This is a genomic window from Saccharopolyspora erythraea (assembly GCF_018141105.1).
Classification (GTDB): Bacteria; Actinomycetota; Actinomycetes; order Mycobacteriales; family Pseudonocardiaceae; genus Saccharopolyspora_D; species Saccharopolyspora_D erythraea_A.
Genome location: NZ_CP054839.1, coordinates 4,340,432 through 4,398,102, shown reverse-complemented (window position 1 = coordinate 4,398,102; position 57,671 = coordinate 4,340,432). Strand labels below are relative to the sequence as shown.

General features: G+C 72.0%; 49 protein-coding genes (2 of these 49 running past the window's edge). 27 read left to right on the top strand and 22 right to left on the bottom strand.

What is annotated here, in order from left to right; genetic code table 11:
- Positions 1-540, bottom strand: the 5' portion of a protein-coding gene (locus HUO13_RS19695) for a LysR family transcriptional regulator (protein ID WP_211896600.1). 366 nt of this gene lie to the left of the window's left edge; the window shows 540 of its 906 coding nt (coding positions 1-540); it begins with the start codon at positions 538-540; its stop codon lies off the left edge, out of view.
- A 74-nt stretch (positions 541-614) separates the two neighbouring features.
- Here HUO13_RS19695 and HUO13_RS19690 point away from each other — a divergent pair, with 74 nt between their 5' ends.
- Both HUO13_RS19690 and HUO13_RS19685 read left to right on the top strand, forming a co-directional pair.
- Entirely contained in the window at positions 615-1,484 is an 870-nt protein-coding gene (locus tag HUO13_RS19690) for an EamA family transporter (protein WP_249123876.1), read from the top strand.
- A gap of 128 nt (positions 1,485-1,612) precedes the next feature.
- On the top strand, positions 1,613-3,211 hold the full coding sequence (locus HUO13_RS19685; protein ID WP_211896599.1) for a beta-N-acetylhexosaminidase: 1,599 nt from the start codon (positions 1,613-1,615) through the stop codon (positions 3,209-3,211).
- 61 nt (positions 3,212-3,272) lie between these two features.
- Here the strand turns inward: HUO13_RS19685 and HUO13_RS19680 are convergent, their stop codons facing one another.
- The 8 genes from HUO13_RS19680 to HUO13_RS19645 all read right to left on the bottom strand — a co-directional run bounded on the left by HUO13_RS19680 (position 3,273) and on the right by HUO13_RS19645 (position 12,277).
- Complete coding sequence (locus HUO13_RS19680) at positions 3,273-3,521, bottom strand: phosphopantetheine-binding protein (protein ID WP_211896598.1); 249 nt, start codon at positions 3,519-3,521, stop codon at positions 3,273-3,275.
- A 23-nt stretch (positions 3,522-3,544) separates the two neighbouring features.
- Positions 3,545-4,213 (bottom strand): isochorismatase family protein, encoded by a 669-nt coding sequence (locus tag HUO13_RS19675; protein ID WP_211896597.1) that lies wholly within the window; start codon positions 4,211-4,213, stop codon positions 3,545-3,547.
- Positions 4,210-5,862, bottom strand: coding sequence for a (2,3-dihydroxybenzoyl)adenylate synthase (locus HUO13_RS19670; protein WP_211896596.1), 1,653 nt, complete (start codon positions 5,860-5,862; stop codon positions 4,210-4,212). The genes HUO13_RS19675 and HUO13_RS19670 overlap by 4 nt, the downstream gene beginning before the upstream one ends.
- 12 nt (positions 5,863-5,874) lie before the next feature.
- Entirely contained in the window at positions 5,875-7,140 is a 1,266-nt protein-coding gene (gene dhbC, locus HUO13_RS19665; protein WP_211896595.1) for an isochorismate synthase DhbC, read from the bottom strand.
- A gap of 42 nt (positions 7,141-7,182) precedes the next feature.
- A complete protein-coding gene (locus HUO13_RS19660; protein WP_211896594.1) occupies positions 7,183-7,968 on the bottom strand; it encodes a 2,3-dihydro-2,3-dihydroxybenzoate dehydrogenase in 786 nt (261 codons plus the stop codon).
- Between the two features lie 166 nt (positions 7,969-8,134).
- Complete coding sequence (locus tag HUO13_RS19655) at positions 8,135-9,472, bottom strand: carboxyl transferase domain-containing protein (protein WP_211896593.1); 1,338 nt, start codon at positions 9,470-9,472, stop codon at positions 8,135-8,137.
- A 9-nt stretch (positions 9,473-9,481) separates the two neighbouring features.
- Complete coding sequence (locus tag HUO13_RS19650; RefSeq protein ID WP_211896592.1) at positions 9,482-10,921, bottom strand: acyl-CoA synthetase; 1,440 nt, start codon at positions 10,919-10,921, stop codon at positions 9,482-9,484.
- Positions 10,922-10,978: 57 nt separating this feature from the next.
- Positions 10,979-12,277 (bottom strand): SLC13 family permease, encoded by a 1,299-nt coding sequence (locus tag HUO13_RS19645; RefSeq protein WP_211896591.1) that lies wholly within the window; start codon positions 12,275-12,277, stop codon positions 10,979-10,981.
- A gap of 198 nt (positions 12,278-12,475) precedes the next feature.
- Here HUO13_RS19645 and HUO13_RS19640 point away from each other — a divergent pair, with 198 nt between their 5' ends.
- From HUO13_RS19640 to HUO13_RS19625, 4 genes are all read left to right on the top strand, one after another.
- Complete coding sequence (locus tag HUO13_RS19640; RefSeq protein ID WP_211896590.1) at positions 12,476-13,183, top strand: FadR/GntR family transcriptional regulator; 708 nt, start codon at positions 12,476-12,478, stop codon at positions 13,181-13,183.
- Positions 13,184-13,295: 112 nt separating this feature from the next.
- The gene (locus tag HUO13_RS19635; RefSeq protein WP_211896589.1) at positions 13,296-13,784 is read left to right on the top strand and encodes a VTT domain-containing protein; all 489 of its coding nucleotides are present in this window, start codon (positions 13,296-13,298) and stop codon (positions 13,782-13,784) included.
- Between the two features lie 69 nt (positions 13,785-13,853).
- Complete coding sequence (locus HUO13_RS19630; protein WP_211896588.1) at positions 13,854-15,959, top strand: catalase; 2,106 nt, start codon at positions 13,854-13,856, stop codon at positions 15,957-15,959.
- 150 nt (positions 15,960-16,109) lie between these two features.
- A complete protein-coding gene (locus HUO13_RS19625) occupies positions 16,110-17,537 on the top strand; it encodes an amino acid permease (protein ID WP_249123875.1) in 1,428 nt (475 codons plus the stop codon).
- A gap of 3 nt (positions 17,538-17,540) precedes the next feature.
- Here the strand turns inward: HUO13_RS19625 and HUO13_RS19620 are convergent, their stop codons facing one another.
- The gene (locus HUO13_RS19620; protein ID WP_211896586.1) at positions 17,541-18,962 is read right to left on the bottom strand and encodes an MFS transporter; all 1,422 of its coding nucleotides are present in this window, start codon (positions 18,960-18,962) and stop codon (positions 17,541-17,543) included.
- A gap of 274 nt (positions 18,963-19,236) precedes the next feature.
- Here HUO13_RS19620 and HUO13_RS19615 point away from each other — a divergent pair, with 274 nt between their 5' ends.
- The 4 genes from HUO13_RS19615 (at position 19,237) to HUO13_RS19600 (ending at position 22,520) form a co-directional block, all read left to right on the top strand.
- Positions 19,237-20,097, top strand: coding sequence for a TetR/AcrR family transcriptional regulator (locus HUO13_RS19615; protein WP_211896585.1), 861 nt, complete (start codon positions 19,237-19,239; stop codon positions 20,095-20,097).
- A gap of 74 nt (positions 20,098-20,171) precedes the next feature.
- The gene (locus HUO13_RS19610) at positions 20,172-21,056 is read left to right on the top strand and encodes a 3-keto-5-aminohexanoate cleavage protein (protein ID WP_211896584.1); all 885 of its coding nucleotides are present in this window, start codon (positions 20,172-20,174) and stop codon (positions 21,054-21,056) included.
- A 64-nt stretch (positions 21,057-21,120) separates the two neighbouring features.
- The gene (locus HUO13_RS19605) at positions 21,121-22,083 is read left to right on the top strand and encodes a 3-hydroxyacyl-CoA dehydrogenase NAD-binding domain-containing protein (protein ID WP_211896583.1); all 963 of its coding nucleotides are present in this window, start codon (positions 21,121-21,123) and stop codon (positions 22,081-22,083) included.
- On the top strand, positions 22,080-22,520 hold the full coding sequence (locus tag HUO13_RS19600) for a thioesterase family protein (protein WP_211896582.1): 441 nt from the start codon (positions 22,080-22,082) through the stop codon (positions 22,518-22,520). The genes HUO13_RS19605 and HUO13_RS19600 overlap by 4 nt, the downstream gene beginning before the upstream one ends.
- 64 nt (positions 22,521-22,584) lie before the next feature.
- Here the strand turns inward: HUO13_RS19600 and HUO13_RS19595 are convergent, their stop codons facing one another.
- Complete coding sequence (locus HUO13_RS19595; protein ID WP_211896581.1) at positions 22,585-23,730, bottom strand: hypothetical protein; 1,146 nt, start codon at positions 23,728-23,730, stop codon at positions 22,585-22,587.
- 124 nt (positions 23,731-23,854) lie between these two features.
- Between HUO13_RS19595 and HUO13_RS19590 the strand changes: the two genes are divergently transcribed.
- Positions 23,855-24,661: an enoyl-CoA hydratase-related protein gene (locus HUO13_RS19590; protein WP_211896580.1), complete on the top strand. Its 807-nt coding sequence runs from the start codon at positions 23,855-23,857 to the stop codon at positions 24,659-24,661.
- A 58-nt stretch (positions 24,662-24,719) separates the two neighbouring features.
- Complete coding sequence (locus HUO13_RS19585; protein ID WP_211896579.1) at positions 24,720-24,896, top strand: hypothetical protein; 177 nt, start codon at positions 24,720-24,722, stop codon at positions 24,894-24,896.
- Here the strand turns inward: HUO13_RS19585 and HUO13_RS19580 are convergent, their stop codons facing one another.
- The 4 genes from HUO13_RS19580 to HUO13_RS19565 all read right to left on the bottom strand — a co-directional run bounded on the left by HUO13_RS19580 (position 24,897) and on the right by HUO13_RS19565 (position 29,673).
- Positions 24,897-26,279, bottom strand: coding sequence for an FAD-binding oxidoreductase (locus HUO13_RS19580; protein WP_211896578.1), 1,383 nt, complete (start codon positions 26,277-26,279; stop codon positions 24,897-24,899). It lies immediately after the preceding gene.
- A 480-nt stretch (positions 26,280-26,759) separates the two neighbouring features.
- On the bottom strand, positions 26,760-27,716 hold the full coding sequence (locus HUO13_RS19575; protein ID WP_249123874.1) for an NAD-dependent epimerase/dehydratase family protein: 957 nt from the start codon (positions 27,714-27,716) through the stop codon (positions 26,760-26,762).
- Between the two features lie 238 nt (positions 27,717-27,954).
- Complete coding sequence (locus HUO13_RS19570; RefSeq protein ID WP_211896577.1) at positions 27,955-28,158, bottom strand: cold-shock protein; 204 nt, start codon at positions 28,156-28,158, stop codon at positions 27,955-27,957.
- A 348-nt stretch (positions 28,159-28,506) separates the two neighbouring features.
- On the bottom strand, positions 28,507-29,673 hold the full coding sequence (locus HUO13_RS19565; protein ID WP_249125146.1) for a Glu/Leu/Phe/Val family dehydrogenase: 1,167 nt from the start codon (positions 29,671-29,673) through the stop codon (positions 28,507-28,509).
- Between the two features lie 630 nt (positions 29,674-30,303).
- On the opposite strand from HUO13_RS19565, the gene HUO13_RS19560 reads away from it, so the two are divergent.
- From HUO13_RS19560 to HUO13_RS19550, 3 genes are all read left to right on the top strand, one after another.
- The gene (locus tag HUO13_RS19560) at positions 30,304-31,134 is read left to right on the top strand and encodes a hypothetical protein (RefSeq protein ID WP_211896575.1); all 831 of its coding nucleotides are present in this window, start codon (positions 30,304-30,306) and stop codon (positions 31,132-31,134) included.
- Positions 31,135-31,191: 57 nt separating this feature from the next.
- Complete coding sequence (locus tag HUO13_RS19555) at positions 31,192-32,829, top strand: amidohydrolase (protein WP_211896574.1); 1,638 nt, start codon at positions 31,192-31,194, stop codon at positions 32,827-32,829.
- Positions 32,830-32,953: 124 nt separating this feature from the next.
- A complete protein-coding gene (locus HUO13_RS19550; RefSeq protein ID WP_249123873.1) occupies positions 32,954-33,958 on the top strand; it encodes an aldose 1-epimerase family protein in 1,005 nt (334 codons plus the stop codon).
- On the opposite strand, the gene HUO13_RS19545 is transcribed toward HUO13_RS19550, so the two are convergent.
- The 3 genes from HUO13_RS19545 to HUO13_RS19535 form a co-directional block, all read right to left on the bottom strand.
- Positions 33,959-34,735 (bottom strand): serine hydrolase, encoded by a 777-nt coding sequence (locus HUO13_RS19545; protein WP_249123872.1) that lies wholly within the window; start codon positions 34,733-34,735, stop codon positions 33,959-33,961.
- A gap of 55 nt (positions 34,736-34,790) precedes the next feature.
- The gene (locus HUO13_RS19540) at positions 34,791-36,245 is read right to left on the bottom strand and encodes an amino acid permease (protein ID WP_211903000.1); all 1,455 of its coding nucleotides are present in this window, start codon (positions 36,243-36,245) and stop codon (positions 34,791-34,793) included.
- 204 nt (positions 36,246-36,449) lie between these two features.
- Positions 36,450-37,436 carry an ornithine cyclodeaminase family protein gene (locus HUO13_RS19535; RefSeq protein WP_211896572.1) on the bottom strand — a complete coding sequence of 329 codons (987 nt, stop codon included), beginning with the start codon at positions 37,434-37,436 and terminating at the stop codon, positions 36,450-36,452.
- Between the two features lie 213 nt (positions 37,437-37,649).
- Here HUO13_RS19535 and HUO13_RS19530 point away from each other — a divergent pair, with 213 nt between their 5' ends.
- From HUO13_RS19530 to HUO13_RS19510, 5 genes are all read left to right on the top strand, one after another.
- Positions 37,650-39,206 carry an aldehyde dehydrogenase family protein gene (locus tag HUO13_RS19530; RefSeq protein WP_249125145.1) on the top strand — a complete coding sequence of 519 codons (1,557 nt, stop codon included), beginning with the start codon at positions 37,650-37,652 and terminating at the stop codon, positions 39,204-39,206.
- Positions 39,203-40,351, top strand: coding sequence for an NAD(P)/FAD-dependent oxidoreductase (locus HUO13_RS19525; RefSeq protein WP_211896570.1), 1,149 nt, complete (start codon positions 39,203-39,205; stop codon positions 40,349-40,351). Before HUO13_RS19530 ends, HUO13_RS19525 begins: the two co-directional genes overlap by 4 nt.
- 124 nt (positions 40,352-40,475) lie before the next feature.
- Positions 40,476-41,651 carry a Glu/Leu/Phe/Val family dehydrogenase gene (locus HUO13_RS19520; RefSeq protein ID WP_211896569.1) on the top strand — a complete coding sequence of 392 codons (1,176 nt, stop codon included), beginning with the start codon at positions 40,476-40,478 and terminating at the stop codon, positions 41,649-41,651.
- A gap of 8 nt (positions 41,652-41,659) precedes the next feature.
- Positions 41,660-42,607, top strand: coding sequence for a LysR family transcriptional regulator (locus HUO13_RS19515; RefSeq protein ID WP_211896568.1), 948 nt, complete (start codon positions 41,660-41,662; stop codon positions 42,605-42,607).
- Complete coding sequence (locus HUO13_RS19510) at positions 42,604-44,787, top strand: thiamine pyrophosphate-dependent enzyme (RefSeq protein WP_211896567.1); 2,184 nt, start codon at positions 42,604-42,606, stop codon at positions 44,785-44,787. Before HUO13_RS19515 ends, HUO13_RS19510 begins: the two co-directional genes overlap by 4 nt.
- On the opposite strand, the gene HUO13_RS19505 is transcribed toward HUO13_RS19510, so the two are convergent.
- Positions 44,777-45,226, bottom strand: a complete 450-nt coding sequence (locus HUO13_RS19505) for a MerR family transcriptional regulator (RefSeq protein ID WP_211896566.1) — start codon at positions 45,224-45,226, stop codon at positions 44,777-44,779. The genes HUO13_RS19510 and HUO13_RS19505 overlap by 11 nt on opposite strands.
- A gap of 56 nt (positions 45,227-45,282) precedes the next feature.
- Between HUO13_RS19505 and HUO13_RS19500 the strand changes: the two genes are divergently transcribed.
- Both HUO13_RS19500 and HUO13_RS19495 read left to right on the top strand, forming a co-directional pair.
- The gene (locus HUO13_RS19500; RefSeq protein WP_211896565.1) at positions 45,283-46,251 is read left to right on the top strand and encodes an SDR family NAD(P)-dependent oxidoreductase; all 969 of its coding nucleotides are present in this window, start codon (positions 45,283-45,285) and stop codon (positions 46,249-46,251) included.
- Positions 46,252-46,414: 163 nt separating this feature from the next.
- A complete protein-coding gene (locus HUO13_RS19495; protein ID WP_211896564.1) occupies positions 46,415-47,377 on the top strand; it encodes a chitinase in 963 nt (320 codons plus the stop codon).
- A 111-nt stretch (positions 47,378-47,488) separates the two neighbouring features.
- On the opposite strand, the gene HUO13_RS19490 is transcribed toward HUO13_RS19495, so the two are convergent.
- Positions 47,489-48,454: a magnesium transporter CorA family protein gene (locus HUO13_RS19490; RefSeq protein WP_249123871.1), complete on the bottom strand. Its 966-nt coding sequence runs from the start codon at positions 48,452-48,454 to the stop codon at positions 47,489-47,491.
- Between the two features lie 126 nt (positions 48,455-48,580).
- Positions 48,581-49,981 carry an FAD-binding oxidoreductase gene (locus HUO13_RS19485; RefSeq protein WP_211896563.1) on the bottom strand — a complete coding sequence of 467 codons (1,401 nt, stop codon included), beginning with the start codon at positions 49,979-49,981 and terminating at the stop codon, positions 48,581-48,583.
- 229 nt (positions 49,982-50,210) lie between these two features.
- Between HUO13_RS19485 and HUO13_RS19480 the strand changes: the two genes are divergently transcribed.
- Together HUO13_RS19480 and mmuM are read left to right on the top strand one after the other, a co-directional pair.
- Positions 50,211-53,441: a bifunctional cytochrome P450/NADPH--P450 reductase gene (locus HUO13_RS19480; RefSeq protein ID WP_211896562.1), complete on the top strand. Its 3,231-nt coding sequence runs from the start codon at positions 50,211-50,213 to the stop codon at positions 53,439-53,441.
- Positions 53,442-53,481: 40 nt separating this feature from the next.
- Positions 53,482-54,375, top strand: a complete 894-nt coding sequence (gene mmuM, locus HUO13_RS19475) for a homocysteine S-methyltransferase (RefSeq protein ID WP_211896561.1) — start codon at positions 53,482-53,484, stop codon at positions 54,373-54,375.
- A 38-nt stretch (positions 54,376-54,413) separates the two neighbouring features.
- Here the strand turns inward: mmuM and HUO13_RS19470 are convergent, their stop codons facing one another.
- Entirely contained in the window at positions 54,414-54,818 is a 405-nt protein-coding gene (locus HUO13_RS19470) for a DoxX family protein (RefSeq protein WP_249123870.1), read from the bottom strand.
- A 186-nt stretch (positions 54,819-55,004) separates the two neighbouring features.
- Here HUO13_RS19470 and HUO13_RS19465 point away from each other — a divergent pair, with 186 nt between their 5' ends.
- The 3 genes from HUO13_RS19465 to HUO13_RS19455 form a co-directional block, all read left to right on the top strand.
- Positions 55,005-55,757, top strand: a complete 753-nt coding sequence (locus HUO13_RS19465; protein ID WP_211896559.1) for a sugar isomerase domain-containing protein — start codon at positions 55,005-55,007, stop codon at positions 55,755-55,757.
- A 172-nt stretch (positions 55,758-55,929) separates the two neighbouring features.
- Positions 55,930-56,337, top strand: a complete 408-nt coding sequence (locus HUO13_RS19460) for a hypothetical protein (protein ID WP_211896558.1) — start codon at positions 55,930-55,932, stop codon at positions 56,335-56,337.
- Positions 56,338-56,568: 231 nt separating this feature from the next.
- Positions 56,569-57,671 carry the 5' portion of a PepSY-associated TM helix domain-containing protein gene (locus HUO13_RS19455; protein ID WP_211896557.1) on the top strand. 292 nt of this gene lie beyond the right edge of the window, so only the first 1,103 of its 1,395 coding nucleotides appear in the window; the start codon lies at positions 56,569-56,571; the stop codon falls past the right edge of the window.

Sequence of the window (57,671 nt, the reverse complement as noted above, 5' to 3'; positions counted from 1 at the left end):
CAGCCGGTGCCCGGTCCACACCACGAGGTCCTGCCGGTCGCGCAGGAGAACGCGCTGGTCGAAGCGCGGGTCGTCGAGGGGCGGCGTCCCGGGCACCGGCAGGACCGCGATGTCGGCCCGGTCGGCGAGCAACCGCCGCAGCCCCTCGTCGATGTCGGTCTCGGCCAGGCTGACCTCCAGCCGCGGGTTCGACTCGCGCACCCGCGCGGCCGCAGGCACGAGCAGGGATCCGAAGCTGCTGGCGAAACCGGCGATCCGCACCCGCCCCGCCGCTCCGCCGGAGTGCTCGGCCAGGTCCGCCCGAGTGCGCTCCCACTCGGCCGCGATCGTGTCGGCGTGGCCGAGCAGGACGTGCGCGGCGGGGGTGAGCGCCACCCGCCGTCCTTCGTGGTGCAGCAGCTCCGCGCCGACGTCGGCGGCGAGCTGGCGCAGTTGCTGGGACACCGCCGACGGGGTGAGGTGCAGCGCCCGCGCGGTGGCCGTGACGGTGCCTTCCTCGCGCAGGACCCTCAGCACGTGCAGGCGTCGCAGGTCGATCATGTAGTCGATTCTTCACGGTACTTCGCAGAAATGTGAAATAGACCTGCACAGCTTCGTGATCGCAGACTCGGGCAATGCAATCCCCGCCAGCCAGTACCGGCCAAGGCCGTGCGCACCGCGGATTACCGCCATCCCTGCTCGTGCTGGGTTCGGTGTGCAGCGTGCAGTTCGGCCAGGCATGGGGAAAGCACTTGTTCGGCGTGGTCGGGCCGGCCGGCGTGGTGGCGCTGCGACTCGGACTGGCCGCGGCGGTGCTGCTCGCCCTGTGGCGACCTCGGATTCCCGCGGGGTGGCGGACTCGGGCACTCATCGCCGGGTTCGGCACGGCGATCGCCGCGATGAACATCATCTACCCGGCACTGGGATACCTGCCGCTCGGCGTCGCGGTCAGCCTGCAACTGCTGGGCCCCTTCACGGTCGCGCTCGCGGGATCCCGGCGGCCCCGCGACGCGATCTGGGCGCTGCTCTCGGGCGCCGGAGTCCTGCTGCTCTGCGCGCCGTCCGGCCCGGCTCCACCGCTGGCCGGGGTCGGGCTCGCGCTGCTGTCGGCCGCGGGCATGGGCGGCTACCTGCTGCTGAGCAGACGGGCTGGGGAACTCGCCGCTGACGGCGCCCCGCTGGCGCTGGCGGTGACCTGGGCCGCCGTGCTCGCGCTGCCGTTCGGAATCGCCGAGTCCGGGACGGCGCTGCTCTCGACCGCCGCCCTGCTGCCGGGCCTCGGCGTCGCGCTGCTGTCGGCGGTCGTGCCCTACTCGCTGGAACTGGTGGCCCTGCGCCGGCTCACGCCGCGCGTCGTCGGCGTACTTCAGAGCCTCGAACCCGCCGTCGGCGCGGCGGCGGGCCTCCTGCTGCTGTCGGAGGTGCTCGCGGACCGGCAGATCGCCGGATTGTGCTGCGTGACGTTGGCTTCGGCGGGCGCGGTGCTCACCCGCGAGCGCGGCTGACGAGCGCGCGGCAGCAGGGCCGAGCCCGGGTGGGCGCGGTGTCCGGTACGTCCGTTCGGACGCTTCTATCGCTCCGATTTTGGTCTATACCTTTGTGGTCAGCTGTCCCCGACCCGAGCGGTGAGACCATGAAACGATCATCGCAGCACCTGCCGACGCGCCGTGCGACGTCGGTGGCGGCGCTGCTCACCGGCGCACTGCTGACCGGCGGTCTGCTGACCGCGCCGGTCGCGGGTGGCGTCCAGGCCCAGGACTCCCGGATGCACCAGGTGATCCCCGCCCCGGCACACGTCGGGGCCGATCCCGACGTCGAGTTCACGCTCGGCGAGAACGCCCGGATCAGCGCCGAAGGCGAGGCCAAGGCCGTCGGCGACCAACTCGGCGAGATCCTGCGCCCCTCGACCGGGTTCGAGCTTCCGGTCGACGGCGCAGACCCGCGCCCCGGCGACATCGCCCTCGAGATCGAGCGCTCGGACGACCTCGGACCCGAGGGCTACCGGTTGGCGGTGACCGGGGAGAACGTGCGGATCGAGGCAGGCACCCCCGCGGGCCTGTTCAACGGTGTGCAGACGCTGCGGCAGCTGCTGCCCGCCTCGGTCGAGAGCGATCAGGTGCAGCAGGGGCCGTGGACGGTGCCCGGCGGTGAGATCACCGACCAGCCGCGCTTCGGCCACCGCGCGGCGATGCTGGACGTCGCCCGGCACTTCTTCGACGTCGAGCAGGTCAAGCGCTACATCGACCAGATCTCGATGTACAAGGTCAACCGCCTGCACCTGCACCTGAGCGACGACCAGGGCTGGCGGATCCAGATCAAGAGCTGGCCGCGGCTGGCCACCTACGGCGGCAGCACCGAGGTCGGTGGCGGTCCGGGCGGCTACTACACGCAGCAGGACTACACCGACATCGTCGACTACGCCGCCGAGCGCCACATCACGGTGGTCCCCGAGATCGACCTGCCCGGCCACACCAACGCCGCGCTGGCCTCCTACGCCGAGCTGAACTGCGACGGGGTCGCTCCGCCGCTCTACACCGGCATCGAGGTCGGCTTCAGCTCGCTGTGCGTGCCGAAGGAGATCACCTACAAGTTCGTCGACGACGTGCTGCGTGAGCTGTCGGCCATCACCCCCGGCCCGTACCTGCACATCGGCGGCGACGAGGCGCACTCGACGTCCGAAGAGGACTACAAGACGTTCATGGGCCGGGTCCTGCCGATGGTCGAGAAGTACGGCAAGACCGCGGTCGGCTGGCACGAGTACGCCAAGGCCGAGCCGAAGGCGGGTTCGGTGCTGCAGTACTGGGGCACCACCGACTCCGACCCGCTGCTGGCTCCGGCCGTCGCCCGGGGCAACAAGGTCCTGCTCTCGCCGGCGAACAAGTCCTACCTGGACATGAAGTACGACGCCAACACCGAGCTGGGGCTGAGCTGGGCCGGCTACATCGAGGTGGGCACCGCCTACGGCTGGAACCCCGGCCAGTACCTGCAGGGCGTGCCGGAGGACGCCGTGCTCGGCGTGGAGGCTCCACTGTGGAGCGAGACGCTGGAGAACTCCGACCACATCGAGTTCATGGCGTTCCCGAGGCTGCCGGCGATCGCCGAGCTGGGCTGGTCGCCCGCGGCCGCCCACGACTGGGAGTCGTTCCGGCAGCGGCTGGCCGCGCACGGCCCCCGGCTGACCGCGCGCGGGATCGACTTCTACCGGTCCCCGCAGGTGCCCTGGTCGAAGTGACCTGACGGCGGCACGAGCGGTCCGGTGCGTGTTCCGCGCACCGGACCGCTCGCTGCCGCCACTACTGCCCGCCGGGCAGCTTCGGCTCCAGCACCGCCCACCACTCGGCCAGCGTCGGCCGTTCGGCGAGGTCGGCGAAGGTCACCTGCACGCCGAGCCTGCGCCAGCGCTCCACCAGGCTCATGATCCGCACCGAGTCCAGACCCCAGTCGAGGAGGCTCTCGTCGTCGGTCAGTTCGGCGGGGTCCTCGAACAGCAGCTCCGCGACCTCGGCGCGCACCGCGTCGAGGGTCAGCACCGCCTCTGACATCCCTCTCCCCTTCCCCTGCTCGCTCATGCCACGGCGCTCTCGCCCGCCGACAGCGCTTCGGCGACCTGCCTGCTCGACTGCACCACCGCGCACCGCTTCGCGGCGTAGGACAGCGCCATCCGGTGCTCCTCGGCGGAGAAGTCGGCGACCGCGTCGGCGACCAGGAACGCCTGCACCTCCTGCTGGAACGCCTCGGCGGCGGTCATCAGGCAGCCGATGTGGGCGTAGATGCCGGTGATCACCAGCTGGTCGCGACCCCAGCCGCGCAGCATCTCCCGCAGTTCGGTGCGCTGGAACGCGCTGTAGCGCCACTTCCTGATCATCACGTCGCCGGGCGCGGGCGCCAGCTCGTCGATGATCGCCTCCTGCGCCGCGTCGGCGACCCCGGGTCCCCACCATTCCAGTTGCAGGCCGCGCTGCTCGGGCGTCTGGCCGCTGGGCTGCGCGCAGTAGACCACCGGCACGCCCGCGGCGTGCGCGCTCGCCCGCAGGGCGCGGATGTTGGACACGGCCTCGGTCAGCGGTTCCCGGCCCGGGGTGAAGGCGTTGACGAAGTGCCGCTCCATGTCGTGCACCAGCAGCACCGCCCGGTCGGCGGCGGGCCGCCAGTCCACCCGGTTGGCCGGGAGCTCTTCCTGTCGTGGCACCGAATACGGTGCGATCGCCGGCAGCGCCACCGCTTCCCCGTTCATCGTCCTGCTTCCTCGCCCAGCTCCGGCACCAGCTCGCGGCTGATGACCTCCCGGAGGTCGCGCTTGCTGACCTTGCCCACCCCGGTCCGCGGGAACCGCTCGAGGAACTCCACCCGGTCCGGCACCTTGTACCCGGCGAGCCCGCGCTCCCGCACGAACCGGATGAGCTCGCGGGCCTTCGGCGGCGTGCCGCGCGGGACCACGAAGGCGCACGTGCGCTCGCCCAGGTAGTCGTCCGGCATCGACACCACCGCCGCGTCGTGCACCGCCGGGTGGGCGAGCAGGTGGTTCTCGACCTCCTCGGCGGCCACCTTCTCGCCACCGCGGTTGATCTGATCCTTGGCCCTGCCCTCGACCACGACGTTGCCCTCCGCAGTCACCCGGACGACGTCGCCGGTGCGGTAGAAGCCGTCCGGGGTGAACGCCTTGGCGTTGTGCTCGTCGGCCTTGTAGTAGCCGCGGATCGTGTAGGGGCCGCGCGTGAGCAGGTGACCGGTCTGCCCCGTGGCGACCGGCCGGTCGTCGTCGTCCACCACCAGCACCTCGTCGTCGGGGGAGATCGGCCTGCCCTGCGTGGTGAGCACGACCTCCTCCGGATCGTCGAGCCGGGTGTAGTTCACCAGCCCCTCGGCCATGCCGAACACCTGCTGGAGGGTGGCTCCCAGGACGGGCCTTACCCGGCGCGCGACCTCCTCGCTGCACTTGGCGCCGCCGACCTGGAGCACCCGCAGGCTCGACAGGTCGTGCTCGCTTCCGACCGCGGCGTCCAGCCAGACCAGCGCAAGCGGCGGGACCGCGGCGACCATGGTGACGCGTTCGCGCTCCACGAGCGGGAAGACCTCGTCCGGGCTCGGCCTGCGCGCCAGCACGACGCGGCCCCCGGCGTGCAGGACGCCGAACGTGCCGGGCGAGCTCATCGGGAAGTTGTGCGCGATCGGCAGCGCGCCGAGGTAGACGGTGTCCTCGGTGACCCCGCAGATGTCGTTGCTGGCGCGGAAGGAGTAGATGTAGTCGTCGTGCGTGCGCGGGATCAGCTTGGGCACGCCGGTGCTCCCGCCGGAGAGCTGGAGGAAGGCGATGTCGCCGGGGCGCGGGCCCGGGTCACCGGCCGGTTCGCCGTCGACCTGCGCCAGCGCGGTGAAACCGGAGTCGCCCGGATCCCCCGCGATGAGGACGTGGCGCAGTCCCGGCGTCCGCCGCGCGACCTCGGCGGCCAGCACCCGGTGGTCGAATCCCGCCTCGACGTCGGTCGTGATGTAGGCGACCGCCTCGCTGAACTCGCAGAAGTAGCCGATCTCGGTCAGCCGGTGCGAGGGCAGCGCGAAGACCGGGACGGCCCCGATGCGGAACAGCGCGAAGCAGACGTCGAAGAACTCGGCGATGTTGGGCAGCTGCACCACGACGCGGTCGCGGGCGGTGATGCCGAGCCGGCGCAGGCCGGCGGCCAGGCGGTCGGCGCGCTCGTCGAGCTCGCCGTAGGTGGTCCCGCGGTCGCCGTCGACGATCGCGACCCGGTCCGGATGGGCGTTCGCGCGGTCCCGCAGCATCCGGCCGAAGGTCTCACCGCGCCAGTGGCCCGCCGCCCGGTAGCGTTCGGCGAACTCGGCGGGCCAGGTCGGACACCCCGGCAGGATGTCGTTGTCAGTCAAGGTGATCCTTCCTCACAGGGCGTGGTCCAGGCCCATGGCGGTCAGCGCGGTACGGAACTTCGCCGAGGTCTCGGCCAACTCGTCGGCGGGTTCGGAACCTGCCACGACGCCCGCCCCGGCGTACAGGCGCAGCGAGTCGTCCTCGACCTCGGCGCAGCGGATCGCGACGACCCATTCGCCGTCGCCCGCCGCGTCGCACCAGCCCACCACGCCCGCGTAGTAGCCGCGGTCGAACGGCTCGTTCTCGGTGATGGCCCGGCCCGCCTGCGCCGTCGGGGTCCCGCACACCGCCGGAGTCGGGTGCAGCGCGACGGCCAGGTCCAGCGACGAGGTGTCCGGGTCGCGCAGCTCGCCGGTGATCTCGGTGGCCAGGTGCCACATCGCGGCGGTCGCGACCACCGAGGGCCTGCGGGGAACCCGCAGCGTGGTGCACAGCGGCCGCAGCGCGTCGGCGACGGCCTCGACGACCGCCGCGTGCTCGCGGAGGTCCTTCTCCGAGCCCTCCAGCTCCTCGGCGCGGCGCCGGTCCTCCAGCGGGTCCGCGCTGCGCGGTCTGGACCCGGCCATCGGGTTGGACCGGACGCTGACCCCGCGGCGCGAGACCAGCAGTTCCGGGCTCGCGCCCGCGAAGGTGCGGCGCAGCTCCGGATGCGGACCGAAGGAGTCGCGGGTGCCGTCCTCGCCCCTCGCGGGCAGGTCCACGGCGAAGGTGTAGCCGCCGGGATCCTTGAGCGCGAGGTTGCGCAGCAGCCTCCGCACGTCGATCGGCTCGTCTGCGGAGAGCTCCAGCGAGCGGGCCAGGACGACCTTGCTCAGCTCGCCTTCCCGCATCCGCCGCAGGACCCGCGCGACACCGCGCTCGTACTCCTCCGGCGCGGGCACCTGCCGCATCCGGCAGGACAGCGGCCTCGGCGCGCACGCGCCGGGCACCATCACGTTCAGCGGCGCGGCGCGGACCACCTCCCTGGGCAGCACCAGGTGCGCCGGGAGGTTCTCGCCGAACGGCACCGCGCCGACGACCAGCGGGTTGCGGCGTCCGAAGTCGCGCGCACCGGTCAGGAACTGCGCCACCCGGCCGGAGAGCCCGCTGCGCCCGCACTCGATCTTGGGCACGGTGGCGTCGACGCCGCGCGCCAGCATCGTCGCCCGCGCCGAGGAGAAGAAGAACGACGAGCCGGGCTCGTAGGCCTCCAGCAGCCGCGTGGCGTCGTCGGCGGCGAGCAGCTTTCCGATCTCGTCGAGATCCCCGGGAGTGTCGATATCACTGTCGATGGTCATGTGAACCTTTCCGTGCACCGGTCGCGGTGCTGGGCGAGCAGGTCAGGCGCGCAGCGTCGCGCCACCGTCCACGTACAGGTCGTGCATGGTGATGTGCCCGGCCCGGTCGGAGGCCAGGAAGACCACGGCGTCGGCGACGTCCTCGGGCGTGGCGATCTTGCGCAGCGGGATGCCGACCTTGAACGTCTCCGGCGACCCCTGGATCACCTGCCGTGCGTCGCCCTCGCCGGCCAGCAGCGCGCGCAGCATGTCGGTGTCGGTCGAGCCGGGGGACACCACGTTGCAGCGGATGCCGTGCTCTGCCAGCTCCAGGCCCAGGGACTTGGTGAACAGCGTCGCCGCCGCCTTGGAGGCCGCGTAGGCGGCCATGCCGTGGCGAGGTACGCCCGCGGCGTTGGATCCGACCGTCACGACGCAGCCGCGCTCGCGCGGGACCATCCGCCGGGTGACCTCGCGGCAGAGGTGGAAAACGCCGTCGGTGTTCACCGCGAAGGTGCGGTGCCAGTCCTCGTCGGCGAGCTCGTGGACCGTGCCCGGGTGCAGCACGCCCGCGACGTTGGCGAGGATGTCGATGGGCCCGAGGTCGCGCTCGACCCGGTCGACGACGCCGGCCACGGACGCGGCGTCGGCGACGTCGGCCACGTACGGCTCGGCCTTGCCGCCCTGCTCGGCCAGGCGCGCCGCGACCGCGGTCACCTCGCCGGCGTCGACGTCCACGGCGGCGATGACGGCCCCGAGGCCGGACAGGGCGGTGGCCACCGCGGCGCCGATCCCCCGCCCCGCGCCGCTCACCAACGCGACCTTGCCCGCGATCCCAGTCCGGTCCATCCCAGACCCCGCTCCTTTACTCAGGCTAGCCTTACCTTGGTCAGGCAAGCCTGAGTTTAGAACACGGGATCACCCGGTCCGCCACCACCGACAGGTGTCATTGATCACCGACCGCAGCCGCGACGGCAGAGAGTAGGCATTTCGCTCACGCGGTGGCGTGAGCGCGTCACCGTACGATGCCCCGGGCGAAACCAAGTGCCACCAGGTCCTCCGGACGCAGCCGCATCAGGCCGGCGACCTCGGGCGCCTCGGACGGGTCGCGCTTGAGGATCGCCGCCCCGGACTCGGGCGCGATCACCGCGAAGTAGGCGTCGGCGGTGATCCAGGTCCGGTCCGGCGAGGTCAGCGCCAGCGCCCCGCCGGAGCCGCCCTCGCCGATGACCAGCGTGGTGACCGGCACCCGGGCCGCGGCCACCGCCGTGAACAGCTCGGCGATGGCAGGCCCGGCCCCGTCGCGCTCGGCCTCGGCGCCGTTGGCCGCGCCCGGGGTGTCGACCAGGGTCAGCACCGGGATGCCCAGCTGGTCGGCTAGCCGCACCAGCCGCGCGGCGGTCCGGAAGCCGGCCGGGGTGTTGGCCGTGCCGGTCTGCGCCGCGAAGGCCACCGTCCGGCCCGCGTGCTCCCCGAGCCCGCAGAGCATCCCCGGGTCGGTCCCGCCCGCGCGGTCGCCGCTGATCTCGAACCGGGTGGAGAAGTAGTGGTCGAGGTACCAGCGGGCGCGCGGCCGCTCGGGGGCGCGGGCGCGACGGACCGCCTCCCACCCGGAGGCCGGCAGGTCCGCAACGGCCGGCGTCTCGGGCGGCGGCGCCGGCTCCGGCCGACCGGCGAGCCGCGCCGGGTGCAGCAGCCGGACCAGCTCTGCCAGCACCCCGGGCAGCTCGGCGTCGTCGACGATCCGGTCCACCTGCCCGTCGGCGAGCTTGCCCTCGGCGGTGAACGGCTCGCCCGTCGCACGCGGATCGCGCACCCGCGCACCGCCGAAGGCCACCGCCGCGCCCGGCTGGGTCAGCACGACGTCGGCGCCCGCCGCCAGCGACGCCCACATGCCGCCGGTCGTCGGGTCGCGCAGGACCGCGATGTGCGCGATCCCCTCCTGGCGGGCCCGTAGGCACGCCTCGGCGATGCGCTGGAGCTGGCTCAGCGCCAGGATGCCCTCCTGCATCCGGCTGCCGCCCGAGGCGACCAGCGAGATCACCGGCAGCCGGTGCTCCCTGGCGTGTTCGAAGGCCGCCACGATCCGGGCGCCCGCGTCCTGGCCGACCGAGCCGCCGAGGAAGCCGAAGTCGAACGCGACGAGGACGGCTTCGAACTCGCCGACCGCGCCCCGCCCGCACAGCACCGACTCGTCGGAGCCGGTCGCGCGGGCCGCGCGTTCGCGCTGGGCGCCGTAGCCGGGCCAGCCCAGCGGGCCGTCGGGCTCCCGGCTCGCCGCCGCGGGCGGCTCGAACCGCTCGAACCGCCGCGCGATGGCCTCCACCAGGACGCGGGCACCGGTCTCAGCCATGGCGGCACCTCACCCCGCCAGCGCCTTCTTCATGACCTTGCCCAGCTCGTTGCGCGGCAACGCCTCCACGAACCGCACCACGCGCGGGCGCTTGTGCGGGGTCAGCAGCTTGGCGACGTGGTCGGCGAGGTCCTGCTCGGCGACCTCGGCGGCGGGCACCACCCACGCCACGATCCGCTCCCCCAGGTCGGGGTCGGGCTCGCCGGTGACCGCGACCTCGGCGACCGCCGGATGCTCCAGCAACGCGTTCTCGATCTCGCCCGCACCGATCTTGTAGCCGCCGCTCTTGATGATGTCGGTGGCGCGGCGGCCGACGATGCGGATGTAGCCGTCCGCCGCCCGGGTCGCGACGTCGCCGGTGCGGAACCAGCCGTCGGTGAACGCGGCCTCGGTGGCGTCGGGGCGGTTGAGGTAGCCGGTGAACAGGTTCGGGCCGCGCACGAGGATCTCGCCGACGGTCTCGTCGTCGCTGTCGGTGATCTCGGCGCCCTGCTCGTCGACCAGCCGCAGCTCCACTCCGGCGAACGGCCTGCCGACGTATCCGGGCCTGCGGTCACCGTCGGCGCGGACCCCGCAGTTCATGATCGTCTCGCTCATCCCGTAACGCTCGACGACCCGCTGCCCGGTGAGCCGCTCGATGCGCTCGTGCTCGACGGCGGGCAGCGCCGCCGAACCCGACACCAGCAGCCGCGCCCCGCCGACCGCCTCGGCGATCCGCGGGTCCTCCTCCGCGTCGCCGGCCAGCCGGTGGTACATGGTCGGAACGCCGAACATCATCGTGGCCTGCCCGGAGAGCTCCTCGGCCACGGCCTGCGAGGAGAACCGGCCGAGGTGGTGCACGGTCCCGCCCAGCCGCAGCGGCCCGAGCGTGCCCAGGATCAGGCCGTGCACGTGGAACAGCGGCAGCGCGTGCACCAGCACGTCCCGCGCGGTCCACTCCCACGCCTCGGCCAGCGCGTCGAGGTTGGCCCGGATCGCCCGGCGCGGCAGGACCACGCCCTTGGGCGGCCCGGTCGTGCCGGAGGTGTAGACGATCAGCGCCGCCTCCTCCTCGTCCGGTTCCGGGGGCAGCTCCCCGCCGCGGACGTCGAGGTCGACCTCGTGGACCGGGATGTCCCCGAGCCCCTCCGGCGCCTCGAAGCCCGGCGCGGCCAGCAGCAGCTCCGGCCGGCTGTCGCCGAGGATGTGCGCCAGCTCGCGCTCGCCGACCTTGGGGTTGATCGGCACGACGGCCGCTCCTGCGGCCAGCCCGCCGACGACCGCCGCGCAGGTCTCCGGCTCCGAGGTCGCCCACACCGCGACCCGCCGGGCCTCACCGACGCGCGCGGCCAGCGCCGCGGCCACCCCGGCCAGTTCGCGGTAGTCCAGGGAGCGCTCGCCGAAGCGCAGCGCCTCCCGCTCGTCGGGCTCCCGCAGCTTCGGGAACAGCACCTGCTCTGCGGCACCCATGTGCACCTCCACCTCTTCGCTCCTCCAACCCACACCTGGTCTGAACCCGACCCTGGGCTAACCGAGCCCCGGAACGACGAAGACCAGCCACACCAGCGCGGGCGCCACCGCCGTGACGATCGCGCCGTAGACCAGCAGCCTGCGGAAGAACGCGTCGCGGTCCACGCCCTTGGCGTTGGCCAGCACGATCGCGCCGTTGGTCGAGAACGGGCTGACGTCCACCACTGTCGACGACACGGCCAGCGCGGTCACCATGCCGACCGCTCCGATGCTGCCGGTCGTGAGGAACGGCACCGCCAGCGGGATCAGCGCGCCCATCAGTCCGACCGACGAGGCGAACGCGGAGACCACCCCGCCGATGTAGCACAGCAGCAGCGCGGCGAGCAGAGGAATTCCGACCGCGGCCACCGCATTGCCGACGTAGTCGATGGTGCCCATCTCCTGCAGCACGCTGACGTAGGTCAGCACGCCGCAGATGAGCAGCACCGTGGGCCAGGTGACCTCGGCGGGCGCCCCTGCCGCGGCCTTCGGCGAGAGCAGGGTGAGCACCACGGCGACCGTCATGGCCACCAGCCCGACGTCGAGGCCGAAGCCGAGCGTGGTCACCACGAGCACCAGCAGCCCGAGCAGCGTGCACACCCGGTCGCGGTTCAGCCGCGGCTCCTCGGCGGGACTCTCGTCCTCGCCGGTTTCCACCTCGCCCGCGTCGCCGCTCGACGCGGGCGCGCCCGCCAGCGCCGGCGACGTGGCGCGGACCAACCGGAGACCGCCGAGCGCCACGAACACGATGCCGGCGATCAGCAGGTTCACCGCGAAGCTGCCCGCGAAGAGAACCAGCGGGCTTCCCGGCAGCCTGTTGCTCGCGACCACGCCGTTGACGATCACGCCGTACACGCTGATGGGCGAGAACCCGCCCGCCTGCGCGCCGTGCACGACGAGTGCGCCCATCAGCAGCGGGTTGATCCCGTGCCTGGCGGCGAGGTTCAGCGCGATCGGCGCCACGATGGCGACCGCGGCGGGGCTCACCGCGCCGATGGCGGTCAGCAGCGCGGCGATGCCGAACATCACCCACGGCAGCACCGCGAGCCGGCCGCCGACGAGCCGGACCGACCACCGGACCAGCCAGTCGGTCGTGCCGTTGGCCCTGGCGATGGCGAACAGGTAGGTGACCCCCACCAGCACGACGAAGATGTCGCCGGGGAACCCGGCGAAGATCTCGTCCTCGGACAGCCCTCCGGCCAGCGTTCCCACCAGGAACGCCGTGGCGAAGGCGAGCACGCCCATGTTCACCGACATCGTCGTGGCGACGACGAAGCAGGCGACGAGCGCCAGGATCGATACGACTTCGGGCGGCACTGCCCCTCCTCGCTCTCCTCGGCCGTGCCGGGCGCTCCGCCGAGCGGGGTGATCCCGGGCACAATGGCTCACTGGCTGAACCACTTTGCGCCTGCAAGATCGGCCCGTCAAGCCCCGAGTGGCTCAGCCACTGCGCCACTACTCGCGGTGCTAGCCTGGCTACCGGCCGATCTTCCCCGCTCCGACGGAGGCCCAGACTTGTCCGAGGCCCTGCGCCCGCTGGCCCGCCCGCGGCTGTACGAGCAGGTCGTGCAGCGGCTGCGGGAGCACGTGGCCGACTCCGGGCTCGGCGCGGGCGACCGGCTGCCTCCCGAGCGCCAGCTCGCCGAGCGGCTCGGCGTGAGCCGCGCCTCGGTCAAGCAGGCCATCGTGGTGCTCGAGGTGCAGGGCCTGGTCGAGGTGCGCCACGGCGGCGGCACCTACCTGCGCCGCGGTCGTCTCGACGCCGAGCCGGTCGAGGAGCTGGTGGCCCGCAAGCGGCGCCTGCCCGACGTCCTGGAGGCGCGCGAGGCGCTGGAGACCAAGCTGGCGGAGCTGGCCGCCGAGCGGCGCACCGAGGACGACCTCGCCGAGATCGACTCCGCGCTGGCCGACATGCGCGCCCAGATCGAGTCCGGCGAGCGGGGTGAGGCCGGTGACGAGCGCTTCCACGCCGCGGTGACCGCCGCCGCGCACAGCTCGATGCTGGCGGAGTTCATGCGGACCATCGCGGCCGAGATCGCCGAGAGCCGCGAGGAGTCGCTGCGCCAGCCGAACCGGCCTTCCAAGTCGCTGGCGCAGCACGAGCGGATCGCGGAGGCGATCCGGGACCAGCAGCCGCGCGCGGCGGTCACCGCGATGCGACGGCACCTGCGCACGGTGAGCCGGGTCCGGCTGCTGAGCTGGGACCCCGACGCCGAGGACTGACCCACGCCGGGGGCGAGCCGCCGGACACACCCGGTAGTCTCGAGCGGCCCCTACCGCTGTCTGGAGTACGACCGATGCCTGCCCGATCCCTCGCCGACCGCGGTGGGTGTCGATGATCGGATGGCTGCTGGCCACCGCGGGCACCGCCGCGCTGGGCAGCGTGTTGCCCGTGGTCAACATCGAGCTCTACCTGCTGGGCGTGCTCTCGACCGTCGAAGGACCGGTGTGGTGGGCTCTCGGACTCGCGGCCGCGGTCGGCCAGGTGGCGGGCAAGACGCTCTTCTACCTGGCGGGCAAGGGCAGCGTCACGCTCGGTGAACGGCTCGGCCGGATGACCCGGGCCAAGGCGGGCAGCCGGTGGGTCGGGTGGATGGAGCGCTTCCGGCAGAAGAACGAGCAACGCCCGTGGTGGGGCCGCGGCGTGCTGTTCCTCAGCGCGATCCCGGGAATCCCGCCGTTCACCCTGATGTGCTTCGCCTCCGGCGCGGCGGGCATCCGGTTCGGCTGGTTCCTGCTGGCCGGGTTGGCCGGACGGGCGGTGCACTTCCTGATCGTGGCCGGAGCGCCGGAGTTCATCGGGCGCCTGCCCGCATTCGGCTGAGCTTAAACCTCCGGTGAGGCGGGGAACCCTGCCTGCGAGAACCGCGACCTTCACACCGGGGGTTCCCCTATGGCTTCGCAGCACCACGACAAGAACGAACAGCTCGACCAGGTACGCCAGGACCCGCAGGACACCCACCTGACCACACAGCAGGGCGTCCGCGTCGACCACACCGACGACTCCCTGCAGGCGGGTGAGCGCGGCCCCACCCTGATGGAGGACTTCCACGCCAGGGAGAAGATCACCCACTTCGACCACGAGCGGATCCCGGAGCGCGTGGTGCACGCCCGCGGCGCGGGCGCCTACGGGCACTTCCAGCCCTACGACCGCAAGATGGCCGACTACACGGTGGCGAAGTTCCTGTCCGACCCCAGTGAGCGCACGCCGGTTTTCGTCCGCTTCTCCACCGTCGCGGGCTCGCGCGGTTCGGCCGACACGGTGCGCGACGTACGCGGTTTCGCGACGAAGTTCTACACCAGCGAGGGCAACTACGACCTGGTCGGCAACAACATGCCGGTGTTCTTCATCCAGGACGGCATCAAGTTCCCCGACTTCGTGCACGCGGTCAAGCCCGAGCCCGACAACGAGATCCCGCAGGCCCAGTCGGCGCACGACACCTTCTGGGACTTCGTGTCGCTGCAACCCGAGACGCTGCACATGGTGATGTGGCTGATGTCGGACCGGGCGCTGCCGCGCAGCTACCGGATGATGCAGGGCTTCGGGGTGCACACCTTCCGGCTGGTCAACGCCGAGGGCAAGGGCACCTTCGTGAAGTTCCACTGGAAGCCGATGCTGGGCACGCACTCGCTGGCCTGGGACGAGTGCCAGAAGGCGGCGGGCAAGGACCCCGACTTCAACCGGCGCGACCTGTGGGAGTCGATCGAGACCGGCCAGTTCCCCGAGTGGGAGCTGGGCGTGCAGCTCGTCGAGGAGGACCGCGAGTTCGACTTCGACTTCGACCTGCTGGACCCGACGAAGATCATCCCGGAGGAGCAGGTGCCGGTGCAGCCGGTGGGCAGGCTGGTGCTCGACCGCAACCCGGACAACTTCTTCGCCGAGACCGAGCAGGTCGCCTTCCACACCGCCAACGTCGTGCCGGGCATCGACTTCACCAACGACCCCCTGCTGCAGGCGCGCAACTTCTCCTACCTGGACACCCAGCTCATCCGGCTGGGCGGCCCGAACTTCGCGCAGCTGCCGGTGAACCGGCCGCTGGCCGAGGTCGCCAACAACCAGCGCGACGGCTTCGGGCAGCAGAAGATCCACAGGGGACGGACCAGCTACTCGCCGAACAGTCTGGCGGGCGGCTGCCCGGTGGTCGGCGGCAGCGGTGCCTTCAGCCACTACCAGGAGAAGGTCGAAGGCCACAAGATCCGCAGGCGCAGCGAGAGCTTCCAGGACCACTACAGCCAGGCGACGCTGTTCTGGAACAGCATGGCGCCCTGGGAGAAGGACCACATCGTCGCCGCGTTCCGCTTCGAGCTCGGCAAGGTCGACCACCACCACGTGCGCGAGGCGGCGGTCGAGCAGATCAACCACATCGACCACGGCCTGGCGCGCGCCGTCGCCGAGGGGATCGGTGTGACACCGCCCGCCGAGGCGGTCCAGCCGAACCACGGCAAGAGCTCGCCCGCGCTGAGCCAGGCCAACACGGTGATGGACTCGATCGCCACCCGCAGGATCGCGGTGCTGGTGGCCGACGGCGTGGACGCCACCGAGGTCGACCAGATCCGCCGCGGGCTCTCCGAGCGCGGCGCGATGCCGGAGGTCCTCGGCCCGCGCGACGGGTCGGTGCGCGGCGCCGACTCCTCCGAGGTCACAGTGGACCGTGCGATCCCGACCATGTCCTCGGTCCTCTACGACGGCGTGATCGTGCCGGGCGGCGAGGAGAGCGTGCGGACGCTCGCCTCCGACGGCATGGCCGTGCACTTCGTCTCCGAGGCCTACAAGCACGCCAAACCGGTCGCGGCCAGCGATGACGGGCTGGCGATGCTGCGGCGCGCCGAGGTCTCCGAAGCGCGCGAGTCCTCGGGTGACGGCGTCGTCAACGACGCGGGCGTGGTGACCGCGGCGGCGACCGGCGGGGCGCTCCCGCCGAACTTCATCGCCGAGTTCGCGTCCGCGCTGGCCAAGCACCGGATATGGGAACGCGACACCAGCGCCGTCCCCGCCTGAGCGGGACGAAGCGCGGGACGGGCGGTCCACCGCGCGTCCCACCACGTCCACAATGGGCGCGAGCGGCGGCGCGACACCAACGGTTCACCCGCGTTATGCCATCTACACCTGAGTTCCGTACCGTGCTTCGCCGTGAGCCTGCTACGCACCATGCCAGTCGAAGACGTGCTCAACCGCGGTCGGCAGGGCGGCCTGATCCGGCGCCTGTCCGGGGTGGACCTGGTCGGCATCGGCATCGGCATCATCATCGGGACCGGGGTGTTCACCCTCGCCGGCATCGAGGCCAAGGACCACGCCGGTCCGGCGGTCGTGCTCTCGTTCGTCATCGGCGGCGTGGTCGCGGCGCTGGCTGCCGTCTGCTACGCGGAGCTGACCTCCGCGGTGCCCACCGCGGGCAGCGCCTACACCTACGCCTACGCCACCATCGGCGAGGTGTTCGCCTGGATCATCGGGTGGGACCTGCTGCTGGAGTTCGCGCTCGGCGCGGCGGTGGTGTCGCGAAGCTGGTCGGGCTACGTCTCCAACCTGCTCGGGCTGCCGCCGGAGTACTTCGGCGAGGACGCGACGGTCAACGTCGGCGCGATGCTGATCATCGCGGTCCTGACCGTGGTCGCGGTCGCCGGCATCCGCGAGTCGGCCTGGGTCACCAACGCGCTGGTCGTGGTCAAGGTCTCGGTCTGCGTGCTGGTGGTCGTAGCCGGGCTGTTCTTCGTCCGCGGCGCCAACCTGGTGCCGTTCGTGCCGCCCGCGCAGCCCGCCGAGGAGGGCGCGAGCCTGCTGGAGCAACCGCTGGTCCAGGCGCTGCTGGGGATGGACCAGTCGGTCTACGGCTTCGGCGGGGTGCTCACCGCCGCCGCAATCGTCTTCTTCGCCTACACCGGGTTCGAGGCGCTGGCCAACCTGGGCGAGGAGACCAAGCGCCCCCGGCGCGACCTGCCGATCGGCCTGCTCGGGAGCCTGGCGATCTGCACCGTGCTGTACGTGGCGGTCGCGCTCGTGCTCAGCGCGATGGTCCCCTACCAGCAGATCGACGAGGGCGCCCCGCTGGCGGCGGCCTTCCAGTCGGTGGGCGTGCCGTGGGTCGCCGGCCTCATCTCGCTGGGCGCCGTCACCGGCCTGACCTCGGTGATGATGGTCGAGCTGGTCACCATCGGGCGCATCGGCTTCGCGATGAGCCGGGACGGCCTGCTGCCGCGCAAGCTCTCCCAGGTCCACCCGCGCTGGGGCACGCCGCACCGGATGACCATCGGCGGGGCGCTGGTGATCATGCTGCTGGCCGGCTTCGTGCCGATCTCCGAGCTCGCCGACATGGTCAGCATCGGGGCGCTGTCCGGGTTCGTGATCGTCACCCTGGCCGTGCCGGTTCTGCGCAGGCGCAGGCCGGACCTGGAGCGGCCGTTCCGGGTGCCCTTCTCGCCGTGGCTGCCGATCCTGGCCGCGGTGGCGTGCCTCTACCTGATGTCGAACCTCGACGTCATCACCTGGCTGCGCTTCGGCGCCTGGCTGGTGCTGGGCATGGCGATCTACCTGCTCTACGGCCGCCGCCACTCCGGGCTGGCCACCGCCGCGCGGAAGTGACGGTCAGCGCGCGCGGCGCATGACGACCAGCCGCTCGGCGATGCCGAGGACGAGCGCGGCGGCCACGAAGCAGACCGAGACGACCAGCCCGCTGGAGATCGCCTCGTCGTAGCCGCCGCTCTCCAGGGCTCCGAAGAACAGACCCGAGGCGGTCGCGGTGCCCAGTGCGGTGCCGATGCGCTGGGCGGTCTGCTGCACACCGGCGGCGGTGCCCCCTTGGGCGGTGTCGACCTCGCTGAGCGTGACGGTCTGGTTCGGCGAGATCACCATGCCGCTGCCCACACCGGCGACCAGCAGCGGCAACGCGCTCACCAGCCCGGCCAGCCGCCCGAAGTGCATGCCCAGCAACACGTCGGTGGCCAGCAACCCGGCCAGGGCTCCGACCAGGCCGATGAGCACGAGCGTGCGGCCCATGCGGTAGACGATGCGCCCGCTGACCGCCGACGACACCGCCGAGCCCACCGCGAACGGCGTCATCGCAAGACCCGCCTCCAGCGGCGAGTAGCCGAGCCCGCGCTGGAAGTACACCGCGAGCACGAAGAAGATGCTGGTGAAACCGCCGAAGTAGAGCAGCCCCAGCATGGTGCCGAACGAGTAGCTGCCGATCCGGAGCAGCCGCAGGTCGACCAGCGGCGCGTGCCCGCGCATCCGGCACCAGTGCTCCCACGCCACGAACAACGCCAGCAGCACCGGGGCGGCGGCCAGCAGGTACCACGGCGACTCCGAGTGCTCCACCAATGGCAGCAGCAGGCACAGCAGGCCGGCACCGAGGAGCACCACGCCCACCAGGTCGAGGTTGTGCGGGCGCTCGGCGCGGCCGTCGCGCGGCAGCACCCGCAGCGCGTACACCAGCGCGATCGCCCCGATCGGCAGGTTCACGAAGAAGACCCAGCGCCAGCCGTTCTCGTTGCCCGCGAACTGCAGGATCACCCCGCCCAGCAGCGGGCCGATCGCGGTGGACAGGCCGACCACGGCGCCGAACAGGCCGAACGCCCGCCCCCGGTCCCTGCCGTGGAAGAGCTGCTGCATCAGCCCCAAGACCTGCGGGTTGAGCATGCCGGCCGCCGCGCCCTGCAGCAGCCGGGCGATGACCAGCCACAGCGCGTTCTGCGCGAACCCGGCCAGCGCGCTGGCCACGGTGAAGGCCAGCAGCGCGATGACGAACATTCGGCCCCGCCCGCGGTCGTCGCCGAGCCGTCCGGCCGGTACCAGCACGAGGCCGAAGGTCAGCGCGTAACCGGAGACGATCCAGGCCAGCGCGATCGGCGGTGCGTCGAGTCCCTGCTGCATCGACGGCAGGGCGACGTTGACGATGCTGACGTCGAGCAACGTCATGAAGCCCGCGACCAGGCAGATCGCCAGGGCGTGCCACCTGCGGTCACGCGCCTGCGCGGTCACCGCGCCGGCCGCTCCGGTCTCCGCCACGTCCGCTCCCGTGTCCTCGCAGTTCGCCGCGCCAAGCTCAGCACGGCTGTTCTAGGCTCGCATGACTGCGATGGTCACCGGCGCCCGCCCGCGCGTTGCGAACCGACTGACTTATCAGTTCATAGCGGGCCGTCGACCGCACGCCTCCAGTCCTCGATAGACAGACCAACTCCACTGTTCAGGGCAAGTATGTATCTGAACTTTCGATCGTGATACCGATCGCAACCAAATGGTCATATTGCGATTCTCGCAATGCGCTGCTAGCGTTGCGCCCGTGCAGGACACGACGGCGGAGCTACGCCAGCGGGTGCGGGACGTGTCGCGCCGGTACCCGGGGAGCCAACGCGCCTTCGCCGAGCAGATCGGCCTGGACGCCACCAAGCTCTCCAAGTCGCTGACCGGGACCAGGCGCTTCACCCCGGCCGAGCTGACCAGGATCGCCGAGGTCACCGGCGTCACGGTGAACTGGCTGATCAACGGCGGCGACGACGCGGAGACCGCGGTGGCCGTGCCCCGCCGCTCGGCGCGCTCCGAGCAGGGGCCCGGAGGCTCCGGCGACGCCGGTCGCTACCAGCAGATCCTCGACGCCGCGTGGCACCTGATCGCCGAGCGCGGCTACCACTCGGTGCGGGTCTCCGACGTCGCCCAGGCGTGCGGGACCAGCGCGGCGACCATCCACTACTACTTCCCCGGCAGGCGGGACCTGCTCATCGAGACGCTGCGCTACTCGGTGAAGCTGGCCTTCGACCGCCAGGTCGCCGAACTGCACAGCATCTCCGACGCCCACGAGCGGCTGCTCCGGCTGGTGGAGCTGCAGCTGCCCACCGAGGGGCTGCTCAGGTCGGAGTGGTCGATCTGGCTGCAGGTCTGGAACGAGAGTGCGCTCGACCCGGACCTGCAGGTGCTGCACAGCGACTCCTACACCCGCTGGCACGACACCATCGCCCGCACCATCCGGGAGGGCCAGCAGCAGGGCGTGTTCACCGACCGGGACGCCGAGGAGCTGACGGTCACACTGACCGCGCTCATCGACGGCCTGGGCGTCCAGGTGCTCGCCGGCAGGCCGGGCCGCACGGTGCGGCGGATGCGCCAGGTGCTCCGCGACTTCGTCGAGCGCGAGATCGCGCGGCACTGACCGCCAACGCCCCCAACCACCCACATCGGACCGCGAAGCACCGGCACGTCCCGGTGCCGACGAGGAGTACCCGCATGAACAACGAAGTGATCATCACCGCTGCCCTGACCGGCGCCGGCGACACCGTCGGCAAGAGCGAGCACGTGCCGGTCACCCCCGAGCAGATCGCGGCCTCCGCGGTCGACGCCGCCAACGCGGGCGCCGCCGTCGTGCACATCCACGTGCGCAACGTCGAGACCGGCCAGGGCTCCCGCGAGGTCTCGCTGTACCGCGAGGTCGTCGAGCGGATCAAGGAGACCGGGGTGGACGTGGTCATCAACCTCACCGCGGGCATGGGCGGTGACCTGGTCATCGACCAGGAGGACCCGCTCAAGCCGGTGGACGGCACCGACCTGGTCAACGGCCTGGACCGGCTGCCCCACGTCGAGGAGCTGCTGCCCGACATCTGCACGATGGACTGCGGCTCGCTGAACTTCGGCGAGGGCAGCCAGCTCTACATCAGCACCCCGGACATGCTGCGCGCGGGCGCCAAGCGCATCCAGGAGCTCGGCGTGAAGCCCGAGATGGAGATCTTCGACACCGGTCAGCTGTGGTTCGCCACCAAGCTGATCGAGGAGGGCCTCATCGACGCGCCGCCGCTCTTCCAGCTCTGCATGGGAATTCCCTACGGCGCACCGGCGGACCCCGGCGTGCTGCAGGCGATGGTGAACATGCTGCCCGAGGGTGCCAACTGGGCGAGCTTCGCCATCGGCCGCAACCAGATGCCGTGGGTGGCGCAGTCCGCCCTGCTCGGCGGGCAGGTCCGGGTCGGGCTGGAGGACAACCTGTACCTGAGCAAGGGCGTCAAGGCCACCAACGCCCAGCTCGTCGAGCGCGCCGTCACGCTGCTGGAGGCCATGGGCTCGCGCATCGCCACCCCGGACCAGGCGCGCGCCAAGCTCGGCCTGAGGAAGCGCTGAGTCCCACCCGCCCCCGCTCAGCGCCGAGGCGCCGGGCCCGCAACGACTTCCGAAAGGCCGACAGTTGAACCACAACACCGCCTCCCCCGCCGACGTACGCCGTGTCGCCTGCATCGGCGCCGGGGTCATCGGTGGCGGCTGGGTCGCGCACTTCCTGGCGCGCGGCTACCACGTCACCGCGTGGGACCCCGCCGCCGACGCCGAGGCCAAGCTGCGCAGGCTCGTCGACGCGGCGTGGCCCGCGCTCACCGAGCTCGGGCTCGCCGACGGCGCGTCCCGCGACAACCTGACGATCGCCCCGACGCTGGAGGCCGCGGTCTCCGGCGCCGAGTTCGTGCAGGAGAGCGCGCCCGAGGACCTGGCGCTCAAGCGGGACCTGCTGGCCCGCATCGACGCGGCCACCCCGGCCGGCGTCGTCATCTCGTCGTCGACCTCCGGCTACGGGATGACCGAGATGCAGGCGGACTGCCCGGCACCGCAGCGCCTGGTGGTCGGCCACCCGTTCAACCCGCCGTACCTCATCCCGCTGGTGGAGGTCGTCGGCGGCGAGCGGACCGAGCGCTGGGCCGTCGAGTGGGCCTCGGAGTTCTTCGAGGTCGCGGGCAAGTCGGTGATCACGATGGACCGCGAGGTGCCCGGCTTCATCGCCAACCGCCTGCAGGAGGCGATCTGGCGGGAGGCGCTGCACATGGTCGCCAACGGGGAGGCGACCGTCGAGCAGATCGACGCCTCGATCACCGAGGGACCCGGGCTCCGGTGGCCGCTGCTGGGTCCGTGCCTGACCTTCCACCTCGCCGGCGGCGAGGGCGGGATGGCCCACATGCTCGACCACTTCGGTCCGTCGCTGAAGTCACCGTGGACCCGGCTGGAGGCCCCGGAGCTGACCGAGGAGCTGCGGGACCGGATGGTCAAGGGCTGCGAGGATGCCGCGGACGGCCGCAGCATCGCCGAGCTGGTCGCCGAGCGCGACCGCGCCGTGATCGCGGTCATGCGGGCGGTCGAGAACGTGCGGAAGGGCGGGTCATGAGGGGACTGAAGAAGTTCCGGCAGCGCGTCCGCCCGGAGTGGATCGACTACAACGGCCACCTCAGCGAGGCCTACTACGTCCTGGTGTTCGGGTTCGCCACCGACGCGGTGATGGAACAGATCGGGCTCGACGAGACCTACCGCACCGAGACGGGGTGCTCCCTCTACACCGTCGAGGCGCACGTCCGGTACCTGCGCGAGGTGCCACCCGAGTCCGACCTGGTGGTCACCACGCGGATCGTCGGCGGCGGCGCGAAGAAGCTGCGTCTGTGCCACGAGATGGTCGTGGACGGCGTGCTGGTGGCGACCGAGGAGATCCTCGCGCTGCACGTCGACAGCGCGCGGGGACGGTCGGCATCGTTCCCCGATAAGGTCGCCGCGCGCATCGCGGAGCTGGCCGAGGAGCCGCCGGAGTACGCGGGCCGGGCGATCGGCTGAGCGGCGCCGACTTGGTCGCGGTCGGCTCTCGGACCGGGCGCCGGATCTCTCCCGGTGGTCGCGGTCACCGCGCCGACCGCGACCACCGGGACCGCGAGAACCGGTCCCCCACCGCGCACACGACGACCACGACAGCGCACGACCCGCAGAGCGCGGCGAGCAACCTCGCCTCCGGGTAGCCACCGGTGACGGCGAAACCGGCGTAGCCGCCCACCGCCGCCAGCACGACGGCGAGCACCAGCTCCCGGATGAGCCCGCGGTCGCCGGAACCGCGCGTCGCGACCCGAACGCCCGAGAAAACCGCCACAGCGCAGATCAGCGTTCCCGCGGCGGCGGCGAGCACGGGCAGTCCGAAGTTCAGGCTGTAGCGGATCGGCAGGGCCGGCACCGCGAAGAGCACCAGGAACCACCCGAGCGATGCGGCGACCGCCGCGATGCGCGGTCCGGCCCCGCGGTCGGGAACCCTGTGCGCCGCGATCCTCGCGAGCACCAGCACTGCCGCGGCGACGGCCATGCCCGGTGCCTGCTCCCCGAGGTGCCCCAGGTTGTAGAGCAGCGCGGTGTCGTAGACCGCCAGCACCAGGTAGCCCGCCGCCGCGGCCGACACGACGAAGCTCACCAGGCCCGTCACCGACTCCTCGGCGCGAATCCGCCCTGCCCGGAGGTGGGCGACGGCGATCGGCACGATGAGGCCCGACACGGCGCGGAGCACGATGTCGTCCGCGGTGTAGGGGTTGTGCAGCGACCATTCGACCAGGCAGAAAGTGATCGTCCAGGACGCCGAGAGCGCCCACACCTGCCTCGCCGCGCGGCCGAAGACGTCCGCGCCGAACCACCGGCACACCGTCAGGTAAGCCAGCACGACCAGCGGCAGCTCCAGCAGGGCCTGCACGCGGAGCACGCTCCACGACAGCAGGTCGGGCCGCGGGAACCGCTCCGCGAGCCACCGGATCGGACCGCTGTCGTCGGCCAGCGCCAACCATCCCGCGGGCAGGTACCGCGCGACGAACCCCGCGTCGCCGTCCCACACCCGCAGTACATGAACGGTGAACAGGACCTGGTTGAGGTAGACGGCGGCGACCACGAGCAGCAACCAGGCACCGGGGTTGCGCCAGCCCGACCCGCGCTGCTGGCCCGCGGTTCCCCGGCGTGCGAGCAGCAGACCTGCCAGCGTCGCGGAGACGACGAGGCCGCCAAGCACGAACCTCATACTCACCCCAGCTCAGTGCTCCACCCGATCCGCCGAGGACTGCCGCCCGGGAACATCGCCCGCGGTCCTTGAGGCAGCCCGTCCTCATCGGTAGCTTGCCACCAACCCCCGCGGAGGTGATCAAGTGACGCAAGATCCCCAGGCCGCCGACGAGGTGCTGGCGGAGGTGCGCGACGACGGCGTGCTCCTGCTGACGCTCAACCGGCCCGACCGGCTCAACGCGTGGACCCGGACCATGCAGCGGCGCTACTTCGACCTGCTGGAGGAAGCCGACCGGGACCCGCGGGTCCGCGCCGTCGTCGTGACCGGCGCCGGACGCGGCTTCTGCGCGGGCGCCGACATGGCCGCGCTCTCCGAACTCGGCCCCGAGGACTTCGACTCCGACGAGCGCCCGCTGTCGCTGGCGACCCGCTTGCGCAAGCCGGTCATCGCCGCGATCAACGGCCCCGTCGCGGGTGTCGGCCTGGTGGTCGCGCTGTTCACCGACGTCCGCTTCGCCGCGTCCGAGGCCAAGTTCACCACCGCGTTCAGCAAGCGCGGACTCATCGCCGAGTACGGCATCGCGTGGCTGCTGCCCAAGCTCGTCGGCGTCGGCAAGGCGCTCGACCTGCTGCTGTCGGCGCGGACCCTGCTGGGCACCGAGGCCAGCGAGCTCGGCCTGGTCGATCGCGTCGTGCCGGGCGACCAGGTGCTCGGCAGCGCCCTCGCCTACGCCCGCACCCTGGCCACCGAGTGCTCCCCCGCGTCGATGGCCGAGATCAAGCAGCAGGTCTACACCGGCCTGGACAGCGGCCTGGAGACCGCGACCGCAGACGCCGCCGAACGCATGATCGCGGCGTTCCGCCGTCCGGACGTCAAGGAGGGCATCCACAGCTACCTCGAACGCCGCGCCCCGCGCTTCCCGCCCCTGGACGGATCACCGGACGCGTAGCGGCGCCGGAGTCGATACGGTGGCAGTCGGCCGGCCAGTACCCGATCGTGGAGGAAGCATGGATCCCGAGACCCCCGAAGCCGACGCCGCCGAGCAGGCGCGCGAGACCATCGTCCCGGCCGAGGACGAGGAGACCGAACTGGCCGGTGAGCTGTCGCCGGAGGTCGATCCGGCCGACCTCGCCGAGCAGAACCGCCCCGTGCCCGCCGACGACGACGGCTACGAGGAGCTCTGATCACTCCGGGGGCAGGACCCGGCCGGGGTTGAGGATGCCGCGCGGATCCAGCGTCCGCTTGATCGCGCGCTGCACCCACAGCGCCGCCGGGTCCAGTTCCCTGCCGAGCCAGTGGCGCTTGAGGTGGCCGACGCCGTGCTCACCGGTGATGGTGCCGCCCAGTTCCAGGCCCAGCGCCATGATCGCGTCGAACGCCTGCTCGGCGCGGACGGTCTGGTCGGCGTCGTCGGCGTCGAACACAACCACCGGGTGCATGTTGCCATCCCCGGCGTGACCCGCGCACAGGACCTGCACCCGGTACTGCTCGGCCAGCCGGTGCAGCCCCTCGACCAGGTCGACCAGGTGCCTGCGGGGCACGCACACGTCGTCGATGAGCTGCGATCCGAGGTGCTCGTGGGCGTCGCCGACCAGCCGCCTGGCCTGCATCAGCATCTCGCCCTCGGCCGGGTCATCGGCGACCACGACGTCGGAGGCGCCGAAGCCGCGCGCCACCCGTTCGAACGCCTCGAGATCGGCCCTGGCCGACTCGCCGCTGTCGGACTGCACGATGAGCATCGACCCCATGTCGGCGGGAAAGCCCAGGTCGGCGATGCGCGAGACGGCGTCCACAGTGGGCCGGTCCATGAACTCCAGCACCGACGGCCGGTGGCCCTCGCCGAGGTAGCCCGCCACCGTCCGGCAGGCGTCGGCGATGGCCGGGAAGAACGCGACGGCGGTCAGCGGGCGCGCCGACGCCGGCCTCAGCGCCACGGTGATCTCGGTGATGACCCCGAGCGTGCCCTCCGAGCCCACCATCAGGCTCGTCAGGTCGTAGCCCGCGACGCCCTTGGCGGTGCTGCGCCCGGTGCGCATCACCCGGCCGTCGGCGAGCACCACCTCGAGACCGCGCACGAAGTCGCCGGTCACGCCGTACTTGACGCAGCACATGCCGCCCGCGTTGGTGGCCACGTTGCCGCCGATGGTGGAGATGCCGCGCGAGCCCGGGTCCGGCGGGTAGAACAGCCCCTGCTCGGCCACCGCAGCGGCCAGCACGCCGTTGACCACGCCCGGCTGCACCACAGCGACCTGCTCACTTGCGTCGACCTGCAGGATGCGGTCCATCCTCTCCAGCGACAGCAGCACGCAGCCGTCGGAGGCGTTGGCCGCACCGGACAGCCCGGAACGGGCACCCTGCGGGACCACCCGCACCCGGTTCTCGTGCGCCCACCGCAGCGTCGTGGCCACGTCGCCGGTCGAGCGAGCGCGGACCAGCACCGACGGTGTCCCGGACGGGCAGAACGTCGCCCGGTCCCGGCGGTGGGCCTCCAGCACGTCGGGGTCGACGATCACGCTGCCCGGGGACAGCATCGCTTCCAGCGGGTGCGCGGTGTCCGTGGTGGTCATCGGTCGGGGTTCTCCGGCTTCCCTCAGACGGTGGTTTGGTAGAACCTATCCCGTCAGGTCGCGTTTTCATACCCTCAGCAGGGCTCAGGAAGTCCGCTGCGCTCCCGCGTGCCGGACCTGCGGAGCCTTCGGCCTCAACCCGCGAGCCACCTGTGAAAACGGGCCTTTACCGGAATCGATTGCACGTTTCAAGGAAAGCGGCCGATCGGTCGCGACACACGCGGCCAACCCCGAATCAAGACCATTGCGATTCACTCGCACATGAGGTAAGAGCCCCCGACTCGGGGCCTCGCGGACACCACCGGATACGCGCTGCGACCGCAACCCGATATCTAGCGTCCCGACATCCGCCGTTCAACTCGCACCGCGGCTCCGATCCGCCGAGCGAGAACCGAATTGTCCGCTCCCGGAGATGCGAGAAATGTTTCGTTGCGGTGACCAACCACCATTCCGATTGCGCGCAACGGGTGAATCCGGCGGTCAGCCCGGCCACAACCCGCACAACGACGCGAATCCCTCCCGCCAGCTCGGCCACGCCGGACGCCACCCCAGCGTCTCCCGCAGCCGGAAGTTGGTCGCGCCGCGCTGCTCGGTGAGCTGGTGCACGGTGAGCCAGTCGAGCTGCGTGCGGGCCTGGTCCCGGGTCAGCGACACCGGCGCCGGACCGCCCACGATCCGGGCGTAGGCGGGAAGCCACTCCATGCTCTCGGCGGGTTCGTTGTCGACCACGTTGTAGGCACCGGGATCACCGCCGGCGAGCATCTCGAGCACTACGCCGGCCGCGTCCTCGGTGTGGGTGAACGATGTCAGTCCCACACCGTCGTCGACCAGCGGCAACGCGCTGCCGCGCACCTTCTCGTGGATGACGCCGCCCGGCGCGTACCAGGTGCGGGGACCGTAGAGCGCGCCGTAGCGCAGGGCGACGCCCTCGATGCTCGGGCAGGTCAGCACCGCCTCCTCCATCGCCGCGACCGCGCGGACCGCCTCCCCCCAGCGGCCGGGCGCCTCCGTCCACAGCGGAGCCTCCTCGTCCAGCACGTCGTGGCCGTGCGGGCAGTAGGCGGCGGCCATGCTCTGGATGATGATGCGCCGCGCACCCGCGGAAACGGCCGCGCTGACGAGGTTGCGGGTCCCGGTGTCGCGCAGCCGGGAGGTGCGGTGCAGCGCCACGTCGAAGTCGGGGTGGCGGAACGCCGTCACCTGGCAGACCACCACGTCCGGGGCGGATTCCTGCACCACCCGCCGCAATCGCCGGGGGTCCATCATGTCGGCCACCGCGACCGCGTCGACCAGGTCGCCGCCCTCCAGCCTGCCCGCCTGGCGGACCAGTGCGGTCACGTGGTGACCGCGCTCCCGCAACCGCGGCAGCAGCGCTCTTCCCACGACACCGGTGGCACCGGCCACGAACACACGCAGGGGCACAGGAACCTCGGACATCGGAGCGAACAACGGCAACCAGCAAGACTACCGGCGCCACGCGCACCACATCGGGTGAACTTCGGAGGTCGCGCGAGTCTCCGTCGCGGCACCGCGGCACGACTGGTCCACGGGGCCCGGTCCGAGTAGGACACCGGCCCTGGCCTGGGCGGGAGCCGGGCTCCGCTCCCGGGGACCAGCACGACGGCAGGCCCGCACCGTCGTGCGGTGCGGGCCTGCCGGACTGTCTCAGGCGATCTCAGATCGTGCGGATCTGCGCGGCCTGCGGCCCCTTCGGGCCCTGGGCGATCTCGAACTCCACCCGCTGGTTCTCGTCCAGCGTGCGGAAACCGGAGGCGTCAATCGCCGAGTAGTGGGCGAACACGTCGGCGCCTCCCCCGTCCGGGGTGATGAAGCCGAATCCCTTTTCAGCGTTGAACCACTTGACGGTACCGGTAGCCATTCTCTGTCTCCTACTTCTAATGGCCAGGGCCAACACTTCGTAGACCCCAAGTCGCCGAGATGATCACCCGGGCCGAAACGGCCTCCGGCACAACAAAATGCCTGCGTCACATCGTTTCGCAGGCACTTTCGAGTACTTCTGGGAACCAAAACTGCAACTGCGACCACGCTAGCACTCCGGACGCGGGTTGTCACACACTCATCACCCGAAGTCGTGGCCGCCGCGCCGGGTTGTAACGCGCGGGCAATTCCGGCCGACTTCCCCTGGAAGTGCAACGGGTGCGCCCGACCGGCACCAGGCCGGCCGGGCGCACCCGTGAGCATCCGCAGCCCGCGGCGCGCTGGCCGGTCAGGGGATGCTGACCAGCAGCCGCCCCTCGGCCTCGGCGACCCGGTTCTGCTCGGTCTGCCAGTCGGCCAGCTGCAGCGCCGCGATCCGCGGGGTGGTGCCGTCGGCGTCCCAGGCCGCCAGCAGCGGCGGGATCTTGGCCAGCATCTCCTCGCGCAGCACGCTGAACGACAGCACCGGGTCGGCGTCGACCCTGCCCAGCAGCAGCCACCAGGCCCAGGCGACCGCCCCGGAGTTGGCCACGAAGTCCGGGATCACCGGGATGCCCCGGGCCGCCAGCAGCTCCTCGGCCTCCGCCGTCACCGGCGTGTTGGCCGCCTCGATGATCACCTTCGCCGAGATTTCGGGCACCTGGCGCGGCGTGATCGCGTACGACACCGCCGCGGGGATCAGCACGTCGACGTCGGCGGTCAGGACCGCCTCGCGGGGCAGCCGCCGCACGTCCGCGGGGACCTGGTCGCGGTCGATCTCGCCGAAGCGGTCGCGCATCTCCAGCAGCGCCGGGATGTCCAGGCCGTCCGGGTGGTAGAGCGCGCCCACGGCGTCGGCGACCGCGACGACCTTCAGGCCCGCCTCGTGCAGGTACCAGGCGGCGCCGCCGCCCATCGTGCCCACGCCCTGCACCGCGACGGTGGTCTGGGAGTTGTCCCAGCCCCGGGCCTGCACGACGCCCAGGCAGCTCTGCGCCACGCCGTACCCGCCGACGACGTCGCCCAGCAGCAGCCCGCCCGGCACCGGGGCGTTGAGCCCGGCGCGGATCCGGCGCAGGGTGTGCCCGACGTCGGGGGCCCGGCGGATGGCGGCGTGGTAGGACTGCTGCAGCCCCACCTCGGCGAAGACGTCGTCGATGAGGTGCTGCGGAACTCCGAGGTCCTCGGCGGTGACCCAGTGCGCGTCGATCCACGGCCGCATCGCCTCGACGAACCGGCGCAGCACGCCGCGAGCTTCGGGATCCTTGGGGTCGCAGTCGATGCCGCCCTTGGCGCCACCGACCGGCAGGTTGAACACCGCCGTCTTGCGGGCCATGCCGCGCGCGAGGTCCTCGACCTCCGACATCGTGCAGCCGGCGCGCATCCGGGTCCCGCCGGTGGCAAGACCGGACACCAGGCTGTGCACGACCAGGAATCCGTTTTTGCCCGTCACCGGGTCGGTCCACGTCACCTTCATCAGCGGGGCGCAGTCGACGAGTGCCACCAGCCGAACCTCCTCTCAATTCGCAGTGCATGACGACGGGCACCGGGAGGTGCCCGCTCGGGTGCCGATCGATGGGGCGTGCCTTGAACCCGGCGGGAAGATCACCGCCGGTCACACGCGCTGCGCTGTGGGCCCTCGCCGCCCGGACGGGCGGCGGGCGTCACGAATGTCGCAGCCAGAGCGAGGAAGAAGACAACCAACGCACGGGACGCGGGTGGCCGTACTCGTTGAGCTGCATGGTCACCTCCGCGTCGGAGTTGGCGATGTGACGAAGCTAAACCCCGGCTGGATTTATTGTCAACAATCGTGCTATCCGACATTCGAAGCGTCATGAGGAATTCACAGCCGCAAGCCTTTCTCCTTCCGCCAACAGCGCTTTGACCTGCGGTTTCACCATGGTGGAGCACTGCGGCAACTGGCCATGACACGTCACTCGGAAGGGGGCTTAAGCTTCTGCACGCGGCGGTGGCCGGGCCCGCTACGGCACGGGATCGGCCGATCCGGCGAACCGGCGCCGCACGCCCGGACCGCCCGCGCGGACGGCAGAACCGGACTTGCGTGAAACGGCTCCCGCGGTCGGAGCCGCACTGGGAGGATGCAGGCATGAGCCAACCGGGACCAAACAACCCGCCGGGTGCACTGGACGAGGCGGCGCAGCAGCAGCTCATCCAGGAGATCGGCCGGGTGATCGTGCGCGCTCTCCCGCCGGGCTGGCAGGAGGCCACCGTCGAGTACCGCGCGATCGGTCCGCACAGCGAACTCGTGGCGCAACTGCTGGCGCCCAACGGCACCGTCGTGCCGATCGCGGCCCCCGCGGACGCCACCGAACCCTTCACCCGGTTGCGCCACGGCATGTACCGGCCCGAGCGCGGCACCTGGATCAGCGCGCTGTACCGGCTGCAGCGGCCGGGCAGCTACAGCGTCGACTTCAACGGTGACTTCGAGCCGGCCTGGCGCGCCGCGCCGGACGGCGAGGCCCATGCCGAGGAACTGCGGCAGTACCCCAGGGCCGCGGCCAACATCCCGGCCTGGCTGGCCCGGGCGGCAGGCGCTCCCGCCGCAGACCCCGCCCTGCGCACCGCGGAGGTTTTCGACAGCAACGGCCGTCCGATCACAGAGCGGCCCTCGGTCGGCCCGGAGGACCACGAACAGGTGCTGGCCTACCTCGAGCGCGCGCCGATCGTGCTGGCCGCCCGCAGCTACGACGCCGACAAGCTCGACCCGGAGCGCGGCCCCGCCGTCCCGCTGACCTTCCACACCGACGGGCGCTGGATCTGGCCCGGCGCGGCCGGCTACTACCTGCGCGCGCACGGCGTCGCCCCCGAGCCGGACCTGCTCGCCCACATCCGCGGCGCCGGCTTCCGGCTGCCCGAGGTCGACGAGCGGACGCGCGAGATGGCGGTCGCGCTGATCACCGGCGAGGCCCAGGGCTGATCCGCCGGTCCGCACCGGCTGCGGCTGCCACAATGACCGCGGACGTGGGAGACGGACATGCGCAACAGTCCATCGCGAAGTGGTGACGGCGGGCCCGCGGAGCTGGCCTTCGTGGGCGGTCCGGTGGCCACAATGGACTCCGCCCGGTCCGGCACCGACGCGGTCGCGGTGCGCGGCGGACGGATCGTGGCGCTCGGTGGGCCGGACGTGCGCGCCCGGATCGCGACTTCCACCGAGGTCGTGGACCTGCGCGGGCGGCTGCTGCTGCCGGGGTTCCACGACGCGCACGTGCACCCCGTCTACGGCGGGCTCCAGCGGTTGCGCTGCGACCTGACCGATAGTGCCGACGCGCAGGACTGCTTGCGGCGGATCGGCGAATACGCGCGGTCGCGCCCCGACACCGAGTGGGTGCTGGGCGGCGGCTGGGACATGGGGCAGTTCCCCGGCGGCACGCCCTCGCGCGAGGCGCTCGACGCGGTGACCGGAGATCGTCCGGCGTACCTGGTCAACCGCGACCACCACGGAGCCTGGGTGAACAGCGCGGCGCTGCGGCTGGCCGGCGTCGACCGCGACACGCCGGATCCGCGGGACGGCCGGGTGGAACGCGACCGCGACGGCGGTCCGGCCGGTACGTTGCACGAAGGTGCCACGGCGCTGGTCTCCCGCGTCGTGCCCGCGACCACCGAGCAGCAGTACCGGGAGGGGTTGCTCGAAGGGCAGCGGGTGCTGCACTCGCTCGGCGTGACGAGCTGGCACGACGCCATCATCGGCCCCTACCTCGGCTATGCCGACACGCTCGGGACCTACGTGGACCTGGACCGGCGGGGGCTGCTCACCGCCCGCGTCCGCGGCGCGCTGTGGTGGGACCGCGATCGCGACGAGTCGCAGATCCCCGAACTGCTCGCGCGGCGGGAGCAGGCACGCGGCGAGCGCTTCCGGGCCGAGGCGGTCAAGATCATGCAGGACGGTGTCTGCGAGAACCTGACCGCCGCGATGCTGCTGCCCTACGTCGGCGGCCACGGCAGCGGACTGTCCTACCTGACGCAGGACGCGCTGTCGCGCGCAGTGCGGCTGCTCGACGCCGAGGGTTTCCAGCTGCACTTCCACGCGGTCGGCGACCGGGCCATCCGCGACACGCTGGACGCGGTGGAGGCGGCGCGTGCCGTCAACGGCATGAACGACCTGCGCCACCAGATCGCGCACGTGCAAGTGGTGCAGCCCAGCGACGTGCCGCGCTTCCACGAGCTCGGCGTGGCCGCCACGATCCAGGCGATGTGGGCGGTCAACGACGCGGCGATGACCGAGCTGACAGTGCCGCACCTGGGGCACCGCCGGGCGGGATGGCAGTACCCGTTCCGGTCGCTGCGCGCCGCGGGCGCCGTGCTCGCCGCGGGCAGCGACTGGCCGGTGTCGGACGCTTCTCCCATGCGGGCGGTGCACGTCGCGGTCAACCGCCGCGAGCCCGGCGACGACGACCCCTTCCTGCCCGCACAGGGGCTGGACCTGGTCGACGCGCTGGCCGCCTACACCGCGGGAAGCGCGTGGGTGAACCACGTCGAGCACGAGGTCGGCACGATCGAGCTCGGCAAGGCGGCGGATCTGGTGGTGCTCGAGGACGACCCGTTCTCCCTGCCCGCCGACGAGATCGGGCTGTGCGGCGTCGACATGACCGTTGTGGACGGTCGCATCGTCTGAGCGCTCGTCTTCGATCTTCGAAGCGGCGCGGCCGCTTGTCCCGCTCGCCACCGGCACCGCCGCCTCCGCACCAGCCGGTGTCCGCCTGGCGGCCGGAACGCCGGTACGTGGCAGGATCGGCCGCGTGTGGTACTTGGACGACCAGTCACCCGAGCGGTTGCGGCAGTACGTGGGATCACCGGCCCAGGTGGCCGGCATCGACCGGTTCTGCGAGGAGGACGGACCGGCCAGAGGCGCCCGCCGATACCAGGTGCGCACCGGGTCGGGCCTGGTGTTCGACGTGCTGCCGGACCGCGGCCTCGACATCGGGGCGGCGAGCTTCCGGGGTGTGCCGCTGGCCTGGATCTCCCCCGCCGGACACGTCGGGCCCGGGCACGTCGAGCACGGGGGCACCGGCTGGCAACGCACCTTCGGCGGAGGACTGCTCACCACCTGCGGCCTCGACCAGTTCGGCGCTCCCGCCACCGACGACGGCCAGGAGTTCGGACTGCACGGCAGGGCGAGCGGACTCGCCGCCCAGCAGGTCAACACCGTGGCCGACGGGCGGCTGGAGGTCACCGGCAGGCTCCGGCAGACCCGGCTGTTCGGCGAGAACATCGTGCTGGACCGCGCCATCACCACTGAACTGGGTTCGCGCGCGGTCACCGTCACCGACACCGTGACCAACGAGGGCTTCCAGCCGCAGCCGCACATGGTGCTCTACCACATGAACCTCGGCTGGCCGCTGCTCGACGGGGCCAGCGTCCTTCGCATCCCCGGAGCCGAACCGGTCGCGCGCGACGCCGAGGCCGAGCGCGGGCTCGACGCCTGGGACACCTTCACCGCGCCCAGCCCGGGTTTCGCCGAACAGGTCTTCCGCCACGACTTCGCCGAGGCCGGACCGGCAGAGGCGCGGCTGCTCAACCCGGATCTGGGACTGTCGCTGGCCATCCGCTTCGACACCAGGCGGCTTCCCGGGCTGTTCCAGTGGAAGATGCTCGGTGCCGGGACCTACGTGCTCGGAATCGAGCCCGCCAACTGCCGGGTGATCGGTGGCCGCGCCGAGGCCCGCGCCGCGGGCGAGCTGCCGGTGCTGGAGCCGGGCGAGTCGCGTTCCTATGCCGTCGAGGTCGAGGTGGCAGAAGCCTGATCAGTCCAGCGCCGCGTAGACCCTGAGCCCGAGACCGGCGATGCGATCCACTCCCGCGCGGTGGTCGGCCAGCTCGTCAACGAGCACCGCCACCACCGCGCGCGGGCGCTCCTGGTCGCCGATCAGCGCGACATCGTGGCGAGAACCGTCGATCTCGCCGGTCTTGTTCCAGCACCGCGCGCCTTCCGGCAGCAGCGCGGGCAGGCGGTCCCGGACCTGCTGCCGCGACAGCACACCCAGCGCGTGATCGGTGAGCTGCGGCGAGAGGACCGTTCCCCTGGCCAGGGCGTCGAGGATGCGGGCCTGGTCCAGCGCGCAGGTGGTGTTGCGGCCGGGGTCCCGCACCCGCATGAGCAGCCGCTGGACCTGCGTGCCCTCGCAGCCGAGCTCCGCGGCCAGCTCGCCGATCGCCTCGAAGCCGACCGCCTCGATCACCGCGTTCGTGGCCGTGTTGTCGCTGATGGTGATCATCAGGGTGACGGCGTCGGCCAGCTCGAGGCACCGCAGGCCAGGCAGGTCCTTGAGCACCCCGGCCCCGCCGACCCGCTCGTCGGGGATCCGCACCTCGGTGTCCAGCGCGAGGCCGCCGCGCTGGACCTCCCGCAGGGCGGTGAGCATCACCAGGACCTTGATGGTGCTGGCCGGGTTCACCACCCGGCGGGCTCCGAACAGGACCGGCTCCCGCTCGTCGAGGTTCCACGCGGCGAACCCGACCCGGCCGGGGAAGTCCGCCCAGCCCGGCTCGAGTGCCTCGCGCAAGCGATCGGCGAATCCCACGCTCTCCTCCTCCAGCTGCGCCAGGCGACCATGATCACCCATGGGCGCCGCCGGCTCACCTCCGGTCGGGCAGCTCGGCCAGGTCGACCGATCCACCGGGCATCACCCTGCGGGTGTTGCGGTAGCCGTAGAGGGCGTAGACGACCAGCCCGAGCACCAGCCACATTCCCAGCCGCAGCCAGGTCTCCCCCGACAGGAACGACATCAGCCAGGCGGAGAACAGCACGCCGAGGACGGGCACCACGGGCATGCCGGGGCACCGGAATCCGCGCGGCAGGTCCGGGCGCCGGTATCGCAGCACGACCACCGCGGCGCACACGAGCACGAAGGCGAACAGGACCCCGATGTTGGTCAGCTCCGCGGCCTCCTCGACCGGCAGCAGCCCGGCCAGCACCGCCGAAACGACGCCGAGGATCCACGTCGCGCGGTGCGGAACCCGGCGCACCGGGTGCAGTTCGCCGAACCACTTCGGCATGAGCCCGTCGCGGCTGAGCGCGTACCACAGCCGGGACGCGCCCATCATGAACGAGAAGCTGACGGTGACGATGCCCAGCACCGCGCCGACGGCGATCACGACCGCCACACCCTGCAGGCCGACGCTGCTGAACGCGCTGGAGAAACCGCTGTCGGGATCGACCTGGGTGTAGTGCACCATCCCGGTGAGCACGACGCAGGCGAGCACGTAGAGCACCATCGAGATGGCCAGCGACAGCACCATCGCCTTGGGCAGCAGCCTGCGCGCGTCGACCGACTCCTCGGCGGCCGTGCTCAGCGCGTCGTAGCCGAAGACCGCGAAGAAGACCGTCGCCGCACCGGTCACCGCCCCGCCCCAGCCGAAGGGCGCGAACGGCTCCAGGTTCCCGAAGTCCACCCTGGACAGACCGACCACGACCACCAGCAGCACCACCGCGATCTTGACCACGGTCAGCACGACGTCGACCCGTGCGGAGGTCCTGGTGCCCCGGTTGAGCAGCCACGCCACGCCCAGGCAGATCAGCATCGCGATCAGGTCCACGCGGTGGCCCTCACCGGTGCCCGGCGCGCCCTGCATCCACAGCGGCAGGTCCACGCCCACCACCTCCAGCAGGTAGCCGACGTAGCCCGACATGCCGATCGACACCGTCGCCACGATCGCGGTGTACTCCAGCAGCAGGTCCCAGCCGATGATCCAGCCGACCACCTCGCCCAGAACCGCCGCGGCGTAGGTGTAGGACGACCCGGCTCGGGGCACCATGCCGGCGAACTCGGCGTAGGCGAAGGCCGCGCAGAGCGACGCCGCGCCCGCGATGAGGAACGAGACCAGCACCGCGGGTCCCGCGACGTCCCTGGCGACCGCGCCCGCGAGGCTGAAGATGCCGGCGCCGATGATCGCGCCGACGCCGATCATCGTCAGCTGCGGCAGCCCGAGGACCCGCACCATGCGTCGTTCGGACTCGGTTTCCGGACGGGGCACCGTGCGGCGGAACACCCCGTTCGGCCCGGTGCCGAACAGGGAGCCGCCGGATGCCACGGAATTCTCACGCAACTGCAACCTCCGACTGGTCGCCACGGATCGCGCTGCCTGCGCGCGGGGGAGACCGCGCCGACCCGGTTGCGGGCATGTTTGTCCATGGCAGCCGTCCGGAAAACCCCGCGAGCATGCGGAACGCTGGCGCTGAGCAACAGCTCCGGCCGGACTGACCGCACCGCGCGGGCCGGACTCACCGCAGTGGACTCACAGGGTGCCGAGCACCGCGTGCGCCGCCGCCGCGTCCTGCACCCCGAGGCCGACGCTGTTGAAGAACACCACCTCGTCCTCGCTCGTGCGCCCGGGTGCGCGGCCGAGCAGCACCTCGCCGAGCGACCGCAACCGATCCCGGGTGATGTCGCCCCGTTCCAGGGCGTGCACGACGGGACCCGCGTGCGACGCGGCGGTCGCGACGTCGTCGACCACGACCGCACCGGCGCGCCGGACGAGCAGCTCGTCCACCTCGCGGCGGTGGGGCTCGAAGCTGCCGACGCTGAGCACGGTCGCCCCCGCCTCGATCCGGTCGGTCGGCACGACCGGCTGCGCCGAGAGCGTGCAGGTGACCACGACCGGTGCCGAGCGGACGGCTTCGGCCGCGCTGCCGACGGCCCGGACCGCCAGCCCCAGCTCGGCCGACAGCTCGGCCGCCGCCGACTCCCGCCGCCGCGGGTCGCGGCTGAAGATCCGCACCTCCCGCAGCCGCCGCACCCGCGCGATGGCGCGGACGTGCGCCCTGGCCTGCACGCCGGAGCCGATCACGGCGAGTTCGTCGGCCGATGGCGGCGCCAGCGCGTCGGCGGCCACCGCGCTGCCTGCCGCAGTTCGCAGCTCGGTCAGCGCCGTGGCGGCCATGACCGCGACCGTCCGTCCGGTGGCCGCGTCCAGCACGAGGACGGTCGCCGAGATCGCGGGCAGGTCCTCTGCCGCGTTGCCTGGATGCACCGCGACCAGCTTGCTCACCGCACCGTGCTCCGGGGAGAGCCGGCTCAGGTAGCTCAGGGTGGTGTCGTCACCGGTACGCATCGCGACCTTCTCGGCCAGTTGCGCCTCTCCCCTGCCCAGCGACTCGAACGCCAGCCGCTGCGATCGGATCGCCGCGTCGACGTCGAGCGCCTCGGCCACCTGCTCGTCGCTGCACACCCGCATGTCCACCTCCGTCACCCCGCGGCCCACCCGGCCGCCGATGCGCAGCACGGTGCCACAACGCCACCCGGACGGAACAGGGTGATCAACTCCGGAGCGCGTTCGAGCGACAGTGGCGCTGTCCCTCAGTTCGAGAACAAATCACTCTTCTGATTCTCCGCTGATGGCCTCCTCCGGCATTACGGTGGCCCCACCGGGTCACAGCCCGGCTGCGATCAGCGACGAGGAAGAGGTGGAATGTCGGTGGAGTCGACGTTGAGCTCAGTGATCGGCCCGGACACCACGGCCGTGGACGACGGCGGCACCGAGTACCTCTCGCGCAACCCGTCGAACCTCGACGACGTGGTGGCGCGGGTCCGGCTCGGCGGCCCGGACACGCTGCGCGTCGCCGCTGAGAACGCCCAGCGTGCCCAGCGCGAGTGGGCCCAGGTGCCCGCCCCGGTGCGAGGCCGCGTCGTCGCGGGCCTCGGCAGGCTGGTCGAGGCGAACAAGGAGTCGCTGGCCAAGCTGGTGACCCGCGAGATCGGCAAGCCCTACGCCGAGGCGCTGGGCGAGGTGCAGGAGATCATCGACACCTGCGACTTCTTCCTCGGCGAGGGGCGCAGGCTCTACGGGCAGACCGTGCCCTCGGAGATGCCCGACAAGCAGCTGTTCACCTTCCGGGTGCCGGTCGGGGTCGCCGCGGTGATCACCGCGGGCAACTTCCCCGTCGCGGTGCCCTCCTGGTACATCGTCCCGGCGCTGCTGTGCGGCAACGCCGTGGTGTGGAAGCCCGCCGAGTACGCCGCGGCCGCCGCCCGCGCGGTCGCGGAGCTTGCGTGGCGCGCCGGCGTGCCGCGCGGCGTGCTCAACCTCGTCTACGCCGACGGCGAGGCGACGTTCAAGGGCCTGGAAGCCGCCCTGGAGGCGGGCACGGTCAACAAGGTCGGCTTCACCGGCTCCAGCGCGGTCGGCACCCGCGTCGGCGAGCTGTGCGGACGCCACCTGCAGAGCCCGTGCCTGGAGCTGGGCGGCAAGAACCCGATGGTCGTGGCCGCCGACGCCGATCTGGACCTGGCGGTGGAGGGCGCGCTGTTCTCCGGCTGGGGCACGGCAGGTCAGCGCTGCACCTCGCTGGGCAACCTCATCGTGCACCGCGACCTGCACGACGAGTTCGTCTCCCGCCTGGACGAGGCGCTGCGCTCGGCCGCGATCGGCGAGCCGACCGGTGACGTGCTCTACGGCCCGCTGCTGGACCAGAAGTTCGCCGACGGGTTCGAGGCCGTGCTGGACACCATCGCCGGCCACCACACCGTGCTCGGCTCGGAGTCGGTCGGCCGGATCACCGAGTCCGCGCCGCGCAAGGGCTTCCACGGCGACCCGTCGACCGGGCTGTACTACCACCCGGTTCTGCTGGACGGCCTGCGCCCCGACGACCACGTCTTCCGCCAGGAGACCTTCGGCCCGATCGTGGGCGTGAGCACCTTCGACACCCTCGACGAGGCGATCGAGCTGGGCAACCTGCCGGGCTACGGGCTGTCGGCCGCCGTCTACACCACCAACCCGCAGACGGCGTTCCGGTTCCGCCAGGGCATCGGGGCGGGCATGGTCAGCGTCAACAACTCCACCTCGGGAGCCGAGGCGCACCTGCCCTTCGGCGGCAACGGCCGCTCCGGCAACGGCAGCCGCCAGTCCGGGATCTGGGTGCTCGACCAGTTCACCCGCTGGCAGTCGCTGAACTGGGACTTCTCCGGCAAGCTGCAGAAGGCCCAGATGGACGTCGACACCGTCGAGCCCGAGCTGGACTACCGGCTGCCCCCGGAGCTCGGGGGTGGCGCATGACCCTGCCGCCGCGGGCGGAGGTCGTCGTGGCCGGCGGCGGGGTGATGGGCGTGAGCACCGCCTTCCACCTCTCCGAGGCCGGCGTCGAGGTCCTGCTGCTGGAGCGGGACGAGCTGGGCGCGGGCAGCACCAGCAAGGCCGCGGGCGGGGTCCGGGCGATGTTCTCCGACCCGGTGAACATCGAGCTGGGGCGGCGCAGCCTGCGGGCGTTCGAGGAATTCGCCCGCAGGCCCGGCGGCGAGATCGACCTCAAGCAGCACGGCTACCTGTTCCTGCTGGCCGATCCGGAGGACGTCGCCGCGTTCGAGCGCAGCGTCGAGCTGCAGAACTCCCTCGGGGTGCCCAGCCGGATGCTCACCGTCGAGCAGGCCCGCGAGCTCTCGCCGTACATCGTGCCCGACGGGCTGCTGGCCGCGGCGTTCTCGCCGGCCGACGGCCACTGCACCCCGGAAGCCGTGGTCCAGGGCTACGCCCAGGGCGCGCGGCGGCACGGCGCGGTAATCCGGCGGCACTGCGAGGTCACCGGCATCGACGTCGAGGGCGGCGAGATCACCGGTGTGCGCACCGCGCAGGGCCGGGTCGAGACCTCGACCGTCGTGTGCGCGACCGGAGCGTGGTCGGCGGCGCTGGGCGAGATGGCCGGGGTGGAGCTGCCGGTTCGCCCGCTGCGGCGGCAGGTCCTGGTGACCGAGCCGGTGCCGGCGATGCCCCCGCGGATGCCGTTCACCATCGACTTCTCCACCAGCTTCTACTTCCACGACGAAGGGCCGGGCCTGCTGATCGGCATGTCCGACCCCGACGAGGAGTTCGGGTTCCGGCTCGGCACCGACGACGCCTGGCTCGCCGCGCTGTCGGAGGCCGTGGCCCGGCGGGCGCCGGCGCTGTCGGAAGTCGGCGTCGCGCACGGCTGGGCGGGGCTGTACGAGATCACGCCCGACCACAACGCCCTGGTGGGCGAGTCGGCGGAGGTCAGCAGGTTCCTGTACGCGACCGGGTTCTCCGGGCACGGCTTCCTGCAGGGACCGGCGATCGGCGAGGTGATGCGCGACCTCGTGCTCGGCCGCACTCCTGTCGTGGACGTCTCCGGTCTCTGCGTCCGCCGGTTCGAGGGCGCCGAGGTCCGGCCCGAGCACAACTGCGTGTGACGCAACGCCCCCGATGGGGCGTTGCGGGTATCCGCGCGAAGCGCGGATGCGGACAGGTGAAGTGCATTCCCATATCGGCCGACGCCCACTCGCAAGCGTGGCGTCGAAAAAGGAGAGCACGACGGTGCGTGATCTGTTGCAGGAGATCGACGAGTGGGGCCCGGAGAAGGTCGTGTGCGTCTCCGACGCCCGGACCGGTATGCGCGGGGTGCTGGTCATCGACAACACCGCGCGCGGAACCGGCAAGGGCGGTACGCGGATGAGCCCGTCGGTGACGGTGACCGAGATCGCCCGGCTGGCCAGGGTGATGACGTGGAAGTGGGCCGCGGTGGACCTCTTCCACGGCGGCGCGAAGGCCGGCATCAACGCCGACCCGGGCTCGCCGGACAAGGAGCGGATCGTGCGGGCCTTCGCCCGCAGGCTGGCCGACCAGATCCCGGCCAGCTACGTCGCGGGCCTGGACATGGGCATGACCGAGGACGACGCCGCGATCATCCAGGACGAGCTGGGCGACCGCGGCGCGGCGGTCGGCGTGCCCGAGTCGCTCGGCGGGGTGCCCTACGACCAGCTCGGGGTCACCGGTCACGGGTTGGCCGAGTCCGCCGACGCGGCGATGGCCCGCCTCGGCCGCTCGCTGGCCGGTGCGCGGGTCGCGTTGCAGGGCTTCGGCGCGGTGGGTACCGCCGCGGCCCGCAGACTCGCCGAGCTCGGCGCGCAGGTGGTCGCGCTGTCCACCGTCGAAGGCACGGTGCACGACCCGGACGGTCTCGACGTCGGGTACTGGCTGGCGGCGCGCGCCGAGCTCGGCGACGCCTGCGTGCAGGCGGCCCCGGACCACCTGCGCATCCCGCGCGGCCAGGAGCTGGTCGTCGACTGCGACGTGCTGGTGCCCGCGGCGGGGCAGGACGTCATCGACGAACGGCTCGCCGGCGAGGTGCGCGCCCACCTGGTCGTCGAGGGGGCGAACCTGCCCACCACGCCCGGTGCCCGGTCGCTGTTGGCCGCGCGCGGCATCACCGTGGTCCCCGACTTCATCGCCAACGCCGGCGGCGCGATCGCTGCCGGGTTCGCGATGGACGCCCGCAGATCGGCGTTCCGCCCCGAGCCGACGCTGATCCTCGACGAGGTGGCGCGCCGGTCCAGGGACAACACCGCCGTCGTGCTCGACATCGCGCGCGAGCAGGACGTCCTGCCGCACGAGGCCGCGCTGCGGCTGGCCCAGGACCGGGTGCGCACGGCGATGCGGCTGCGCGGGCGCCTGCCCCGCCAGGAGGCCCGGCCCGAGGCAGTGACCGCGTAAGGACCACCATGCTCAACCCGATCCACCTGAGGACCCTCCAGGAGTGCGTGCGCACCGGCTCGTTCGCCGAAGCGGGCCGGGTCCTCGGCTACACCGCCTCCGCCGTCTCGCAGCAGATGGTGCTGCTCGAACGCGCCATCGGCGCGTCGCTGTTCGAGCGCTCGGCCCGCAGCGCGCGCAGCACCGGGCTGGCGATCCGGCTGGCCGACCGCAGCAGGGACGCCCTCGGCGCGCTGGACGCGCTGGAGCGCGAGGTCCACGCGATGGTCGTCGGCGACGAGGGCAGCCTGCGGCTGGCCAGCTTCGCCACGGCCAACGCGCGGGTGCTGCCGGACGTGCTGGCCGCGGTGGTCGCGCAGCGGCCCAACGCCGAGGTGCAGCTCGACGAGGGCGAGCCGGACGAGGTCCTCGACGGGGTGCTCGACGGCGTCGTCGACGCGGCGGTGGTCTTCGAGTACGACCTGGACCCACGGCAGTGGCCGGTGGAGCTGTGCGTCACCGAGCTGATGGCCGAGCCGCTGCGGCTGGCGCTGCCGGACTCCCACCCGCTGGCCGGGTCACCGGAGGTCGACCTGCGCGAGCTGTCCGACGAGGCGTGGATCTGCACCCGCCAGGACACCGCCGGCGCCCGCTCGCTGGTGCGGCTGGCCGCGGCCGCGGGCTTCGTGCCGCGCATCATCTTCCGCAGCAACGACTACGCCGTCGTCCGGGACCTGGTCGCCCGCGGGCTCGGCGTCGCCGTCCTGCCCGCCATGGCGCTCGGTGACGACCACGTGCGCTTCAGCCGGATCGCCGGGTGGCAACCGCACCGCAGGGTGCGCACCCTGCACCGCAAGCAGAACACCAACCCGCTGCTGCCCATCGCGCTGGAGTACCTGGCCAGGTCGTGCGCGGCGCTGGCCGAGAGCTGGCACGCCGGTGAGCAGCGGCAGCCGATCCGAGCGGAGGCGCCATGAACGGCCGCGAGCCCATCGACGAGCACTTCCTCAACACCGTCTCCGGGCTGCCCGCCGGGACGCCGTCGGCGGAGGTGGACGCCGGCCGTCTGCTCGCCCTGTTCGACTCCCAGGCCGGCAGCAGGCACCTGGACTTCGCCGCCAGGCAGCTCGGTTCCCGCAAGCTCGGCTACTACAGCATCGGCTCGTCCGGGCACGAGTCCAACGCGGCGGTGGCCGACGCGCTGCGCCCCACCGACCCGGCGTTGCTGCACTACCGCTCGGGCGGTTTCTACGTGCACCGCGCGAGCCAGATCCCCGGGCACGACCCGCTGCGCGACGTGATGCTCGGCGTGGTCGCCTCGGCCGACGAGCCGGTCTCGGGCGGACGGCACAAGGTGTTCGGCCACGGCGACCTCGGCGTAATCCCGCAGACCTCCACCATCGCCTCGCACCTGCCGCGCGCGGTGGGCCTGGCGTTCTCCCTCGGCCGCGCCGCCCAGCTCGGCGTGCGCAACGAGTGGGCACCGGACTCGGTGGTGGTGTGCAGCTTCGGGGACGCTTCGGCGAACCACTCCACCGCCACCGGAGCGATCAACTCGGCCCTGCACTGCGCGCACCAGGACGTGCCGATGCCGCTGTTGCTGGTGTGCGAGGACAACGGGATCGGCATCAGCGTCCGCACGCCCAGGGGCTGGATCGAGTCCACCTACGGGCAGCGGCCCGGACTGCGCTATTTCACCGCTGACGGTGACGACCCGTTGCGCTGCCTCGACATCGCACGGGAAGCGGCCGACTGGGTGCGGGAGAACCGTGCGCCGGCGTTGCTGCACCTGCGGACGGTCCGCCTGATGGGCCACGCCGGGTCCGATGTGGAGTCCGGCTACCGGGCGCGCAGCGAGATCGTCGCCGACTACGACCGCGATCCGGTGCTGGCGACGGCGAAATCCCTGGTGCGCCACGGGGTTCTGACGCCAGACGAGGTGATCGCCCGCTACGAGGCCAAACGCGATGAGGTCGCGCGGGTCACCGAGGACGCCCTCACCCGTCGCAAGCTCGCCAACGCGGCCGAGGTCATGGCATCCATCGCCCAGGACCACCCGGAAGCCGTCGAGCGGCGGGCGTCCGCGTCCGACCAGGACGCCAGGGCGCGTGCGTTCGAAGGCAAGCCGCCCGAGACCGAGGGGCCGCTGACGCTCGCCCAGGCCATCAACCGCTCGCTGGCCGACGAACTCGCCCGCGACCACGGCGTTCTGGTGTTCGGCGAGGACGTCGCCCGCAAGGGCGGCGTGTACGGCGTGACCCGCGGGCTGCGCAAGAAGTTCGGCGGCGCACGGGTCTTCGACACGCTGCTGGACGAGCAGAGCATCCTCGGCACCGCACTGGGCGCCGGGCTCGCGGGCCTGCTGCCGATCCCGGAGATCCAGTACCTGGCCTACCTGCACAACGCGGCCGACCAGTTGCGCGGGGAGGCCGCCACCCTGGGCTTCTTCTCCAGCGGCCGCTACCGCAACCCGATGGTCGTGCGCATCGCGGGCTACGGCTACCAGAAGGGCTTCGGCGGCCACTTCCACAACGACAACAGCGTGACCGCGCTGCGGGACCTGCCGGGTGTGGTCGTGGCCTCGCCGTCACGCCCCGACGACGCCGCCGCGATGCTGCGCACGTGCGTCGCCGCCGCTCGCGAGGACGGGCGGGTTTGCGTGTTCCTGGAACCGATCGCGCTGTACCACACCCGCGACCTGCACGAGGCCGGCGACGGCGGCTGGCTCGCGCGGTATCCGGAGCCTGGGACCGGGCACGTACCGATCGGCCGGGCCCGCGAGCACGGCGACGGCCGGGACCTCACGCTGGTCACCTTCGGCAACGGGGTGCCGATGAGCCTGCGGGTCGCGGCACGGCTTCGCGAGCACGGGATCGGTGCCCGCGTCCTGGATCTGCGCTGGCTGGCTCCCCTACCCGCCGACGACCTGCTCGCGGCGGCGAGGGCGACCGGCAGGGTGCTGGTGGTCGACGAGACCCGGCGCTCGGGCGGGGTGTCCGAAGCGGTGGTGACCGCGCTGGTCGAGGGCGGCTTCGAGGGCTCAGTCGCGCGGGTCTCGGGCGAGGACAGCTTCATCCCGCTCGGCGACGCCGCCTACCACGTGCTGCTGGACGAGGAGACCATCGAGCAGGAGGCGCTGCGCCTGGTCAAGCACTGATCCCCGGGGACGGCGCGCTTTCCGCAGGCACCACGGTGTTCCAGAGCTCGTGCGCCGCTCCCCGCTCGAAGTGCTCCTCGTAGACGCCGATCTTGTGGTCGATCACGTCGAGGCAGCCGGTCAGCTCGGTGATCCTGGCGACCAGCTCCTCCCGGTGCCTGCGCAGCAGCGCGAGGCGGTCCTCCTCGGTGCCGGCACCGTGGCGGACGAGCTCGGCGAAGCGCCGGATCGTGGCCAGCGGCATGCCCGATGCGCGGAACTTCGTGCAGTAGACCAGCCATTCCACGTCCCGCTCGTCGTAGCGGCGCCTGCCGGTGGACCCGCGCCGCACCGGGCTCACGAGCAGTCCCTCGCGTTCGTAGAACCGCAACGAGTCGATGCTGAGACCGGTGCGTTCGGAGACCTGTCCGATGCTCAGGTCCGGTGTGGAGTGCGCCATGGCACCGAGCGTAGCCATTTGACCTGGAGGGCACTCCAGCTCCTAGCTTCGCCGCCATGACAACGACATCGCAGCACAAGATCGGCTCCGGCTTCGGCGCTTCGAGCACGGCCGCCGACGTCCTGGCCGGAGCCGACCTCTCCGGCAAGCTCGCCATCGTCACCGGCGGCTACTCGGGGATCGGGCTGGAGACCACCCGCGCGCTGGCCGGGGCCGGAGCGCAGGTCGTCGTTCCCGCCCGGCGACGCGCGACCGCGGCCGAGGCGACCGCGGGCATCGACCGCGTCGAGCTGGACACCGTGGAACTCGACGACCTCGGCAGCGTCCGCGCGTTCGCCGAGCGCTTCCTCGAATCCGGCCGCGACATCGACATCCTGATCGGCGGCGCCGGTGTGATGGCCTGCCCCGAGACCCGGGTCGGGCCGGGCTGGGAGGGGCACTTCGCGATCAACCACCTCGGGCACCACGCCCTGGTGAACCTGCTGTGGCCGGCACTCGCCCGCGGCGGCGCCCGCGTCGTCGCGGTGTCCTCCGCCGGGCACCAGATCTCCGGAATCCGGTGGGACGACGTGCACTTCGAGCGCGGCTACGACAAGTGGCTCGCCTACGCCCAGTCGAAGACGGCGAACGCCCTGTTCGCCGCCCGTCTCGACGTGCTCGGCCGGGACGCTGGAGTGCGTTCGTTCTCGCTGCACCCCGGCGCCATCCTGACTCCGCTGCAACGGCATCTGCGCCGGTCGGAGATGGTCGCCAACGGCTGGGTCGACGCGGACGGCAACCTGGTCGCCGACGGGTTCAAGACACCAGAGCAGGGCGCCGCGACCCAGGTTTGGGCCGCGACCTCGCCGCGGTTGGAAGGCATGGGCGGGGCCTACTGCGAGGACTGCGACATCGCCGAACCCACGGAGAGCACTGCCATGGTGGCCGGGGTGCGCGACTACGCGACCGATCCCGAGCAGGCCGCCCGCCTGTGGTCGCTTTCGGCCGAGCTGACGGGCGTCGACGCGTTCGCCGGTATCCGCTGAGGCGCGGTCGGCTGGGAGCAGGATCGTTCGGCCCTCCCCTGCTCCCGCCGGAGGGCGTGATCGGCTGGCCCGAACGGTCCTGATCGATTGACGTGCTGGTCTGGACCAAATACCTTCTCGGCGTCGATCGTCGCTCCGCCCCGACGAGACCCGGGAGTCCCCGATGAGATCCCTGCCCAAGCTGCTCGCCGCGGTCGCGGCCGCCGTTCTCCTGCCGGTGGCCGCGCCCGCGGCCGGAGCCGAAGCCGAGCGCGTCGCGACGATCAGGACTGCGCCCTACGTCGACATCACGCGGGAGTCGCCGACGCTGCCCGAGATCGCCCAGGCGACCGGCCAGAAGCACTTCACGCTCGCCTTCGTCCTCGGCAGCAGCGCGGGTTGCGATCCGCGGTGGGGAGGGCAGATCCCGCTGACCGAGCCGCGCGTCGTCGACCAGGTCACCAGGCTGCGAGAGATGGGAGGTGACGTGATCGTCGCCAGCGGCGGCGCGCTGGGGCCGTACCTGGAGCACTCCTGCCGCACGGCCGACGAACTGCTCGCCGCCTACCGCGCGACGCTCGACGCCGTCGGCGCCAACCACCTCGACATCGACGTGGAAGCATCGATTCCGCATGAGATGGTCAACGAAGCGCTCGCCCGGCTCCAGGCCGAGCGCGGTACCGAGATCAGCTACACATTGCGCGTGCAGAGCGACGACACCGGGCTCGACCCGTACTCCTACCAGGTGCTGCAGAGCGCTGCGGCGCACGGCGTCGACGTCCTGGTGAATCCGATGACCATGGAGTTCGGCTCCGGCAAGCCGTGGGGTGACGCGGTGATCGCCGCGGCGGAGAGCACGCTGGGCCAGATGCGCCAGATCTGGCCGGACCTCGGTGACGCCGAGCTGAAGGCGCGGCTCGGCGTCACACCCATGATCGGCCGCAACTTCAACGGCAAGGTCTTCGAACAGGGCCATGCCAGGCAACTGGTCGACTGGGCCGCCGCCAACCGGATCGGGCTGCTGTCGTTCTGGTCGGCGGGCCGCGACAACGGCCGCTGCCCGGGAGGGCCGGTCGCGCCGGATTGCAGCAGCATCGCGCAGTCCGACTACGAGTTCACCCAGATCTTCAAGGCTTTCGCGGGTTAGCCGCCAGCGTCGGGGTCTGCGCTCAACGATGTCTTGCCGGGATGGTCGGTCGCCGCTCCTTCCCGCGCCCGCGAGGGCAGACGGGTGCCGCGACCAGTGGTGGAGCGGCGCCTACAGCCACTCCCGCTTGCGGAACAGCGCGTACAGGCCGACCGACAGCACGACGATCGAGACCAGGGACGCCCAGAAGCCCCACACCTGCTGGAATCCCGGGTAGGGCACGTTCTGGCCGTAGAAGCCGGTGACCGCGGTGGGCACCGCGATGATCGCAGCCCAGCTCGTCACCTTCTTCATGATCGTGTTGAGCCGGTAGCCCTGCAGGTTGAGCTGCGTCTCGCGGATCGTCGTGATCAGGTCGCGCAGCGACTCGGTCCACTCCGACGCCCGCAGCACGTGGTCGTAGACGTCCTGGAAGTACGGCTGCGTCGCGTCGTCGACCAACCGCATGTCGTGGCGCATGAGGTTGCCGACGACCTCGCGCATCGGCACGACCACGCGCCGCAGGTGCACCAGGTTCTTGCGCACCTGCAGTGAACGCCGCTGCAACCGGGTGTGGTCGGGGCGGTCCTCGAAGACGAGGTCCTCCAGCTGCTCGATCTGGTCGTCGAGCGTCTGCGCGGTGTCGAAGTGGCCGTCCACGACGTAGTCGAGCAGCCCGTGCAGGAGGAAACCGACACCGCTCTTGGCCCCCTCGGCCGCGGCGTCCCACCGGTCGAGCACCGCCTGGATGTCGAAGGCCTCGTCCTTGCGGACGGTGACCAGCGCCTGTCGGGTGACGAACGCGGCGACCTCGTGGCGCCGCAACACCTCGCCGTCCATGCTCACCGCGTAGGCGGTGAGGAAGGAATGCGAGTCGTAGCAGTCGAGTTTCGCGCGCTGTCCCTCGTGGACGGCGTCCTCGACCGCCAGCGCGTGCAGCCCGAGTTCCTCGCTGATCAGCGCGAGCTCCGCCTCGCCGGGCGCGCAGAAGTCCAGCCACACGGTCGCGTCCGGATCGAGCAGATGGTCGGAAACGTCCGCTACGGGGAAGTCCTCCGATTCGAGAATTCCGTTGCGGTACAAGCGCGTTCGGGCCATGACAGGACACCGTAGACTCCTCCGGCGCCGCTGTGCGGCGGATGTGGCGAAGCCGTCCGGCGGACCGCGATGGCGCAGCGGGCCGGTGGCCACGGCGCGGCCACCGGCAGCCGACTCCTCGCCAGGTCAGCTCCCGGGATCGCCGAACACCTTGCCCGGGTTGAAGATCCCCCGCGGGTCCAGGGCGTTCTTGACCGCGTGGTGCATGCCGACGACCGCGGGGCTGAGCTCGGCGTGCAGGCCCCTGCGCTTGAGCAACCCGACGCCGTGCTCGCCCGTCACCGTGCCGCCCAGCGCGATCGCGTCGTCGACGATGTCGTCGAACGCGCGCTGCGCGCGCAGCTTCGCGTCCTCGTCCCCGGCGGCGGTGATGATCAGCGGGTGCAGGTTGCCGTCGCCGGCGTGGGCGATGTTTGCGATGTGGGTGTCGTGGCGCCGCGCCGATGCCTCGATGCGGGCCAGCATCTCCGGGACCGCCGCGCGGGGAACGCACACGTCCTCGGTCAGCAGCGGCCCGAGGCGCTCCAGCGCCGGGTAGGCCAGGCGGCGGGCCTGGAACAGCGCGTCGGCCTCGTGCTGGTCGGTCGAGACCGCGCTCCAGGTCGCACCCGCCTGGTCGAAGCAGCGGGCCAGCGTCTCGACCTCGTGGTCACCGGCCGCACCGGGGCTGTCGGAGCGCCCGAGCAGCAGCACGTCGGCTTCGGCGCTGAGCCCCATCTGCTTCCAGGCGTCCACCGCCTCCAGGCAGTGCTTGTCGAGCAGCTCCAGCGCGGAGGGCACCACGCCCGCGGCGGCGACGGCCGCGACCGCCTCGCCCGCGGCCACCAGCGTGTCGAAGTAGCCGACCACGGTCCGTTCGGGCGCTCGCACACCGGGTAACAGGCGGACCGTGACCTCGGTGATGACGCCGAGCGTGCCCTCCGACCCGACGAACAGGCCGCACAGGTCGTAGCCCGCGACGCCCTTGGCGGTCCGCCTGCCCAGCCGCACGACCTCGCCGTCGCCGACCACCGCCTCCATGCCGAGCACGTAGTCGCGGGTCACGCCGTACTTGACGCAGCAGACCCCGCCTGCGTTGGTGGCCACGTTGCCGCCGATGGTCGACCACGGCGAGCTGGCCGGGTCCGGCGGGTACCAGGCGCCCTGCTCCAGGCAGGCCGCGCGGAGGTCGTCGTTGACCACGCCGGGCTGCACCACGGCGAGCTGTTCGCGGGGGTTGATCTCGACGATGCGGTCCATCTCCGTCAGCGAGAGCTGCACGCAGCCGTCCAGTGCGTTGGCCCCTCCCGACAGCCCGGTCCCGGCACCCCTGGGCACAACGGGCACACCCAGCCGCGAGCAGATCCGCACCGCGGTCGCGACCTGCTCGGTGGTGCTCGCCCGCACCACCGCCGCCGGCTTGCCGTGCGGCGCCCACTCCGCCTCGTCGTGGGCGAATCGGGTCATCGAGTCGGGATCGGTCAGCAGGCACCGCTCGGGCAGTTCCGCCCGCAGCGCCGCGACCACGCCCTCCGGAAGGTCCGGCATGTTTCCTCCGTTCAACGCACCGCCGTGCACCGTATCCCGCGGGCGATGGTGCAACCGTGCGTCGCCGGGGATCGGGGCGTAAAGACCGTGTCCCCGTCGTCCCCACCGGTCCAGCATGGAATGGCACGGGCAGGCCCGGCCGGTGCCGGCGGGCTGGTCCGTGCTGTTGAGCACCACCGTCCGCCAGGCACGACCTCCCGACGCCGGACCCGTCCAGAGGTGATCCACCATGTCCGCACCGATCACCGTCGAGTCGCTGCCCAGCCCCCGCGGCCTCCCCGTCCTGGGCAACATCTTCTGCATCGACTCCGAGCACCCCGTGGAGAGCCTGGTGGAGCTCGGGCGCGAACTCGGTCCCATCTTCCGGCTGGACATCCCGGGCAGCCCGGGCGGGCGGGTCTTCGCCTGGGGACAGGATCTCGTGGCCGACCTCTGCGACGACAACCTGTTCGACAAGCGGGTCACCGGCGGGCTCGGCATGCTGCGCAGAGGCACCAGCGCGGGCAACGGCCTGTTCACGTCGGAGACCGCCGACCCGCTGTGGCGCCGCGCGCACAACATCCTGATGCCGTCGTTCTCGCAGCAGGCCATGAGCGACTACCTGCCGATGATGACCGACATCGCGGGCCAGCTCGTCCAGAAGTGGGAGCGGCTCAACCCCGGCGACGAGGTCGACGTCACCGCCGACACCACCAGGCTCACCCTCGACACCATCGCGCTGTGCGGGTTCGGCTACCGCTTCAACTCCTTCTACCGCGAGGACGCCCACCCCTTCGTCGCCGCCATGATGCGGGTCCTGGCCGAGTCCCAGGCCAGGATCCGGCAGCTGCCGGTCCAGACCCGGCTCCGGGTCCGCGCGCGGCGGCGCCTGGACGAGGACAACGCCACCATGGAACGGCTGGTGGACCAGGTGATCCAGCAGCGCAGGGAGTCGGGCGAGACGCGCCGGGACCTGCTCGGCGCGATGCTCGACGGCGTCGACCGCCAGACCGGTGAACGGCTGCCGGACGCCAACATCCGCGCCCAGTGCGTCACGTTCATGATCGCCGGGCACGAGACAACCAGTGGACTGCTGTCGTTCGTCCTGTACTTCCTGCTCAAGAACCCGGACGTGGCCGAGCGGGCCTACGCCGAGGTCGACCGGGTGGTCGGCTCGACAGCGGAGCCGACGCTGGCGCAGCTCGGTGAGCTCGGCTACCTGCGCCAGATCGTCGACGAGACGCTGCGGCTGTGGCCGACCGCGCCCGCCTTCACCCGCGCGCCGTACCAGGACGCCGTGATCGGCGGCCGCTACCTCATCCCGGCGGGTACCCCGGTGACGGTGGTGACGCCCATGCTGCATCGGGACCAGCGCGTCTGGGGCACCGACGCCGAGGAGTTCCACCCCGAGCACTTCGACCCGCAGCGCCGCGAGGCCCTGCCACCGCACTCGTTCAAGCCGTTCGGCACCGGCCAGCGGGCGTGCATCGGCCAGCAGTTCGCGCGGCAGGAGGCGATGCTCGTGCTCGCGATGCTGTTGCAGCGCTTCGAGTTCGCCGACGTCCACGACTACCGGCTCTCGGTGCGCACGACCCTGACGCTCAAGCCCGACGGCATGCACGTCCAGGTGCGTCCCCGCCCCGGCCGGAAGATCGACGCCGCCGCACCCCGCACCGCGCCACCCGCCGAGCGGACGGTTCAGGAGGCTCCCGCCGCGCCCCGAGCCGACGCGCACGACACCCCGCTGCTGGTGCTGTTCGGGTCCAACCTCGGCACCTCGGAGAGCATCGCCAGCCGAATCGCGCAGGACGGCACCCGGCGCGGCTTCGACGTCGGCCTCGGTCCGCTCGACGACTACACCGACGCGCTGCCCGACCGCGGTGCGGTGGTGGTCGTCTCCGCCTCCTACAACGGCACTCCCCCGGACAACGCGGGCCGGTTCTGCGCCTGGATCAGCGATCCGGCGACCTCGCCCGACGCGTGCGCCGGGCTGCACTACGCCGTGTTCGGCTGCGGCAGCACCGACTGGGCGTCGACGTACCAGGCCGTGCCGACCCTGCTGGACGAGCAGTTCGCCGCGCACGGAGCGCTACGCGCCTACCAGCGGGGAGAGGGCAACGCGCAGGGCGACTTCGACGAGCAGTACCACGCCTGGTACCAGGGCCTGTGGCCCGCGCTCACGTGCGCCCTGGGGCTGGAACCGGAGTTGACCGCGACCGGCGCCGGTGCCCCCAGGCTGGCGATCTCGCTGGTCAACAAGCAGACGACCAACCCCGTGGTGATGTCCTACCGGGCGCGCCCGGCCACGGTGCGGGTGAACCGCGAGCTGCTGCACCACGACGGCGACGGCGACCGGCGCTCCACCCGGCACCTCGACGTGGCGCTGCCCGCCGGGATGGACTACAGCACCGGAGACCACCTCGGTGTGCTGCCGCGCAACGACGTCGAGCTGATCCGGCGCGCGATCCTGCGGTTCGGCCTCGACGCGGGCATGTACGTCACGATCACGCCGACCGAGAGCAGCCGGCACACCCACCTGCCGCTGGACGAGCCCGCGCCGCTGCTCGGCGTGCTCGCCAGTTGCGTGGAACTGCAGGACACCGCGACCAGGGAGCAGATCGAGCTTCTCGCCGAGTACACCGACGACTCCGGACAGCGGGAGCGACTGCGCGCCTTGGCCAAGGACACCGACGGCTGCTACCGCACGCACGTCTTCGAACCGCGCAGGTCCGTGCTCGAACTGCTGGAGGAGCACCCCGGCTGCGCGTTGCCGTTCGAGGTCTTCCTCGACATGCTGCCGCCGCTCCGGCCGCGCTACTACTCCATCTCCTCGGCACCGGGCATTAGCAGCGACACGTGCAGCATCACCACCGGCGTCCTGTGCGCGCCTGCCAGGAGCGGCGTAGGCGAGTATCGCGGCATCTGCTCCAACCATCTGGCCCGCAGCCCGGCGAAGGCGACCGTGTTCGTCTTCGTCCGCAAGCCGACGATCGCGTTTCGCCCGCCGGAGAACCCGCACACCCCGATGATCATGATCGGGGCGGGGACCGGCCTGGCACCCTTCCGGGGATTCCTGCAGGACCGCGCCGTGCTCGCCGCGCAGGGCGTCCCGGTCGGCCGGTCGCTGCTGTTCTTCGGCTGCCGGAACCCGGAGGTGGACTACCTCTACTCAGACGAGCTGCGCGACTTCCAGCAGCGCGGTGTTGTCGAGGTGCACCCTGCGTTCTCGCGCGTGCCCGGCAAGCCCCGCTGCTACGTCCAGGACCAGTTGCGGTCCTGCGGGGACGAGGTGATGGCGCTGCTCGACGCCGAAGCGGTGGTGTACGTGTGCGGCAACGCGAGCACGATGGCCCCCGCGGTGCGCGCCGCGTTCACCGACCTCTTCCGCGCCCGGACCGGGACGGGGCAGGCCGATGCCGAGGCGTGGCTGGCCGGGTTGAAGTCCTCCGGCCGCTACCTGGAGGACATCTGGGGCGGCTGAGGCAACGCACGGCGGCCACCGCGACGCCTATGGTGGGTGCGTGCCGTTCGCCGATCTGCGCAGCAGCGCTCCGCTCGTGCTCGACGGTGGCCTGGCCACCGAGCTGGAGGCCAGGGGCCACGACCTCTCCGACGAGCTGTGGTCGGCGCGGCTGCTGCACGACGCGCCGGAGGAGGTCGTCGCCGCGCACGAGGCGTTCTTCCGCGCCGGCGCGGCCATCGCCACCACCGCCAGCTACCAGGCGAGCTTCTCCGGTTTCGGCGCGCGGGGGATCGGTCGCGGTGAAGCCGCGGCGCTGATGCGCCGCAGCGTCGAGCTGGCCCGGCAGGCCGCCGAACGCCTGGAGCCAGAGCGGCCGAGGTGGGTCGCCGCCTCGGTCGGGCCCTACGGCGCGACGCTCGCCGACGGCTCCGAGTACCGCGGGCGCTACGGACTGACCGTCTCGGACCTGGTCGGTTTCCACCGGACCCGGCTGGAGGTCCTGGCGGGTGCCGCACCGGACGTCCTCGCCCTGGAGACGGTGCCCGACCTCGACGAGGCGATCGCCCTCATCGAGGCGATCGACGGCATCGGGGTCCCGGCCTGGCTCTCCTACACGGTGGCCGACGGGCGCACCCGCGCGGGCCAGCCGCTCGCCGAGGCTTTCGACGTGGCCCGCGACCACGAAGGCATCGTCGCCGTCGGCGTCAACTGCTGCTCCCCCGCCGAGGTCACCCCGGCACTGGCGATCGCCCGGCAGGTGACCGGCAAACCCGTCATCGCCTACCCCAACAGCGGTGAGGGCTGGGACGCGGACCGCCGCATCTGGACGGGCGGGTCCCAGTCCCCCGACACCGCGGCGAGCAGCTGGGCGCGCGAGGGTGCCGCCGTCATCGGCGGCTGCTGCCGGGTGCGGCCCGACGACATCGCCGCCCTGGCCGCCTCGCTCGCCTGAACGAGGCGGCCGAATCGGCTCGCCCGACCGAATGAGCCTCAGCGGCGCAGACCGGTGAGCTGGTACTTGCGGCTCCACGCGACGAAGGCAAAGAGCAGCATCAGCACGACCGTCGTGACCGCGGCGCTGGGCATGGCCAGCACGGTCAGGTTGGCGACCGTCGCGCAGAGCATCACGATGGCCAGCCCGAGCGCGGCCAGTGGCGACAGCCGGGGGATGAGCAGCCCGATCGCTCCGGCCAGTTCCAACGCGCCGGTGAGGTAGCGGAACCACTGGCCGAACCCGATCAGGTCGTAGGAGGCGACCGTGGCCGGGTCGCCGAGCAGCTTCGGCAGCGATGCGAAGACGAAGAACGCCGCGAGCAGGGCTTGCAGCACCCAGAGCGTCACGTTCAGGGCCCGGCCGGGGCGGGCGGGCGTGGTGTCGACGTGTTCGGCGGCCATGGTCATTCCTCCGGGAGGTCGGGATCCGGCCTGTCGCCGGTCCGCGTGAGCGGCCCCTGAGCCGAGGCGATCCGCGGCTCGGGGTAGAAGCATCTCAGCCGACTCCGACAATTTCCCCCGCCACGAGCGGGCGGGTCGCGCATAGAGTCGCCGAGGGCAGATCAGCTCCGAGCGCTGGAGGCGCAGATGGCGGTGAGCGGGAACGAGTTCGTCCGGACGGCGCGCGAGATCTTCGACGGCGTCGCCACCGGCCAGGCCGAGGCCGTCGGCCGGGCCGCGGAGCTGGTGACCGGCTCGGTGCGGGCAGGCGGCGTGGTGCACGCCTTCGGCACCGGGCACTCGCAGGCGCTGGCGATGGAGATCGCCGGGCGGGCGGGCGGCCTGGTGCCGACGAACATGATCGCTCTGCGCGACCTGGTCGTCCACGGCGGCGAACCACCGGGGGTCCTGTTCGACCCGCACCTGGAGCGGACGCCGGAGGTGGCGCACCGGCTCTACGAGCTGGCCCCGGTCAGCCCGCGGGACGTCTTCGTCGTCGCGTCCAACTCCGGGGTCAACGGCGCGGTCGTGGAGTTCGCCAGGCTGGTCGCTGAGCGCGGCCACAGCCTCGTCGCGATCACCTCCCGCCTGCACTCCGAGCAGGTGGACTCCCGGCACCCGTCCGGCAAGCGGCTGGCGGACTTCGCCGACGTGGTGCTCGACAACGGCGCGCCCTACGGCGACGCGGTGCTCCCGCTGCCCGGCGGCGGCGCGGTGTGCGGGGTCTCCTCGATCACCGCCGCGCTGCTGGCGCAGATGCTTGTGGCCGAGGTCGTCAGCGCGCTGCTGGCCGCCGGGGAGGCACCGCCGGTGTACCTGTCGGCCAACATCCCGGAGGGCGACGAGCACAACCGCGCGCTGGAGGAGCGCTACGCCGGACGCATCCGCCGCGGAGCCTGAGAACGACCGCGGCCGGCCTGAGCCGAACAGCCGCTCGGCAACGACATCCGGCGATCACCACGCCGCGGGTGGAACATGGTCCCTCGGCCGGAGGACGGCGGCAGTCGCGAGTCCGGTCCCGTCCCCCGGCGAACCGTCCGATGCCGCACAACCGCAGCAAAGGTGTTCAGCCGTGTTACATACGCGCGAGCTGTTCGAAAGCATGACCACCAAGCCCAGCCTGAGCAGCGAGCAGATGGCCACCATGGTGGAGGCCCTGCAGGACTGCGCCGAGGCGGTGCTGGCCTGCTCGGCCGGGATGCTGGCCGCGCGGGATGCGGGCCACCTGGCCGAGGCCGCGAGCCGGGACATGGACTGCGTGGACGTCGTCACCACCACGCGCAACGTCCTCACCAGAGGCAACGGACCCGACAGCAGCATGCTCAGCGCGCAGCTGGAAGTGTGCCTGCTGGCGTGCGAGCGCAGCAACGAACTGTGCGGCCGGCACGCCGAGCACCACACGCACTGCCGGATCTGCTCGGACGCCACCCGGCACTGCGCCGACACCTGCCGCGCGACTCTCGACGCGCTCCACCGGTGACCGACCGGAGCGGCGCGTGACCGCGCTGACCCGCTCGCAGGTCCACGTCGGGCCTGGCTCCTCCGCTCATCACTCGTGCTCGTCGCGACCGGCTCCGTCCGGCGCACCGACGGCCACGCCCTTCTGACGGCACTCGCACAAATCGCCGGGAACCAGACACGCCGGGCCCACGACCTGTTGTTCGAAGGTCGACTCCGGCAGAGCGGAGCGGCGGAGCAGTTTAGGAGTGCCATGGCGCCCGATGAACAGTTGGTCGACGAGACGCCCGCGAAACCCGACGTCCGGGAGCCCCGCGCTCCCGACGCACCCCGGCAGACCTGGTGGCAGGCCCTGCGGCCGCTGGTGCTGCGCCTGCACTTCTACGCCGGGGCCCTGGTCGCGCCGTTCCTGGTCGTCGCGGCGCTGACGGGGTTGCTCTACGTCTTCACCCCGCAGCTGGAACAGAGCGTCTACGACCACGAGCTGCACGTCCCGCCCGCGGCTACGAGCCATCCGCTCGCGGCCCAGGTCGAGACGGCCCGCGCCGTCCGCCCCGGCGACTCGCTGAAGTCGGTGCGCCCGGCGCCGACCCCGACCGACACCACGCAGGTGATCTTCGACGCGCCGGACCTGCCGGAGAGCTACCGGCGCACGGTGTTCGTCGACCCGCACACGCTGGAGGTGCGCGGGGTGCTCGACACCTACGGCAGCAGCCAGGCCCTTCCCCTGCGTGCCTGGATCGACAACCTGCACCGCGGGCTGCACCTGGGCGACGCGGGACGGCTCTACAGCGAGCTGGCCGCGAGCTGGCTCTGGGTGGTCGTGGCCGGCGGGCTGGTGATGTGGGTCGCGCGCCGGCGTCCACGCCGCCGGGTCCGGACGACGATCGCCCCCGAGCTGCGTCCTGCGGGCCGGCGAAGGGTCCTGTCCTGGCACGGAGCGGTCGGTCTGTGGCTTGCGCCGGGCCTGCTGTTCCTCTCGGCGACCGGTCTGACGTGGTCGGTCTACGCCGGGGAGAACATCAGCGCGTTGCGGGAGTCGCTTTCCTGGGAGACCCCCACCGTCTCCACGGCGCTGCCGTCCGCTCCGTCTGGCGGCGACGTCGGGTTCGACCGCATCCGGGAGGCCGCCGCCGAGCACGGGGTCACCGGCGCGGTCGAGATCACGCCGCCCGACGACGGCGGGGCGTACACCGTCCAGCAGGTCGGGCGCCAGTGGCCCACCCGGCAGGACTCGGCCGCGGTCGACCCGGCCAGCGGTGCGGTCACCGCGACGTTGCGGTTCGCCGACTACCCGTTGATGGCCAAGTTGTCGAGGTGGGGCATCGACGCGCACATGGGCCTGCTGTTCGGCCT

Excerpts from the sequence above, each read along its gene's own strand:
- HUO13_RS19580 (WP_211896578.1), bottom strand. The coding sequence starts at position 26,279 with ATGACCACCACGGACACCGCGCACCCGCTGGAAGCGATGCTGTCCCCG.
- HUO13_RS19565 (WP_249125146.1), bottom strand. The coding sequence starts at position 29,673 with ATGAAGGTGACGTGGACCGACCCGGTGACGGGCAAAAACGGATTCCTG.
- HUO13_RS19525 (WP_211896570.1), top strand. The coding sequence starts at position 39,203 with ATGACCCTGCCGCCGCGGGCGGAGGTCGTCGTGGCCGGCGGCGGGGTG.
- HUO13_RS19490 (WP_249123871.1), bottom strand. The coding sequence starts at position 48,454 with ATGGCCCGAACGCGCTTGTACCGCAACGGAATTCTCGAATCGGAGGAC.
- HUO13_RS19560 (WP_211896575.1), top strand. The coding sequence starts at position 30,304 with ATGAGCCAACCGGGACCAAACAACCCGCCGGGTGCACTGGACGAGGCG.
- HUO13_RS19600 (WP_211896582.1), top strand. The coding sequence starts at position 22,080 with ATGAGGGGACTGAAGAAGTTCCGGCAGCGCGTCCGCCCGGAGTGGATC.
- HUO13_RS19510 (WP_211896567.1), top strand. The coding sequence starts at position 42,604 with ATGAACGGCCGCGAGCCCATCGACGAGCACTTCCTCAACACCGTCTCC.
- HUO13_RS19630 (WP_211896588.1), top strand. The coding sequence starts at position 13,854 with ATGGCTTCGCAGCACCACGACAAGAACGAACAGCTCGACCAGGTACGC.
- HUO13_RS19585 (WP_211896579.1), top strand. The coding sequence starts at position 24,720 with ATGGATCCCGAGACCCCCGAAGCCGACGCCGCCGAGCAGGCGCGCGAG.
- dhbC (WP_211896595.1), bottom strand. The coding sequence starts at position 7,140 with ATGACCATCGACAGTGATATCGACACTCCCGGGGATCTCGACGAGATC.
- HUO13_RS19485 (WP_211896563.1), bottom strand. The coding sequence starts at position 49,981 with ATGCCGGACCTTCCGGAGGGCGTGGTCGCGGCGCTGCGGGCGGAACTG.
- HUO13_RS19465 (WP_211896559.1), top strand. The coding sequence starts at position 55,005 with ATGGCGGTGAGCGGGAACGAGTTCGTCCGGACGGCGCGCGAGATCTTC.
- HUO13_RS19515 (WP_211896568.1), top strand. The coding sequence starts at position 41,660 with ATGCTCAACCCGATCCACCTGAGGACCCTCCAGGAGTGCGTGCGCACC.
- HUO13_RS19500 (WP_211896565.1), top strand. The coding sequence starts at position 45,283 with ATGACAACGACATCGCAGCACAAGATCGGCTCCGGCTTCGGCGCTTCG.
- HUO13_RS19685 (WP_211896599.1), top strand. The coding sequence starts at position 1,613 with ATGAAACGATCATCGCAGCACCTGCCGACGCGCCGTGCGACGTCGGTG.
- HUO13_RS19655 (WP_211896593.1), bottom strand. The coding sequence starts at position 9,472 with ATGGCTGAGACCGGTGCCCGCGTCCTGGTGGAGGCCATCGCGCGGCGG.
- HUO13_RS19495 (WP_211896564.1), top strand. The coding sequence starts at position 46,415 with ATGAGATCCCTGCCCAAGCTGCTCGCCGCGGTCGCGGCCGCCGTTCTC.
- HUO13_RS19480 (WP_211896562.1), top strand. The coding sequence starts at position 50,211 with ATGTCCGCACCGATCACCGTCGAGTCGCTGCCCAGCCCCCGCGGCCTC.
- HUO13_RS19650 (WP_211896592.1), bottom strand. The coding sequence starts at position 10,921 with ATGGGTGCCGCAGAGCAGGTGCTGTTCCCGAAGCTGCGGGAGCCCGAC.
- HUO13_RS19625 (WP_249123875.1), top strand. The coding sequence starts at position 16,110 with ATGCCAGTCGAAGACGTGCTCAACCGCGGTCGGCAGGGCGGCCTGATC.
- HUO13_RS19470 (WP_249123870.1), bottom strand. The coding sequence starts at position 54,818 with ATGGCCGCCGAACACGTCGACACCACGCCCGCCCGCCCCGGCCGGGCC.
- HUO13_RS19505 (WP_211896566.1), bottom strand. The coding sequence starts at position 45,226 with ATGGCGCACTCCACACCGGACCTGAGCATCGGACAGGTCTCCGAACGC.
- HUO13_RS19610 (WP_211896584.1), top strand. The coding sequence starts at position 20,172 with ATGAACAACGAAGTGATCATCACCGCTGCCCTGACCGGCGCCGGCGAC.
- HUO13_RS19635 (WP_211896589.1), top strand. The coding sequence starts at position 13,296 with ATGATCGGATGGCTGCTGGCCACCGCGGGCACCGCCGCGCTGGGCAGC.
- HUO13_RS19570 (WP_211896577.1), bottom strand. The coding sequence starts at position 28,158 with ATGGCTACCGGTACCGTCAAGTGGTTCAACGCTGAAAAGGGATTCGGC.
- HUO13_RS19555 (WP_211896574.1), top strand. The coding sequence starts at position 31,192 with ATGCGCAACAGTCCATCGCGAAGTGGTGACGGCGGGCCCGCGGAGCTG.
- HUO13_RS19675 (WP_211896597.1), bottom strand. The coding sequence starts at position 4,213 with ATGAACGGGGAAGCGGTGGCGCTGCCGGCGATCGCACCGTATTCGGTG.
- HUO13_RS19690 (WP_249123876.1), top strand. The coding sequence starts at position 615 with ATGCAATCCCCGCCAGCCAGTACCGGCCAAGGCCGTGCGCACCGCGGA.
- HUO13_RS19595 (WP_211896581.1), bottom strand. The coding sequence starts at position 23,730 with ATGAGGTTCGTGCTTGGCGGCCTCGTCGTCTCCGCGACGCTGGCAGGT.
- HUO13_RS19680 (WP_211896598.1), bottom strand. The coding sequence starts at position 3,521 with ATGTCAGAGGCGGTGCTGACCCTCGACGCGGTGCGCGCCGAGGTCGCG.
- HUO13_RS19575 (WP_249123874.1), bottom strand. The coding sequence starts at position 27,716 with ATGTCCGAGGTTCCTGTGCCCCTGCGTGTGTTCGTGGCCGGTGCCACC.
- HUO13_RS19660 (WP_211896594.1), bottom strand. The coding sequence starts at position 7,968 with ATGGACCGGACTGGGATCGCGGGCAAGGTCGCGTTGGTGAGCGGCGCG.